Annotated in this window: 33 protein-coding genes and 3 tRNA genes; 2 read left to right on the top strand and 34 right to left on the bottom strand. The window is 50.4% G+C overall.

The features are described 5' to 3' along the window. Positions 1-669 precede the first annotated feature (669 nt). The 23 genes from JNK54_09530 to JNK54_09420 form a co-directional block, all read right to left on the bottom strand. A tRNA-Val gene (locus JNK54_09530) sits at positions 670-746 on the bottom strand. A 4-nt stretch (positions 747-750) separates the two neighbouring features. Then, on the bottom strand, positions 751-1,155 hold the full coding sequence (queF, locus tag JNK54_09525) for an NADPH-dependent 7-cyano-7-deazaguanine reductase QueF (protein ID MBL8024501.1): 405 nt from the start codon (positions 1,153-1,155) through the stop codon (positions 751-753). Positions 1,156-1,160: 5 nt separating this feature from the next. After that, positions 1,161-1,237, bottom strand: a tRNA-Cys gene (locus tag JNK54_09520). A gap of 64 nt (positions 1,238-1,301) precedes the next feature. Beyond that, positions 1,302-3,131 carry an ATP-binding protein gene (locus tag JNK54_09515; protein ID MBL8024500.1) on the bottom strand — a complete coding sequence of 610 codons (1,830 nt, stop codon included), beginning with the start codon at positions 3,129-3,131 and terminating at the stop codon, positions 1,302-1,304. Then, a complete protein-coding gene (locus JNK54_09510; protein MBL8024499.1) occupies positions 3,128-4,699 on the bottom strand; it encodes a hypothetical protein in 1,572 nt (523 codons plus the stop codon). The genes JNK54_09515 and JNK54_09510 overlap by 4 nt, the downstream gene beginning before the upstream one ends. Before the next feature lie 8 nt (positions 4,700-4,707). After that, the gene (locus JNK54_09505; GenBank protein ID MBL8024498.1) at positions 4,708-5,790 is read right to left on the bottom strand and encodes a PilT/PilU family type 4a pilus ATPase; all 1,083 of its coding nucleotides are present in this window, start codon (positions 5,788-5,790) and stop codon (positions 4,708-4,710) included. 156 nt (positions 5,791-5,946) lie between these two features. Then, on the bottom strand, positions 5,947-6,396 hold the full coding sequence (gene rpiB, locus JNK54_09500; GenBank protein ID MBL8024497.1) for a ribose 5-phosphate isomerase B: 450 nt from the start codon (positions 6,394-6,396) through the stop codon (positions 5,947-5,949). Between the two features lie 14 nt (positions 6,397-6,410). Next, positions 6,411-7,169, bottom strand: a complete 759-nt coding sequence (locus tag JNK54_09495) for a triose-phosphate isomerase (protein ID MBL8024496.1) — start codon at positions 7,167-7,169, stop codon at positions 6,411-6,413. Positions 7,170-7,230: 61 nt separating this feature from the next. After that, a complete protein-coding gene (gene pgl / locus JNK54_09490) occupies positions 7,231-7,950 on the bottom strand; it encodes a 6-phosphogluconolactonase (protein MBL8024495.1) in 720 nt (239 codons plus the stop codon). Next, positions 7,947-9,527, bottom strand: coding sequence for a glucose-6-phosphate dehydrogenase (gene zwf / locus JNK54_09485; GenBank protein MBL8024494.1), 1,581 nt, complete (start codon positions 9,525-9,527; stop codon positions 7,947-7,949). Before zwf ends, pgl begins: the two co-directional genes overlap by 4 nt. Continuing rightward, entirely contained in the window at positions 9,487-10,392 is a 906-nt protein-coding gene (gnd, locus tag JNK54_09480; protein ID MBL8024493.1) for a decarboxylating 6-phosphogluconate dehydrogenase, read from the bottom strand. Before gnd ends, zwf begins: the two co-directional genes overlap by 41 nt. Continuing rightward, entirely contained in the window at positions 10,392-12,080 is a 1,689-nt protein-coding gene (locus JNK54_09475; GenBank protein MBL8024492.1) for a glucose-6-phosphate isomerase, read from the bottom strand. Before JNK54_09475 ends, gnd begins: the two co-directional genes overlap by 1 nt. Positions 12,081-12,089: 9 nt before the next feature. Then, complete coding sequence (gene tal / locus JNK54_09470; protein MBL8024491.1) at positions 12,090-13,226, bottom strand: transaldolase; 1,137 nt, start codon at positions 13,224-13,226, stop codon at positions 12,090-12,092. Next, on the bottom strand, positions 13,223-15,262 hold the full coding sequence (gene tkt, locus JNK54_09465) for a transketolase (protein MBL8024490.1): 2,040 nt from the start codon (positions 15,260-15,262) through the stop codon (positions 13,223-13,225). The genes tal and tkt overlap by 4 nt, the downstream gene beginning before the upstream one ends. A 61-nt stretch (positions 15,263-15,323) precedes the next feature. Further along, entirely contained in the window at positions 15,324-17,099 is a 1,776-nt protein-coding gene (locus tag JNK54_09460) for a sensor histidine kinase (GenBank protein ID MBL8024489.1), read from the bottom strand. Positions 17,100-17,186: 87 nt separating this feature from the next. Beyond that, positions 17,187-19,193, bottom strand: coding sequence for an O-antigen ligase family protein (locus JNK54_09455; GenBank protein ID MBL8024488.1), 2,007 nt, complete (start codon positions 19,191-19,193; stop codon positions 17,187-17,189). A 317-nt stretch (positions 19,194-19,510) separates the two neighbouring features. Further along, a complete protein-coding gene (locus JNK54_09450) occupies positions 19,511-22,525 on the bottom strand; it encodes an O-antigen ligase family protein (protein ID MBL8024487.1) in 3,015 nt (1,004 codons plus the stop codon). Between the two features lie 34 nt (positions 22,526-22,559). After that, a tRNA-Thr gene (locus tag JNK54_09445) sits at positions 22,560-22,633 on the bottom strand. Positions 22,634-22,773: 140 nt separating this feature from the next. Then, complete coding sequence (locus JNK54_09440; GenBank protein MBL8024486.1) at positions 22,774-24,531, bottom strand: cbb3-type cytochrome c oxidase subunit I; 1,758 nt, start codon at positions 24,529-24,531, stop codon at positions 22,774-22,776. Then, positions 24,528-25,241, bottom strand: a complete 714-nt coding sequence (gene coxB, locus JNK54_09435; GenBank protein MBL8024485.1) for a cytochrome c oxidase subunit II — start codon at positions 25,239-25,241, stop codon at positions 24,528-24,530. The genes JNK54_09440 and coxB overlap by 4 nt, the downstream gene beginning before the upstream one ends. Further along, a complete protein-coding gene (locus JNK54_09430) occupies positions 25,238-25,852 on the bottom strand; it encodes an SCO family protein (GenBank protein ID MBL8024484.1) in 615 nt (204 codons plus the stop codon). The genes coxB and JNK54_09430 overlap by 4 nt, the downstream gene beginning before the upstream one ends. Further along, positions 25,849-26,121: a cytochrome C oxidase subunit IV family protein gene (locus JNK54_09425; GenBank protein ID MBL8024483.1), complete on the bottom strand. Its 273-nt coding sequence runs from the start codon at positions 26,119-26,121 to the stop codon at positions 25,849-25,851. Before JNK54_09425 ends, JNK54_09430 begins: the two co-directional genes overlap by 4 nt. Continuing rightward, positions 26,118-26,750, bottom strand: coding sequence for a cytochrome c oxidase subunit 3 (locus JNK54_09420; protein ID MBL8024482.1), 633 nt, complete (start codon positions 26,748-26,750; stop codon positions 26,118-26,120). Before JNK54_09420 ends, JNK54_09425 begins: the two co-directional genes overlap by 4 nt. 122 nt (positions 26,751-26,872) lie before the next feature. Here JNK54_09420 and JNK54_09415 point away from each other — a divergent pair, with 122 nt between their 5' ends. Together JNK54_09415 and JNK54_09410 are read left to right on the top strand one after the other, a co-directional pair. Next, positions 26,873-33,223 carry a hypothetical protein gene (locus tag JNK54_09415; protein MBL8024481.1) on the top strand — a complete coding sequence of 2,117 codons (6,351 nt, stop codon included), beginning with the start codon at positions 26,873-26,875 and terminating at the stop codon, positions 33,221-33,223. 52 nt (positions 33,224-33,275) lie between these two features. Beyond that, positions 33,276-35,603, top strand: coding sequence for an MMPL family transporter (locus JNK54_09410; protein ID MBL8024480.1), 2,328 nt, complete (start codon positions 33,276-33,278; stop codon positions 35,601-35,603). A gap of 68 nt (positions 35,604-35,671) precedes the next feature. Here the strand turns inward: JNK54_09410 and JNK54_09405 are convergent, their stop codons facing one another. The 11 genes from JNK54_09405 to JNK54_09355 form a co-directional block, all read right to left on the bottom strand. After that, positions 35,672-36,763 (bottom strand): mechanosensitive ion channel family protein, encoded by a 1,092-nt coding sequence (locus tag JNK54_09405; protein MBL8024479.1) that lies wholly within the window; start codon positions 36,761-36,763, stop codon positions 35,672-35,674. 144 nt (positions 36,764-36,907) lie between these two features. After that, complete coding sequence (locus JNK54_09400) at positions 36,908-37,225, bottom strand: hypothetical protein (GenBank protein ID MBL8024478.1); 318 nt, start codon at positions 37,223-37,225, stop codon at positions 36,908-36,910. Between the two features lie 57 nt (positions 37,226-37,282). Continuing rightward, positions 37,283-37,756, bottom strand: a complete 474-nt coding sequence (locus JNK54_09395) for a hemerythrin domain-containing protein (protein ID MBL8024477.1) — start codon at positions 37,754-37,756, stop codon at positions 37,283-37,285. After that, positions 37,731-38,096, bottom strand: coding sequence for a nitrous oxide-stimulated promoter family protein (locus JNK54_09390; protein MBL8024476.1), 366 nt, complete (start codon positions 38,094-38,096; stop codon positions 37,731-37,733). Before JNK54_09390 ends, JNK54_09395 begins: the two co-directional genes overlap by 26 nt. 42 nt (positions 38,097-38,138) lie before the next feature. Then, on the bottom strand, positions 38,139-38,351 hold the full coding sequence (locus JNK54_09385) for a hypothetical protein (GenBank protein MBL8024475.1): 213 nt from the start codon (positions 38,349-38,351) through the stop codon (positions 38,139-38,141). Positions 38,352-38,373: 22 nt separating this feature from the next. Further along, positions 38,374-38,976: a thioredoxin family protein gene (locus JNK54_09380; GenBank protein MBL8024474.1), complete on the bottom strand. Its 603-nt coding sequence runs from the start codon at positions 38,974-38,976 to the stop codon at positions 38,374-38,376. Further along, positions 38,973-40,724: a thioredoxin family protein gene (locus tag JNK54_09375; protein MBL8024473.1), complete on the bottom strand. Its 1,752-nt coding sequence runs from the start codon at positions 40,722-40,724 to the stop codon at positions 38,973-38,975. The genes JNK54_09380 and JNK54_09375 overlap by 4 nt, the downstream gene beginning before the upstream one ends. Before the next feature lie 94 nt (positions 40,725-40,818). Beyond that, positions 40,819-41,064 (bottom strand): YecH family protein, encoded by a 246-nt coding sequence (locus JNK54_09370; protein MBL8024472.1) that lies wholly within the window; start codon positions 41,062-41,064, stop codon positions 40,819-40,821. Positions 41,065-41,142: 78 nt separating this feature from the next. Beyond that, a complete protein-coding gene (locus JNK54_09365; GenBank protein MBL8024471.1) occupies positions 41,143-41,943 on the bottom strand; it encodes a hypothetical protein in 801 nt (266 codons plus the stop codon). An 11-nt stretch (positions 41,944-41,954) separates the two neighbouring features. After that, positions 41,955-42,665 (bottom strand): hypothetical protein, encoded by a 711-nt coding sequence (locus JNK54_09360; protein ID MBL8024470.1) that lies wholly within the window; start codon positions 42,663-42,665, stop codon positions 41,955-41,957. 296 nt (positions 42,666-42,961) lie between these two features. Continuing rightward, positions 42,962-43,858: a hypothetical protein gene (locus JNK54_09355; GenBank protein MBL8024469.1), complete on the bottom strand. Its 897-nt coding sequence runs from the start codon at positions 43,856-43,858 to the stop codon at positions 42,962-42,964. Positions 43,859-43,907: the final 49 nt, after the last annotated feature.

The raw sequence follows: 43,907 nt of genomic DNA, 5'->3' as shown, positions 1-43,907 counted from the left end.
AGGCTAACGAATAAGCTTGATTTGGGCTCCGCCCATGCCGTACCGTTGCTCCAACCTGAGCCGCAAAGGGTGGAACTCCTGCTCCGTCCGCCAGATCAATGCGGAGAGGTTTCACGATCTGATTTACAAGAACCTTCTCCGCATTTCGCTGGATTCCGAATACATAAAAAACATCGTCGGGGCCCACAGGGCGAATTTAACGAAAGGGTGCGGTGGAGGACTCGAACCTGCGCCCGTGGACCCCTCCTTGACCCCCGAAAACCTCAAAAAAGCCCTGGAGGAATTGTTAACAATTTTTGCGCGCAGGACGGGGATGGAAAGGATTCTGGCCATTCGGCGAATCGTGACACGGATCAACTATTCGGAAAAGACGATCACGGTGGGAGTGCGGGTCCGTCGTCCCGGTGGGACTCCGGCCGTTGATTTGGCCCGCCCGCCCGATGACCGAACCGTGGGAGGTGATGAAATGGTTGACGGTCGCAAGACCGGAAATCATGGTAAATTTATTTTGAATCAGCGGCCTACACCGGCCGCTCCGCATCCGGCACAGATTGAAAGCCCTTCCGCCCGAACTTCCGAATCCAGACTTTGCCCTTCCCCCCGGACAACAAAAAAGCCCGGACGCTGTTCGCGGCCGGACCTTATAAGTGAGTTTGTATCACTTCCAAATGGTGCTCGGTACAGGACTCGAACCTGTGACCCCCTCCATGTCAAGGAGGTACTCTAACCAACTGAGCTAACCGAGCAAAATTAAGGTTGGGGTACTTTTCCGAATCGGGCCGATATGATGGCTTCGATTCCTCCCCGGGAGGCAAAGACTCCCTTCACTTCTGCCCAAACAGGGCGAGCATCTTTTACGACAGACTGAAGAACGCGGTTAACAACATTCTCAGTGAATATACCGCGATTACGAAACGAGTTCAAGAACAGTTTGAGCGACTTTGTCTCCAGGCACCAACGCTGGGGTTGATATCGGATCGAAACTGTCCCGAAATCGGGTAACCCCGTTTTGGGACAAACCGACGTGAATTCTGGAAACACCAATTCGATGGTGTATCCAGGGAACTGATTCTCCCATCGCTCGATGACCGGGAGCGGGTCTTGGATTCCGGATCGAGCGTGACTTCCTGTGTAACCGCCGGATGGCTTTTTCATTCAATTGGAGGTGCGGGCCGGATTTGAACCGGCGAATAGAAGTTTTGCAGACTTCCCCCTTAGGCCGCTTGGGTACCGCACCGAGAGGGCCGAAACAGCATATTAGGACTTTCTGTCTGCGTTGACAAGTCGACGGAAGCGTGGGACTAGGTTTTTTTTTGCTTAATACGAATGAGAGTGATGTCGAGGGCCAGATTTAAAAAGCGATAATCTTTTGAAAGTTCGTCCCAAGGAACCATTTGAAGGGAAAGTTTGGCTTGGTCAAAAGCTTCCTGGAGGCGGCTAAAGAAAATGCCTTCTGGAAGGTCCGTGTCCGGGGATGGCCCGAGGACAACCCCAATAGATACGCCTGCCTGTTGGCATTTTTCCAGAAAGGTTTCAGTGCCCAACCCGGTATGGGATGAGTATTCGACTTCAAGGGCTGGGTGGAGAACAAATTTGAGTTTATGTTTGTTAATAATATCTTCGAATTTCTTTTTCATTTGAAGAAGTTCTTTCGCTCGCCCCGCTGGGTAGAAAAACACGACGGGAATTTGACCGGAGTTCACCGGTAACGGAATGGAAACTGGGGCACTTTTTGGTGGAAGCGACTGAGGTAAAACAGAAGGTATCGGTAATGGGGGTTGCGGTGCGCTCTTTCCACTAGGGGATAGTGGGAGAATAGGAGAAGGCGTAGGAGGCAAGGAGGGAGTCCCTTCCCTCATCCTAGGATTAGTTGGGGGGGAAGACGTTGGAAGAAAAGGGGTCATTTTAGGAAGCGGTATCGGTCTTGTCGATCCTGAAGATTCAGGAATATCAACTTTAATTGGTTTTGCGGAAGGCTGAGGAACCGCGGGTTCCGCGGGCGAAGGGCGTGCGTCCTCCGGTTCAGGTTTTTCTTTTGAAACCGTTTTCGTTATTTCCTTGGGGGAGGAAAAATCTTCCTTACGTTCTACAGGGGATGGAACGGATTGGGTGTTTATTCTTTCCATTTGATTATCTGGAAAATCAGAAATTGGGTCATGTGTTTTTGTTTCCACCACTGTTTTGGCCGGAGGAGAGACAATAGCGGGCCGGGGGGGGGTGGGCTGGGGAGTATCGAAATGAGAGGGCTGAAGGTCAAACCCTTCCATCTCGGAAAGAATTTTTTTTTCCTCCAGACTGACTTCTGTCTCTTGGAAACCCGTCGACGTTTTTTCGCTCGATTCCCCCTCCGCCACCCATTCTTCTGGCGGAAGAAGCTCTTTCAAAATGTCTTTCACTAGGGAGAGAGTGATTTCTTCCGTGTAAAGTTGTGAATACGCTTGGATACGCCGCAGAAACCCTTCCAACTCTCGAATGTTGGATTTGAGTCGGCTGGCGATGTAAAGACGAATGTCGTCCGCCAAATGAAGTCCCGTCATTCGGCTTTCCTTTTTCTTCAGGATGGCCACGCGAGTTTCGAGGTTGGTAAACTTGATGTCAGCGATCAAGCCCCATTCAAAACGGCTTCGCAAGCGATCTTCCAAAGTGGTCAGCATTTTGGGAGGGCGGTCCGACGTCATGATGATTTGTTTTCCGCTGGCGTGTAAATCGTTAAACGTGTGAAAAAATTCCTCCTGGGTCGCTTCGGAGGTGGCGAGGAATTGAATATCATCGACCAACAACAGATCGAGGGCTCGGTACCGTTCTCTTAATGTTTGAAGTCGCCCGGCCTGCAGCAGTTCAATGACCTCCGTCATGAACTGTTGCGCGGTGACATACAACACACGGGTTTTTGGGTCTCGTTGAAGTACCCGGTGCCCCACGGACTGCATGAGGTGTGTTTTCCCTATACCAACGGGGCCGTAGAGAAAGAGAGGGTTGTAGGCTTTTCCCAAGTTTTCGGAGACAGCAAGGGACGCCGCGTGGGGAAACCGGTTATGGGTTCCAACGACAAACTCTTCGAAGGTGTAGAGCGGTACAAGGCGGGGATCGCCTGCCCCAAGGGCAGCATCTGTTGAGATGGGATTCGTCATGAGGCGGGACGGATTCTCCGCTTAAACATCATGAGTTCGACCATCAAGTCCATGTAGAGAAGTTTTGAATTGATTTCCCCTTCGGGAATAAGGAAACACCGAAGTCCAGCGGCCTGGGCCTCCCCAACCAACGGATCCATGAGATCGCTTCCCAATCCAGATGGAAGAACAACAAAAAAGATATCGGAACCACTTGTTTTTGCTTTCCATATCCATTCAGCGGAATTGTCCAGCGTGATGGTTGTCGCGATCGAAGCGTTGATAACGAAATTGGTCGGTTTCCTGGATTTCTTTTGAGCCATCTCGGTCAAAGTGGTCATGAACCGATCTCGCGCCGTTTCTCTCCCAGTCGAATAAAAAATTGAAACACGTAACGTGGATGGTTCCTCCTGTTTCATGGCTGTCGCTGGAATCGAAACAGATGAGGAGGGTGGCGGTTTTATCGGTTCTTCGGCCAGAGGCGCCGTTTCCGTTGGGATTGCCGGAGGTGGAGTGAACGCCAACGGTTCCACGGCCGCAGGAGGCAAGGGGGCATCTGTTGTCGGTTTTTGGAGAGCCTCCCTTCCCTCTGTAAAAGAAACTGTCTTATCCAGTAACGAAGAAGGGGGTGTCACTGGCCCCTGGCTCGCCTTCGGTGGGATGGGTGGAGAACTCGCGGCTTGAAAACCTTCTCCTGTCATCGGGATTGGAATGGGCGTTGCACTTCCCTGAGGGCCTACAGGTGCATTTTTATCTTTAGGTCCAGGTGGAACCCCTTGAGCGGGCGGTGAGGGGACGTGAGGAGGAGTCGATGGCTCATTCCGTTTTAGTGAAACGGATGGAGGCAGCGAAATTTTTGGCTGAGAAATTTGTGGCATTGGGTTTGGTAATCTAGGGGTATTCCCTCCCATGGGATGGGGGAGAGGTGTGTTTCCCGCAGGAACGTTTCCCGGTTTCGGTGGTTGGACGGGGCGAAGAATGTTGGGCAGTGGGCCCGTGGAGGGTAAAGGGGTGGGCGCCTTTGAATTCGGTGGCGTCCCGACCGTCGGTCCAGGAAACGATTTTGAAAGAGAAGGCGGGGCTATTGAAACTTGTCCTGGAATTGTCACACGGGGAAGAGGTGTGGTGGCCGGGGCGGTGTTTTTTTGAGTTGGGGGCGTTTGTTCCGAAAGCGTGGGAGGAGTGGTGTCGGGTTTAGCCGGGGGGATGGGGGTTGGGGTTACAGGGTTACCCATACGGGCCATTTTATTCATGACGAAGGTTTGCTCGTCTTCTGTTAAATTCGTCAGATCCTGAAGGGCACCGCTTAGCCCATCCAGAATGCCCATTAATTCCCCCGAAGGGCCAATCCCTGAGGTATCTTTGGTCAAGGACATCACCTGGTTTTGAATGGCAAGTTTTTCGGGAAGGGGCGCGTCCACGACAAATATGGCCCATTGAAAAACGTCATCCGAAATTTCCTGGACGTTTTGGCAGGTTTGGGGATGAGCGCGAACGATACTGTCGACATCGGTCCGATCCCCTTGAATCTTTAAAAGAAAACTATCGGCTTGAGCGGAAAGGAGCATTTCCCATCGATGGATAGCCATTGAAAAACCTACGCGTCGCCAATCCGGAGTGTGTTCATTTTGACCAGCAAATCGTCCGGATTGGTGGAGGCGTCGAGAGCTTCTTCCTTCGTTATCTTTTGTTCATTAAACAAACGAATAATATCCTGATCAAAGGAGTGCATGCCGTAATATTGGCCTTGTTCAATGGCTCGATTGACCTCGTTGGATTTATCTTCCAGGAGAAGTTTCCGGATGAGCGAAGTGACCACAAGGGTTTCTGTGGCGGGAACCCTCTCTCGGCCGTCCGCCGACTCCAGCAGTCGTTGCGCGATGATTCCCTTGAGAACGTTGGCGATGCGCGCTTTGGCTCCCGATTGTTCAGCGGGGTGATACGATTCGAGCAGGCGCCCCATGGTCTGCGAGGCGTCCATTGTGTGGATGGTGCCAAGGACCAAATGACCTGTTTCCGCCGCGGTAATCCCGGCTTGGATCGACTCCGCGTCACGCATTTCACCCAAAACAACCACGTCCGGGTCCTGACGAAGGAGGTGTTTAACAGCGGAGCCAAAGGAGGGTGTGTCTTGGCCCACTTCCCGTTGGGCGATGGAGGATTTATCATTGGTGTGATAATATTCGATAGGGTCTTCGATCATGATCATGTTGTAGGCGTAGTTCTTGTTAATGTAGTCCACCATGGAATTTAAAGTGGTGGTTTTCCCCGCCCCCGTAATGCCAGCCACAAGGAGCATTCCCCGTGTGTTGTGGCAGAGTTTTCTCATGGTTTCAGCGGGAAGATTTAATTCTTCAAAGGATTTAACTTGAAGAGGAACGACACGGAGGGAAAGGGCCACGCTCCCTTTTTGGCGGTAAACGTTAACCCGGAACCTGGACAAATCAGGAACGCTGTAGGACATGTCCAACTCATTCTCCCGCTCAAAGATGGCCCGTTGATTTTCGTTCATAAGAAGATTCGCCAATTCTTGGATATGTTCGGGACCCATTTTGTTAAAACCCGAAGACATGAGGCGGCCATGAATTCGGACCATGGGCGGAGTCCCCGCTTTAAAATGGATGTCCGAAATTCCACTGCGGAGCATGGTTTGAAAAAGTTTATTGATATCTACGGCCACGGGAAGCCTCCTGGTGAACGGCAGTTAGAGCTAAAGCATTAAACCTACGAATGATCCCCCCTTATAAATGACTTGATCTCCTGTAGGGGCTTTCTCAGTATGTACTAAGAACCCAACCAATTCAAGCCTTTTTGAATGACGACCGGAATCGATGCCTCATCCTCTTTTTTTCGTCTCCAACGCCGTGATTTTAGAAATTCGACGAACGTGCCGCCCCCGCTCAAAAGGGGATCGAATCCACACACGTGCCAATTCGATCAGGGTTGACGGTTTTAGAACCCGCCCCCCTAAACAAAGCACGTTGGCCTTATTATGTCTAGCCGCCAAAGAGGCTGTTGGCTTGTTCCAGACAACCGCGGCGCGAATCCCTTTCATTTTATTGGCGGCAATGGACATCCCAATTCCTGTCCCGCAAAGCAGGATTCCTCGGTCCGCCTTCTTTCCCGTAACGGCCAGGCAGACCAGTTTGGCGATGTCAGGATAATCCATGGATTCTTCGCTAAAAGTTCCTATATCCGTCACCGTGTGCCCTTCTTGACGAAGAACCCCCACCAGTTTTTCTTTTGATTTGAAACCACCGTGATCGGATCCTACCCAAAGTTTCATGGAGTTAATTTCGCTTAGATTTTTTTGAAATTCACGATACGAGCGAAATCTTCAGCTTTAAGGCTCGCCCCACCTACAAGACCTCCGTCAATGTCCGGTTGGGCCATGAGGGTATCAATGTTGTCCGGTTTAACGGATCCCCCGTAAAGGACGCGGACCTGAGCCGCGGCGGTGCCAAAGAGGACTTCTAATTTTCGGCGGATAAACGCATGCACTTCTTGGGCCTGGTCTGGGGTTGCCGTTTTCCCCGTGCCAATGGCCCAGACCGGTTCATAGGCGATAACAAGGGATGGGGCCTGGGCCGCCGAAAACCCCTTTAGGCCTTCTGTTACATGGCGTTCCACAACCGAAAATGTTTTTCCACTTTCTCGTTCCTCAAGGGTTTCTCCTACACACACAATGGGGGTCAGCCCCTGCTCTAAGGCGAGCCTGGCTTTCTTATTAATGAGGATATCGGTTTCCTTATAGATCTGACGCCGTTCCGAGTGACCCACGAGGACAAAGGATGCCCCGGCGTCTTTAATCATTCCGGGAGCCACTTCCCCCGTGAAAGCCCCTTGTAAATTATCATTCATGTTCTGAGCCCCGACCGAAATAGGGGAGCCTTTAGCGGCTTGGGCCACAGCGGCCAAACTTGTGAAGGGCGGGCAGACGAGAACATCCCGATCGGTATGGGATGGGACCAACGCAGAGAGTTTTTTAACCAGATCGACACCTTCGCCAATCGTTTTGAACATCTTCCAATTTCCTGCCATCAGAGGGCGTCGTGTCATGTAAGGCTCCTTTAGGTTAAAAAATCTATGTGGATCATTCTAGAACAATGTTTTCATCCCATCAACCATCGGTTGAGTGCCCCCAGGCCGAACGGTCTGCAAAGAGGTGGAACGCGGTCGTGTTGGCGGCAAGCCGGGTGGCCGGTATCTGGGGGTCTCCGTTTCGTAGGCGGGCCACTGCGGGAGCTTTTGATTCCCCCGTGGCCAGGAGGAGAATGAAACGCGCTGAGGTAAAGCAAGGCAACGACATGGTGATTCGTTCCGCTGGCGGTTTGGGGGCGTTTCGGATCGGGATAAAGCAGGGTTTTTGAAAAGTGAGCGCAGCGGACCCTGGAAAAAGAGATGCCACGTGGCCATCTTCTCCAAGGCTCAGAAGGACAATGTCAAAAGGCGGAACATGTGGATTGGAAGTCCCCAGAAGGCTCCCGTTTGCGGACGCCGCTTCCTCCACAGAGGGAAAGCCTGTGGCGATAGGATGAATTGACGCCGGGTTCAAGGGCAGATAACGTAAAAGATGGCGGTTGACGAGGTTTTGGTTGGAGTCCGAATGTTCGGCTGAAACGTAACGTTCGTCAGACCAATAAATATGAACACCTTTCCAGGGGGCTTCGGAAGAGCGTTCTCTAAGAACTCGGTATAAAGGCAAAGGAGAACGGCCCCCTGTTAATACGATCGTGCGCTGCGTGGAACCGTCGATCGGGAGGTTCTTTAATTCATCTAAAAAAAGAGTGGCCGCGGTTTGGGCGAGAGTTTCGGGGTCGGACTCGATGTGGATTTTCACCCGTTGTGCCAGGATCGGCCGTCACGAGCCATAAGTTCTTCTGAGGCTGTTGGGCCCCACCCCCCCGCCGCGTAGAGGTCCGGGGTTCCGTTGGAAGCCCAATGATCCAGAACCGGGGTTAACAGGGACCAGGAAAGATGAATCCAATCGGAACGGATAAAAAGCGTTTGGTCTCCCGCCATGGCGTCCAAGAAAAGCCGCTCATAGGATTCAGGAGGTAGACCAAAAGATTGTTCGTAATCGAAATCCATAGCCACGGAACTCATGCAAAGTTTGGGGCCCGGGTGTTTCGTTTCAAAAGAAAGGGATATCCCTTCCTCAGGCTGGATACGGAGAATGAGTGTGTTGGGATTTAAATCCGTCGGTTGAAGCGGTTGGAATAGAGAATGGGGGACGTGTTTAAATCGGATGACCACATCCGTCCGCCGAGCCCCAAGACGTTTCCCGGTACGAAGATAAAAAGGAACTCCCTGCCAACGCCAGTTATCAATAAACATTTTAAAGGCAACGAATGTTTCTGTTCGGCTGGAGGAAGAAACCCCACTCTCCTGGAGATAGCCAGGGACGGGAGTCCCTCGCAAGAGACCCCCTCCATACTGGCCCCGAACACTATTCCCTTTAATGTCGGAATGAGACAGGGGGCGTATCGCTCGTAAAATATTGGAGGCCTCATCTCGCACACGGTTGGCGTGAAAACTAGAGGGAGGTTCCATGGCGGTTACACAGAGAAGTTGAAGCAGATGATTTTGGAACATGTCTCGTAGGCAACCCGCTTCTTCATAATAGCCCGCGCGGTGACCAATTCCGATATCTTCCGAAACCGTAATTTGAACGTGGTCCACGTAATTCCGGTTCCAAATGGGCTCAAAAAAAATGTTGGCAAACCGCAAAACAAGAATGTTTTGGACCGTTTCTTTCCCCAGGTAATGGTCAATGCGATAGATTTGGTCTTCGTTAAAAAATTGACGTAGAACTTCCGAAAGACTTTCCGCACTGGCGACATCTTGACCAAACGGTTTTTCAATAATAAGCCGTGACCACCCTCGTCCCTTTTCTTTTTCACGGGAAAGACCGGAACGTCCCAGTTCTTGAATGACGTTCGGATACAAGGTGGGGGGTATCGAAAAATAAAAAGCCCGGTTTCTTTGGGTCCCGTGCGTTTGGTCCCATTCGTCCAAGCGAGAAGAAAGAGATGCGTAATCGTTGGGTTCGTTGTAGCGAAGCACATGGAAATAAAAGGAGGAAAGAAATTGATCCAGTGCTTCAGGGACCGCGTTGGGTACAGCCGCACGAACTGCCGCGCGGACGCGGTCGCGGAAAGCATCATCACTTAGGGCGGTACGACCGACACCTACGGCGTAAAAGTTTTTGGGAAGTTGACCCGTGGTTCGGAGTCGGAAAAGGGAAGGGAACAGTTTCCTTTCGGCGAGATCACCGGAAGCTCCAAAGATGACGAGCCCGCAAGGGTCGGGACGCGTTTCTAGGCAAAAACGTTCCTGTGTTTTTGTTCGACGATTAAAAACAGGCGTGCCGGTGTCACTCACTCGCTTTCTGGACGGGGTGACCGCCAAATTCATTTCGGAGCGCCGCAAGAACCTTGGCCGAAAAAGCGTCCGGTTGGCGTGAAGAAAACCGTGCAAAGAGCGCCAGGGCAATGGTGGGAACCGGTACGGCGGTTTGGATGGCTTGTTCCACCGTCCACCTCCCTTCCCCGGAATCGTCCACATACCCCTTGATGTTTTCAAGGATTGGATCTTTCTTAAACGCGTTTTCGGCCAGTTCTAAAAGCCAGGATCGCACCACGCTGGCCTGATTCCAAAGATGGGCGATTTTCCCTAAATCCAAAGGAAAGGGAGCGGCGCGAAGAAGGTCAAAACCTTCGGCATACCCCTGCATGAGGGCATACTCAATTCCGTTGTGAACCATTTTGGTGAAGTGACCTGCTCCGACGGGGCCCGCGTGGAGATAACCGTCTGGGTTGGGCGCCAATGTTTTTAAGGCCGGTTGAATGCGGTCAAACGCGGGCGAGGTCCCCCCGACCATCAGGCAGTAGCCCTTTTCGAGCCCCCAAATTCCACCCGAAGTCCCCGCGTCCATAAAAAGGATCCCTTTTTTAAGAAGTTCCTCCCCCCGCCGAAGCGAATCGGTATAACGAGAGTTCCCCCCATCAATCAGCAGGTCGCCGGGGGAAAGGAGGGGAGCCAGTTCTTGGATCATGGATTCGGTAGGATCACCTGCGGGAACCATGATCCAGACAGAGCGAGGCGTTTTGAGTTGACTTACAAGATCTTTTAAGGAGGTGGATCCCTGGGCTCCTTTCAGAACGACGGATTTTATTTTCTCCGGTGTCCGGTTGTAGGCGACCACACGGTGCCCGCCCCGAAGAAGCCGTTCCACCATATTGGCCCCCATTCGGCCAAGGCCAACAAATCCAATATCCATTAGATTTTGATGGCCGCGGTAAGTCGAGCCAAATCTTTCACGACCGAAGTGGAGAGATGGAAACGCAATGTGCGCCGGTTGTGATCTTTGAGCGATTGAATGTCGCCCAAGGCTTGAGCACGTTTCAGAACACTAAACCCATAACGCTCTCCTGGGATGGGCAGATCTTTTGGATCGTCCGCTGTGATCTGAATAAAAAGACCGTTTCCCCCCCCGCCTTTATGCAACTGACCCGTTGAATGTAAAAAGCGAGGGCCGTACCCTAATGTGGTGGCCAATCCTGTGATGGTGTTAAGCTTTTGTCTGAATCGTTGCAACGCCGCGTGTTGAACCGGGGAAGCCGTGACATAGGCCATAATCGCCACATAATCCCCTTTCTCCCGTTCGGAAAGGAACCCTTTAAAGAGGGTGGAAAGTGTGGATGATTTTACTCCCGCAGGCATTCGCCAACAGCGGATTCCCTTATCCGTTAACATCGGTTCGGTTTCAGGCAGGCGCTGGGCGGCTTCGAAGCGAGCCAGTACTTTTAGACTATTGGCTTTACTTTCAGACACGTTCGGTTCGTCGAAAGGGTTGACTCCCATGAGATGGCCCGCAACAGCGGTTGCCATTTCCCAGCGAAAGAATTCCCCCGCGAGGTCGTAAGGGTCTGTTAATTCAATGTGCAGAACAGGATGCCCGGCTTTTTCCAAAGCCTTAAGATTTTTCTCAATAACGGTTTGTTTATAATTTTTTAATTTGACGTAGACAAACAGGCGGTCTGATCGATACCGGGAGGGATTTCTTAATCCTTCAGACTCCACTGGAAGGATGCCTGTCCCGTTTTTGCCAGTGCTTTCCGCAATAAGCTGTTCCACCCAAAGGCCCAAACTTCCCAGCTTTGGCGAGGTGACAAGTGTCATCTTGTCCCGACCGATTTCTTTTCCCGCGGCAAGCCACGCCCCCAGGCGGAGACCGGGATTTTCGTCAGGTGAAACAGTGGGGCCGCAAGCGTTTGCCATTCGAGCGGCACGGTTCAATAATTTTTGAACGTCCAGTCCCATCAACGCCGCTGGGACGAGCCCAAAAAAAGTAAGGGCAGAAAAACGACCTCCCACATCGGCTCGAGCCGAGAACGTATGACGAAAAGATTTCGTTTTCGCCAGTTTTTCAAGGGTGGTTCCCGGGTCGGTAATGGCAACGAAATGTTCGCCAGGGTTTTTGATCTTTGCGTTTTCCATAAGGGCCCAAAAATATTTGAAGAGCGAAACCACTTCAATGGTCCCACCCGATTTGCTCGAAACCAGAAAAAGGGTCTTTTTTAAGTCAATCTTGGTTGTTACGGCGGCCAGGGCTCCCGGGTCGGTGGTGTCCAACACATGGAGACGTAAAAAACCCCGTTGGGGCCCGAAGGTTAACCGCAAGACCTCAGGACATAAACTTGATCCACCCATTCCGAGAAGAACAGTGTCTTTAAACCCGGCTTTTTTTACACTTCCCATGAATTTGGAAATTTCGGGCAGGGCGTTGGCCATGAACCCAGGAAGGTCCAACCACCCTAGTCGGTTTCGTATACTCTGATGGAGTGACGGATCCGATTTCCAAAGTGTTGGGTCTTTCGACCAGAGCCGGTGAGCCACATTTTCCTCACGAAGTTCTTCCAGTTGGGCTTCCAGATCAAAACGTGTGTCGGGCCGTTTTCGTTTCATGGGACTTCCTTATGATTTTTTGGCCGCCAAGGGCATGGTTTCTTTTTTAGCTCCCAGACCCGCCAGCAGTTTTTCGTAAGCATCAACAAAAAGTTGAACGCCTTCTCTCTCCAATGCATCCGAAACCTTTGTGAGATCGATTTTTTGGATTTTCAATTGTTCGAGAGTTTTCCGGGCCTCATCAACTCCTGCTTCTAATGTTTCGGCAACAGTGCCATGATCCAAGAAGGCCTCTAACGTTTTAGGGGGCAGGGTATTGACCGTATTCAGTCCAATTAATGAATCCACATAGAGGAGATCCGGGTAATGTGGATTTTTTGTGCCCGTGCTGGCCCATAAGGGACGTTGGGGACGGCCCCCTTTGTTTTTAATGGGATCCCACGCGGGACGGCCGTAGTGATGTTTGTAAAGATGGTATGCCGCTTTGGCATTGGCCACAGCCGTTTTTCCTAACAATTCAAGCAACGCATCTTTTTCAGAGGTGTTGGTGGATTTTTGAATTTTCTCTTGTAGAATCTTGTCCACGGCCACATCCATCCGGCTGATAAAAAAACTTGCGACACTTTCAATGGCCAGAGATTTCCCTTCCTTTTCGCGTAGGAGCATGGCCCGTTGATGGGCCTCCAACACATCCCGGTAACGTTCCACCGAGAAAATGAGCGTCACGTTGATGGGGATGCCTTCCGAAAGGCATTTTTCAATCGCGGGGAGACCCTCTTTTGTCGCCGGAATCTTGATCATCACATTCGGGCGATCCACCAACTTCCAAAGGCGTCGCGCGTCTGCCAAAGTCCCTTCCGTGTCTCGTGCCAGATGGGGAGAGACTTCTATGGAAACAAACCCATCCGTTCCCTTGGATTCCTCATACACGGGGAAAAATTGATCCGCGGCCTCCCGAACGTCTTCCACCGCCAAGACTTCAAAAATGTCGGCCATGGTTTTTCGGCTTCCAAAGAGCCGGCGAAGAGAACTGTCGTAAGCGGTTCCAGTTGAAAGAGCTTTTTCAAAGATGGCCGGATTCGACGTCATTCCCCGGAGTCCCATGGCAATTTGTGTTTTTAGGGCGCCCGAAATCAGCATGTCCCGATCAATATTGTCCAGCCAAACGCTTTGTCCGTGAGCCAGAAGTTCTTTCAATTTTGTCATCGAATTGTCTCCTTTAGCGGAGCGCGGCGAACCCGCGCAAGCGATTGATGGGCCGCTTGAATCACCGCGTTCACTGTGAAACCAAGTTTTTCTAAAGCGATTTCACCAGGAGCGGAGGCACCAAAACGGTCCAATGTGACGAGTTCCCCCTCAGGCCCAGCGTAACGATGCCAACCGAAAGACACGCCCGCTTCCACAATCACGCGGGCACGCACAGAGGGCGGTAGGACACTCTCTTGATACGCTTTGTCCTGTTTTTCAAAAAGGTTAAGGCTCGCCATGTTGATCACGGCCGATGAAATCCCTTCATCGCGCATTTTTAAATTGGCGGTCATTGCCAAGGGAATCTCCGATCCGGTGGCGATGAGAAGGACGTCCACCGGTCCTTCTTCTGTCATCCGATATCCTCCACGAAGGACTCCTTCAGCAGAGGCATACACGGAACGATCCCATGTGGGAAGTTTTTGCCGTGAGAGGATCAATGCGGTTGGGCCATGGCGCCGTTCAATGGCGGAGCGCCAGGCTTGGGTGGTCTCATTGGCGTCCGCGGGACGAATCACCGAAAGCCCCGGTATGCTCCGCAGGCTGGCCAAATGTTCTACCGGTTGATGGGTGGGGCCATCTTCTCCGACCCCGATACTGTCATGAGTAAAAACATAGATAATCCCCAATTTCATCAGGGCCGCAAGTCGAATGGCCGGGCGCATGTAATCCGCGAAAGTTAAGAACGTGGCTCCGAAAGGGATCACTCCGCCCGAGAGAGCCATTCCATTCATAACAGATCCCATCGCATGCTCGCGGATTCCGAAATGGAGGTTTCGGCCGGTCGCGCTGGATGAAAAATCTCCCTCGCGGTCTATCGCGGTGTTGTTGGAAGGGGCCAGGTCCGCAGACCCCCCCACCAGCGCTTTCAAATGAGGAGCCAACGCGTTTATGATTTTCCCCGAGGCTTGGCGGGTGGCTAAAGAGTCCCCTGGTTTAAAAGTCGGGAGCGCCTTATCCCATCCTTCTGAAAGCGTTGTGTTTTTTAACGAGTCCCATTCCTTGTAAAGATCCGGGTGGGCTCTTTTATAATGGGAGAGCATGGTTTCCCATTGGGATTGCGCTTCTCTCCCCCGGTGGGAAGTCTTGGCCCACTGGTCCCGGGCTTCTTCCGGGATATGAAACGGAGGAGATTCTGGCCACCCCAAATTCTGTTTGGTCAGCGTTGTTTCTTTGGGACCCAAAGGGGATCCGTGCGCGTCCGCTGTGTCTTGTTTGTTGGGAGAGCCAAAACCAATATGGGTTCGGGCGATAATAAGCGTGGGTTGGTCCGAAATATCCCGGGCGGTTTCAAATACAGATTGAACCGTGGCTAGGTCTTCCGGGTTCGGAACGTGCAGCACACGCCAACCGTAAGCTTCAAATCTCTGGGCCACATTTTCAGAAAAGGCCAAACCCGTCGACCCTTCAATCGTGATCTGATTGTCCAGGTAGACGTATTTAAGTTTTCCTAATTTGAGATGCCCCGCCAAAGAGGCGGCTTCAGCGACCACCCCTTCCATGAGATCTCCATCAGAAACAAAGGCCCAAACGCAATGATCGACAATGGGAAAACTTGGTCGGTTGAACCGATCCGCCAGGAGTCGTTCAGCCATCGCCATTCCTACACCATTTCCAAACCCTTGGCCCAGGGGCCCAGTGGTTGTTTCCACTCCTACGGTGTGCCCCACTTCGGGGTGCCCAGGGGTTCGGCTTCCCCATTGACGAAAATTTTTCAATTCCTCCAGGGGCAAATCATACCCGGTCAGATGAAGGAGGCCATACAACAGCATGGACGCGTGCCCGGCGGAAAGAACAAATCGATCCCGGTTTGGCCACTGGGGATCAACGGGATTGTGTTTGAGCAGGCGTGTCCAGAGGACATACCCTAGACCCGCCGCTTCCATTGGTGTTCCGGGATGGCCTGAATTCGCCTTCTCCACCGCGTCAACGGCGAGAAAGCGCAGGGTATTAACGCACAACCGATCGATGTCAACATTTAAAGGTGGATTCATGATGGAAGAAGGTTATTCTACAAATTCTGTAAGGAACAGGCGCAATAAATAATATTTTTCATTAACTTTCTCGAACATCCGGGAAGTGATTGTCTTTTGGAAGAGGCAGGGTGAAAAAGAATTCGCTCCCTCTTCCCGGCTCGGACTCAACCCAAATTCTCCCCCCATGCGCTTCCACCGCGAGTTTGCAAAAGGTGAGACCCAGCCCACTGCCCATTCGGTGATTTTTTCGTTTCCCTTCCGCTTGGCTAAACTTTTCGAAAATCTTTTCTTTAAAATCGGCCGGGACCCCTTCCCCTGTGTCGTGGACGCTCACAACAAATCCATGGGCGGGTTTGTCAAAACGAACGTGAATAGAGATCTCCGTTTTTCGGGGGGTATGTTTGAGGGCGTTGGTCAGGAGATTCGCCAGGACACGGTGAACCAAATCTCGATCCGCCCAAGCTTTGGGGAGATGGTGTTCCACTTCCACAGAAATGACCTTATTTTCCTTCACAATTTGGGCCTCAAGATCATCCACGCATTGGCCCGCTAGTTCAAGGATAGAAAAAAAATCTTTCCGAACATTCAGACGGCCTTCTTCCATTTTGGCAACATCCAAAAGGTTTTGAATCATGCGAAGAAGATCCCGGCCGGATTTCGCCCCAAGGGAAAGAAGTTTTTTGGGTTCTGGCCCCAGTTGATTCTGGGTGAGTTGAATAACATACTCAATACTGCCAAGCGTGGCGGAGAGGGGGTTCTTGAGGTCGTGCACAATCATATGGATAATATCCCGCTTGGTTCGATCGGTCTCCGCTAGGGAATCGGCCATGTGATTAACGGTCTCCCCCACGCGTTGAAGTTCGTCCCCGGTTTTTAGGTCAATGCGGTGAGTTAATTCCCCTTGTCCAATACGTTGGATGCCTTCCTGCAGAACGTGGAGTGGACGCAGGATCTTATTCACCAGTGAAAAACCAACAAGCCAGAAAAACAATCCCAGCGCCAAAGCCAGGAGTAAAATATGTGTTCTCAATCGGCGAATGGGCGCCATCACATCTCGAAAATCATTTACAACAAAAGCGGCCCACCCCAATCCGGACACCCGATGAAAAACGGCTAAGGTCCTTTGGTCTATTTCTTGGCAATCGATGGGGTATCCCTGTTTTCCCGAAGTGTCTTCCATGAAAATCTTAACCATGGGCCGATGGGCAAAATTCTCTTCATTGGCAACTCTTTTTGAGTCTGGATGAACGAATAAAAGGCCATATTCATTAACGACAAAAGGTTGCGTCGTTGGGGTTTCTGATTCATGCACAAGATCGAAGAGACGCTGAAGCCCCAATTGAGCGACGACCGTTTGTTGGTTGTCTTTCGGTCGAAAAGCCAACGTCATTTGGGGAATATTGTTTTTGCCAGTCAGACGAACGGGTCCAATATAGATACGACCGGCATTGGTTTCACTCCTCTCCTTTTGACCAACACGCGAATAGGCGTAAGGGCCCCAGATCACTTTGTTGTTGGACCGAACCGCGTGGACCACCCCTTTTCCGTTCCTATCGTAGAGGGCCACTTCTAGGAATTCCGGGAACTGGAGAAGGAATTTTCGGAGAAGAAGGGCTGTTCGTTTGGAAGAATCGGTGGATGGAATGTTTAGCGACGCGAGGGCTTCGTTGGCGTCTTTAATATAAGCCGATATCTTTTCAGCTATCCGACGGGAAAGCACAAGGTCTTCACGAAGAGCAGCGTCTCGCAGGGACTCCTTGACCGTAAAAAAAACGAGGCAAGTCGTGATGAGGCCTGGAAGAATCAGCGCGCACGTAAAAAAAGTGAGGAGGCGGGGGCGGATCCCTTTCCGCATTAAAAAGGGACAGTATTTTGTCCCGGAGGGATGTGTTCTGGTTCCTCCTCCCTGAGGCCCTTCGGGATCGGTTGTCACGAGGAAATTCTACTGTAGGGCGGCAGGGGAGTCAACGGGAGATCGATCCATTACTTTTTTAAGATTTGAGAGCGCTTCGGGATGTTGGGGACTACGCTTTAGGAATTCCTGATAGCGTTGTATGGCGGTTGAATCGTTTTCGGCTTGTGCCGCTGTGTCAGCGGCAATTAAGAGCGCTAGGGTGTATGTGGGAATGAGAGCAATTAACTCCTCCGCATGGGAATGGGCGCGTTCCCAACGGTTTTCCCGCGCCTCGGATCGAATTAAAAAAAGAAGTTCCCTTCCTTTCAGGAGTTGGGGGGACACGGGAAGCCCACTTTCTTTTAATTTGGCCCAGACTTTTTCATGATCCAGATCACGGGCCAAACACCATTCATAGGCGTTGTGCGCTTCACTCATTTGCCCCCCCTCCTCTAGGGTTAGAGCCCATTGAAACCTCGCGTTAAAATCATCTGGAAAATGAGCAACCGCTTGGGTCCAAAGCGCGATTCTCTCCTTTTTTGTATTCCCCTTTTTAGTCAGGAGTTCGTCCAGCGCTAAATAGGTTTCTTTTCGAAGGGGATTGATTAAGAGGGCCATTCTCAGGTCCAGCTCGGCTTCCCCGTAACGCCCAAGATAACGGAGGGCCTTCGAACGGGAGAAAAATATTTCATCGTAACTTGGGTTGGATTGAAGTCCTTTCCCATAGAACGAGACGGCTCGTTCCGCGTTTTCCTTGATTTCCCCACGAAACCCCCGGTTTTCGGCTTCGACCATTTTTTGCAGATAAATATTTCCCAGTTCAAAAGTGGTGTGGACAGAATACGGAAGTGTTTTGTGCGATCGGAGAAATAAATTTTCGCTTCCGTTAGGACTCTGGGTTTGTTGAGATCTCAATCCTTTGAAAAAAGTTTTTTCCGCAACAAATCCTTTTGACAGAAAAACGATTCCCAGAACGCTCAGAGTAAGAAAGGCGAAAGACATGAAACGTCGATGAACTAAAGAGCGCGGAACAATGATGGTTTTTTCTCCCACCAACCCAGCCCATTGGCCCCAGACCCAAAAAAAGAGGAAAGCCGGAATGGCAAAAAACAGAGAAACGTTTCCCAAGGCGTTATCAATGAGAACGCCCCCCATCCCCGCCAAAAGCGCGGCCGCTAGGGAGTGTTTTGCGGGGGGGCCTTCCCGTTTCTTGAAGTGACGATGGGTTAAGATTGTTACCAGAAGGATCCACAAAAAGAGGCCAAACCCGATGAGTCCAGTGAGAGACCCAATTTCAAGAAATAGTTGGTGGGCGTTATTCGCGTGTGTCCGGAAAAGATCGAAAGGTTTAATGGTAAAAAGCCGGCCCTGGTAATAGGGAAAAAACAGTTCAAACAATCCCCATCCTTTTCCGACAATAGGACGTTCGGTCCACATGTCCCAGGCGGATCGCCAAATGAGTAATCGTTGGTGCCACGAACCGTAAATCTGCGCTCCGGAGATCCCGGTCCACAGTTCCCCCAATCGGGACAGGGGACGGGGTGATCCAAGGGATGAGGCCGGCCAGAAAAGAGTGATCATTCCTGCCCCCCCACCCCAGACCACGGTCCGGACCCAAAAACGACGAACGGTGTTTCGATCTAAATAAAGGTAGAGAGCCATTCCCATCACCGCGCCCAGCCAGGACGATCGCGTCATGGTGGCCGTGAGTGCCGCCGTATAAATCAACCCCAAACTTCCCCATCCCCAGGTTTTTATTCGTGTGGGTGCGGAATAGTATTCATACAGAAGGAGAGGAAGAAGTAAAACCAACGCGGTCGAGAGGAAATTGGGGTTGCCGTAGGTCGATACGGGGCGACCGGCGAAGGGGTTGATCTCCGCGCCCCATAAAGGGTCAAACCCTAAATATTGGGAGACCCCGTAAACCGCTGAAAGGCTGGCAACGAACAGCATTAAACGACGAAGCGTTCGAGCGGTCTGGGACCCTGGGGGGACCATGGACGAAAGAAAAAAAACACCGATTCCATTGACCCAAAGAAAAATGAATCCACGCAATCCCTCATGAAATATTCCCGACCGAAAAAATAGACCATGCTGAAAAAAAGAAAGCCCCCATGACATCAAAGCCCAAAGAGCGAACGTCAATAATGGAATGTTTACCGTTGAGTTAGGGAGGTGGAGAGTGGAATGCCGGTTCCAAAGAAAGAACCCGAAAAGGGCCCATAGGGCCAATACGCCACACTGGACAATAAGAATTTGGATACTGTACGGATTTTGTGTGGTCTGGGTTAAAAAAAAGAGTGGACCGAATGTGTGGAGACCGGCACCCAGAAGAAAAAGGGTTTTATAAAAAAAAAGGTCGGATCGGGACACTACCGGGAAGAGGCTGGAACTGGAGAAAAAACTTTTTTCACATCTGGATCATTTGGGGCCAGTTTTCGAAGTTTTAACCAATGGGACTGCGCTTTGTCATTGAGTCCCACACGACTGTACAGGACCGCCAACGCTTTGGCGGGCTCGACTCCAAAATCTTCTTCCTGTCCGGACTTTTGGGCTTCTTCGAGAGCTTTGAGATAATACCCTTCGGCTTTTAAAAACAGAGGGGAATCCTTCGGCATCTGGGTTGGATCGGGGTGTTGGTTGACGAGTTGGACATAAAAGAGCCGACCTAAATTACTGTAGGTCTCAACATTTCTATCCACGTACACACGTCCGACCACATTGGTGGAGTTGTAGACGAGCGCTCCCAGATAGGATTCTTCCGCTTTGACGATGTCTCCACGCATGAAATGGACATACGACATACGGTAATAATTCGGTGGAAACACCGGATCAATCTTTCGATACAGTTCAAAACTTTCGAGAGCTTTCTTAAAGTGTTGATCCGCGATGTCTTTTTCTCCCCGTCCCGCCTCCATTTCCCCCATTTTTAAATACACTAAACCCACTTGATGATGGGTTTGAACATAATTCGGGGCAAAGGCTTTCACCCGTGAGTAAGCGTTGAGGGCTTTTTCCCAAAGATGGATGGCTTCGAGGCGATAAGATTCGGCCGCATCTTTCTCCCCCCGTTGGAGAGCTTGGCGGGAGGCTTCGAGTCTATTGGACCCCCAATCGTTGTGCACATTTCCTATGAAATACACGGACATCGGAAATCCAGGATGGAGGCGAAACGTTTTTTCGTAATGTTCAATAGCTCCCCCCACGAGCTCGTATTCTTTTTTCATATCCGGAGGAAAACCGGAAGCGTTCACTTTAGCCTCAAATTCCGGGGAACGGTTCCAGATGGATTGTTTCGAGAAAAAAATAGCAACATTATGACTCACGTCGGCTAGAAAATAGCCTCGCCAAAAATTAATTCCCACGATCCATACCCCCAATGCGCCTGCGGCCAAAACCCATTGATAAAAAGAGATGCGGGCGCCGTTGGGGGATGGGCCCATGGGTTGGGAAGTGTCCCTTTCTCTCTGGCGTAACAAAACCCACACAAAAAGAAAAATAAGCGCAGAGAAAATTCGAATCAAATGTCCCGGGCTAAAACCATATTGGAAAAGAGCTGGAATTTCCATCAATTCCCCGACCACACACAAACCCGAGGATACAAGAAAGGGAATTCTCGACAGTCCCGTGGATTTTGGGCCGAGGCGACGTTCCATGATTTCCGAGAAGAGAATGACACAGGCTCCAAAATAAAGAACCCCGGAGGGACGGATCAAAGGGCGAAGTGTATCGTCAGGGATAAGAAAGAAGGACATCCAAATAAAGGCTGTTCCCAATCGAATCCAAATATCGGATCGATTCGGCGAATCTTGATGAACAGGCATGGGATCATTTCTCACAAAACTTATCACAAGGGCTGGAAGAAAAAAAGAAAAAATACCGGAGGAAACAAAACGCACAGAGACATCCACTAACCAATGGACCAAGGCGGCCCACCAGGCTCCCATGTAACCCAACACTTTATAGACCCGATCATCAAAAGCGGGTTCAGGAGGAGGGCGTGGTCCTTCCACTGTGAGCCGTTGCAGCATGCGAATCCCCATAACACTCACACTCAGAATAAGCCAGAGGAAGATACCAAAACCGACGATCCCTTCATCATACAGAACTTCCAAGTATTCATCTTCCACATGATCTGTTTCCGTGTTCGAGCGGCCTTCTAATAAAATAATTTCCGGTCGTCGATAGGCTGGGTAGGCCCATTTAAAAGTTCCGATCCCTGTTCCTAACCAAGGTTGACTTCGAATCATGTTCCAAGTGGAAATCCATGTGAACACTCGAAAATCCACCGACTGTGAACGTTTGAGCGCGTAGTGACGAACGGCCATGAAGCCCGCAAGGGCAACCAGGAGCGAGACTCCCATGAGACTCCACGTCAAGCGACGGGCCTTGCGCCCGACTAAGAACAGGCCCACCAATAGTGCGGAAAAAACAATGGCGGCGACAAACCCAACCCAGGCCCCCTTCGTTTCTGTGGCGTAGAGGTTAACGAAGGTCGCTCCAATAAAGATCATCATCCCGCTGGCTGAAACGGAGGGGCTTTTCCACCAAATCAAACCTAAAACAACAAGGAGCGAGGCCCAAAGCCCCCCCGTCACCCAAAATTGATTTTGAGCGGTTATTCCTCCAAATTGGTTGGTGAAAAGTTTGTCGGTAAGGAGAACGACAGGAACCAGGACACCGATCAAGAGAAAGGGGCGAAACGGTTTTCCCCCTCCCCTGAAATAGAGGGCAATCAGGATGGGGGTGATAATGACAAGAAAATTACCATAGAAATTGGGGTTTCCAAAACTTGAAAAGACCCGCAAGGAAAATGCCTGGCGCCAAATAAAAGGATCCAAGCCCGCTTTTGTCATTCCTGGGGGGAATAGCCGCCCATCAAAATATTGAATGAACCCGTACAAAACCGTGACCGCAAACCCCGCGATCAACCACCGCATCAGTCGCCGCTGTCGATCCATTCCCCGGAATTCAGCGATCACGATCAGAGCCATAAACGAATAAAAAACACGGCGCAAAAATTCCTCTAAACTCCCGGCTTGGAAGGACGATTGGAGATAGGAGACGACGCCACTGACAAGAATGGCAAGGAAGGGCGCCACCAGGGGAAGATCTTTTTTACTAAAAGGGAATCTCTTTTGAAAAATCAATTGAAGAGCCCAGAAAAGGATGACCATACTGCCACCCAACTGTGTCAGCGTTATCTTAATTTGGGCGGAGTCGTAGGTTCGAAGGTAAAACGAAATACTGACTAAGAAGTAAGTCACCGGAAGGGTGAACGCCACACAACGTGAGAAAAGATCTCCCAGTGACTCCGAAGACCAAAAATTCTTCGGAAATCCGAAATCTTTTAGCTGGGGAGAATTGTCCAACGCAGAATCGTTCATTTTGGCGAATTCACTTTGTGTCTATATCAAAATCAGCCGAGGATCGGGATCGAACCGACAAACCTATCGCTTACGAAGCGATTGCTCTACCAATTGAGCTACCTCGGCAGGGAGTGGGGGCCTTTTTTGGTCTTCGGTTTTTCCTTGCGGGATCAACCAAGACGGCCAATAAACAATGTTTTCCTTGATTCGAAATCCATTCATTATGGGGGATATTACCTTTTCTTTACCTTACCGACAATCCGGATTTATAAAAGGGGTCGCCCGAAATTGTAAGGGGACGAATGGACTTCTGGGGGGGTCTCGAAGTTGTGAGGGGGCGGAGGGGAAGACAACGTCCATTCCAATGTTTGGGCGTTCCACGGATTCGAAGAGGCCGCTGGGGCTCCTTTTCTAAGGGAACGGAAAATATTATACAGGAAAATGGCGACCGCAATAAAAATAATAAAAGCAGAAACACTGATCCACATTTGAATTGGGCCCATTTCCGGTGGGAAATCAGCAACGCGTCGACGCAATCCGCGGGTTCCGGTCCAAAACATGGGGATAAAGGTGGCATTAAATCCGTAAAAGAATAGGGCAAAATGCCAACGCCCGAGGGTCTCACTGTAAAGGCGCCCTGAAATCTTAGGGAACCAGTAATAGACGCCTGCAAATAAAGCAAAAATGGTCCCGCCCACAATAGTGAAATGGAAGTGGGCGGTGACAAAGAGCGTGTCGTGGAGGTGAACGTCACTCGGTACGTCGGCCAAGAAGATACCCGTGAGCCCCCCTATTAAAAAATTTGCGATCACCCCCACGGCAAAGAGCAAGGGTGTGGTGAATCTTATTTTCCCCCTCCAGAGGGTTCCTATCGCGGCCAAGAACATGATCCCCGTCGGGATCGATATGAGTTCCGTCGTGATGAGAAAGGGAAAATTTAATAATCCCCACATGCCACTGGTGAACATATGATGGGCCCAAACAACAAAACTTAAGAACACAATAATCCAAAAAGAAAGAACCGCGAGCGGATAGGCAAAGAGCGGTTTGCGAGAAAAAACAGGCAAAACTTCCAGGAGGAGACCAAACGCCGGCAGAATCATGATATAGACCGCGGGGTGGGAATAAAACCAAAAAAGATGTTGATACAGGATAACGCTCCCCCCTCGGGCAGGATCAAAAAAAGAGGTATTAAGGACACGATCAAAAATAACCATGAATAAAGAACTTGCGACAACAGAAGTCGCAATGACAATGACCACAGCGGTGGCGGCAATGGAATGGACGAACACGGGAATTCTAAAAAAAGACATCCCTTTCGCACGCATTTTGATGATGGTGACCAGCAGGTTGACACCTCCGAAAATGGAAGAAAAACCTGACGTGGCGAACGCCAAGAGGAAAAACAGCTTCCCGACAGGACCTTTTGTGCTGAGAGGCGCATACGCTGTCCATCCGAAATCAAATCCTCCATTAAAAAGGCTTGCCATTAAAATAATGACCGCTGGGGGAAGAAGCCAGAAACTTAAAGCGTTTAATCGTGGGAAAGCCATGTCTTTAGCCCCGATCTGTAAGGGAACGACATAGTTTCCAAATCCCCCCACAATGGCGGTAAGAGCGACCAAGACCATTCCAATCCCATGGGACCCCATCACGGTTGCGTAGGTTTTCGTGGAAAGGAATTGCATCCCTTCATGGGCCAGCTCCGTTCGCATAATCAGGGCCATCACCCCCGCAAAGAGGAAAAGGAAAAAACTGGCGAAGAGGTATTGAACTCCAACAACCTTGTGATCGGTGTTGAAATTAAAGAAACGGGAAAAACCATGACATTCAGGTTCTTCCTTTTCGTTCAACCAGCTCCGAAAAGCCGCCCACCCCCCACCGATAGCAAGATAAACGGGAATTGAAACAACGTAGGATAGGGTCGCTGCCGCTTCCGCGGACACGAAACGAATGAGAAGGAAGTTGAACCCCAAATAAGAAATAACTCCGGCCGCAATTCCTCGCAAAAGTCCAGGTATCACCAACTTTCCCCCTCTAAACGATTGTGGAATTCCTGCTCATCAACAACGTCGACCATGGCGGTCATCACCGTGTGGTCTTGGCCGCAAAGTTCAGCGCAGCGTAATTCATAACTGCCTAAAAGAGTTGGGGTAATAACAATCTGGGTCACTTTCCCTGGCAAAACATCTTGCTTGAGCCGAAATTCAGGGACCCAGAAGGAATGAATAACGTCTGCGGATTTGAAAATGAGACGGGCTTTTTTGCCCACAGGCAAAACCAGACGAATGGAGTATTGCGCTTGAACAGGGTAATAAAATTCCCAAGAAAATTGGGAGGCATTGACGTTGATTTCGAGATCGGCCTGTTTTTGGGAAAGGTGAAGCTTTCGAAGTTCTATTGATCCGAAGGCCGCTAAACCAATGGTAATCACTAAACTTGCAACGATCCAAAGTGTCTCCACCCAGTGCCCACGACTCTCGGCAAACTTTTCCCCCTCATCCTGGTTTTCCTTAGATCGAAAAACAAATAAAGCATAAATCAAGGCGGCCATGACCAGCGAGTAGATGGGGATAGACAGCCAAAGCACAATATTGAAGGCATGATCCACATGAAAGGCTTCAGCGCTTGCAGCGAGGGGCATCATGGGATACGCCCGGAACAAATAAAAAAGAGCGGCTGAGAAAATAGCCGACAAGGCGATAATCACAAAAAATCCCCGCGTAATTTTCACGACATTTCCTTCGTTAAATCCTGAACAGCTTTTGTCATCTTTTTCTCTAAACTTGGGTCAGAGGATTCAAAGTAGCCGCGAATCCGCCCTTGCCCATCGACCAACACGAACCGCGTGCTGTGCGTCACCCGAAACCCTGAATCGGCGGAAGGATCTTCCATCATGGGAAGCTTAAACCCTTCAAAAACGAGTTTGTAGAGGACAGGTTTTTCGGCCCGAAGAAAAAACCACCGTTTCGGATCCGCTTCGAATTGACGGGCGTATTCGGACAGGACATCCAAATCATCTCTATCGGGGTCAACGGTGAACGTGATCAGTTGAACGGAGTCTGGCAGAACGCCCTGAAGTTTTGCCATTTTTGATGTCATGAGGGGGCAGGGCCCACTGCAGTGGGTAAAAATGAAATTGGCAACCCAGATTTTTCCCTGAAGATCGGCCAAACTTACGGCGCTCGCCCCCTCCGCCGTCGCGGCCGGCAGACTAAAGGAAGGCACATTCCCTAACGCCTCTGGCCCGGCCCGCTTTGCCGCTACCCAATTCCAAGCAAAACCCCCAAACACAATGGCGAGGACACCAAGACCCAGCAGAATGAAAAGGAGAGGCCGCTTCATCGGTTGAATAACCCCACATCCGGAAAAATCCCAATGGAAAGAATCAGCACAGCCAAAATACCAATGAACACCGCTCCTCGTGCAATCCACCCCGCGGATTTAAGGCGCATAAAATACCAACCAATCAAAAACCCTTTAACAACGGCAAAGGCCAAAGCCGTCACGATCGCCCCCGTCCGATCAAAATGGAGCCGTGACGCCAAAACGCTTAAAAGGGTGAATGAGACCAACCCCGCAAAAAGAATGGTGGAAGACCTTTCGTCAGTCATATGAGGTAAAACAACGGAAAGAGAAACACCCACACCACATCAACGAAATGCCAGTAAAGCCCGGCGTATTCCACTTTCCGAGCAAACGCTGGAGAGTAATTTCGTTTCTTAGCCGATTGTTTCAAAAACAAGTTCCATAAAACTCCAATGATCACATGCAAAAGGTGAAACCCCGTGAGAGCGAAATAAAAGGAAATGAAAATATTGAGCCCCGGGTTCGCTTCCATAAAAGGACTGCGCGGGTAAAACCCATGATGAATTTTGAGACTGTATTCAATGGCTTTAACGCAAAGGAACAGGATTCCCAACCCAATGGTGGTTCCCATAAACCGAGAAAAGGCCCGATCATCGCGTTTTTCTACAGCCAAAACGGCCCGCACCATGGTGTAAGAACTGGTGATCAAAATAAGAGTGTTGATTGTGGCCAACGCCAACCCCCCGGTGTACCCCTCTGCGGGCCAAGCGGGTGTGCCGATGGTGCAAACGGTACTCCCCCATCGGAGCATAAAATAGCTCGAGAGAAACCCCCCGAAGAGCATGATTTCGGAGAGAATAAATAACCAAATCCCGATCTGGCCAATGTCAGCGTGGTCGGAATGCGCGGGTTCCGTGTGGGCGAGTGTGGTCATAAAAGTTGAATGGTGACAATTTTAGTTTGTTTTCCAGGCTTTGACAACCGCAAAAAAAATGTAACCAAACGTTTACAACTTCTTAAGGGAATCTTTCGAGCCTCCTTGGTATACTCCCGGTTGTGAAATCTCCAATTACTCGTTTGGTATCAATTTTTGTTTTGGGCACATTCGTTTTTACGAATGTGGTTGCGCTGCATTCCAGTGAAAACGCCTTTTGGGAATCCCGCCGCGCCGCCGCTAGGGAACGACGGGGGCCCCTCTACGCAAGCTTGTCGGGTGTTAGCGCCACCCCGACTTTGGCCCAAATCGTTCCTAAACCCTTCACCCTCTCGGCCCCTGTTTCGACGAATTTCGACCCGATTCCCACCCGACATCCCCTCCATTGGGTGACGCCGCTGGTCGCTCCTTACGGAACGGTGCGGGAAGTCCACCTCTCGGCCCGGCCTTCCGCACCCCTGGTGATCCATATTCAGGATGTCCACGGTTACCTGGACGCCCAAGAAAATATGGCGAAAATAATTCAAAACCTGGCGGAAGGAAGCGACCTTTCCCTGATTGGTTTGGAAGGCGCGGGTGGGGCCTTTTCCATCGATGATTTCCGCCGATACCCCAACGCTGAAATACGTTCACGGGTGGCGCACTTTTTTCTAAAAAAAGATCTGATTGGCGCGGGGGAATACGCGGCGCTCACCTCAACGAAAACGCTCACGCTGTGGGGTGTCGAAGAAATGTCCCTGTACCGCCAAAACGTCGTTGCGGTAAAAGCCTCTCTAAAGGAGCGCACCCAGGCGCAAAAACTTGTGACCCAAATCGAAACGGTGTTGGCCGGCCAAAAAAACGGTATCTATTCGGACGGCCTGAAAGCCTTTGATCGCCTATCCATCGCATACGAAAAAAATCAAATAGGCCTCGGCGCCTATATCAAAACCCTTTCCCAACTTTGTGGCACATCCACTGTCCCCGCCCAAATCGCCACATTCTTGGAAGCGCTTCGCCAAGAGGAATCATTGGATTTCAAAGCGGTCGAGCGCGACCGTCTCCGCCTGGTGGACCGCTTGGTGGAAACACTCGACAAACCCGCTCTCGATGCCCTTGTCCAACAAAGCGTGAACTATCGTTCCGGGCGCCTCACCCACGGGCAATACAACAGTTACTTAGAGCATCTGTTAACCCAACAGAGAATAAGTTTGTCATCGTTCCCCACATTAAAGAGATACATCCATTACGTTGGTCTCGCCGAGGAAATTAAGAGGGACACTCTTCTTAAAGAACTGCGCGCTCTCGAACAGACCACCCAAGACAAATTGGCCCAAACCCCCGAACAAAAAAGACTGGTGTTCTTAACGGTCGACACGAAACGTCTGCACCAACTGATTAACAACCAAATGTCCCCGGAGGATTGGAAAGCCTATTCACAACGCCAAAAAGAAACCCACCAATTGCCCCAACGGTTAAACGATCCTAATGCCGTCCAATTTCCAGAAAACTTTTCCGCCTTCCTAACCCCCTTTGAAAATTTCTGTCACCTAGCCCTCGCCAGGGATAAAACTCTCTCCAATGCTCTCCTCGAAAAAATGAACGAAACCCAAACCCCCACCGCCGTTCTCGTGGCCGGAGGTTTTCACACCGAAGGGCTCCTGCAGACCCTGAAATCCCAAGGGGCGTCCTATATCGTCCTGACACCCAAAATTGAAAAAATCGATCCGCAGAAAAATTACCTCGACGTTTTCGCCCACGATCCCCTCCCACTCGAAAAACTCTTCACTGGCGAACCCATTTCACTGATCACGGAACGGGCCCTAGCGTTGGATTATCCATCCCCCTTGCCCAGCCAAATGCATATGGATCTTGTCGGAAAACATCTCGCGGTTGTAAATCAGGAACGCCAACCCAACGGGTCCAATAATAAGGAAATTCTTCGGGCTCTCAAGGACTATCTTGCTGGCTTAATTGCCCTCGTGGGGGATCGGCTTAAACGCATGGAAGTGGAAGTCCAATCCCGGGAGAATTCCGGAGTTCTGTTTACGGTTATTTTTAAAGGAAAGATTCAGTGGTTAAAAACAGATGACAACGGCACACGTGCCATTCCCTCTTTGCCAGATAATGGCAAAGAGGGCTTCCAACGGCTTCTAACGAATGTTCGTGGCGGGTTCTCTCGCTTTTTGGAAAACCTGTTTCCTCAAAGAAATCTTGTCACACCCGAAGGGATATCCCTTTCAATGAACAGTAACTTTCAATCGTCAAACGGGCTCGTGATTCCCCCCCTGCCCGATGAAATCCGTCGATACATTAACCCCCGGCGTGAGCTTGGGGCTTACCGAAATATTCGAAATTACCTCTGGTCCGTATTAAATGGCAATCCAAAGAAACTCAATAGTGTCGTCCGATCGATTAAATTTAACATATCGCATATGTTGACCACAGGGGAAACCTATAAAGCTATTTCACTCATTGAGGTTTTAGGGTGGGTGAGTTCGGATTCCGATTCGGTTCAATTTCTGAACCAGCTTAATTTTGGTTTGCGAGATGAAAACGCCAGTTCTCTTCTCCAAGTCGTCCGGAAAGAAGCCATCCAATGGATCACAAGCAGCCAAAAATCAATCAAAGAATTAGAAGATTCCCACACCATGTTTTATGGGCCCTTTGTCCCGATTCGGGATAAAAACATCGATTTTAGATCTTGGAAACTTATTGAACATGAGAAACGAACCCTCTGGTCAGGAGCCAACTCTCTCAAGGCGGAAGTGGTTACGGAACTTGTTCAAGACGAGGATGGAAATGTTTTTGAACGCCGGGTGCTTTTGTCCCCTCCCCCCCCCCTCATTGATGAACGACGGAGTGGGCCGCGCCTTCGACTTCTCAAAAGCGATGGGGGAAGTAAGAAAAGACTAGGGGTTCATTTAATGCTGAGCAAATCGACGATCAGTGATTTTGTAACCTTTCGCTGGTTGGAATTAATGGGTCTTTGCATTACAGACGTGAAACTTGAGGTCGATTCTGATGATGAATTGAAGATTCTTCGTTCCCTCAGTGTTTCTCAAGGGGAAACCAAGGACTTGCAATCAAAAACTTCTGAAATTGATGGTTTGCTCAATTTGGCGGCGTTCCCCACCATGAGCGGGGTTGATTCCCTGAAGCACTTTAAATATAGGGGGGCGTCAGGTTTCCGGTTTGACGTAAATAGTTTTCATAATCCCGGTTGGCAGATCCAAGAAAGAGAAGTTCACGACTTATTTAACGGACGGTTCAGCCGTCAGTGGGGGCATCCGGTCCTGAATCCCTCCTCTCTGGAACGCTTGCTGGTCCTCCGTATGAACAGTGTTCCACGCGAAGAGATGCAAACGATCATCGAAGAAGCTTATGTCACCACGTATGGATCGAAATATTTATCATCCTATTCAACGGAAATAAAAATATTTCTGGACAACTGGGACAAGCTAAGAAAGTCTCTGGGTGAACACTATCTCGTCCCCTCGTTGCCAAGAACTCCTGCCCACCCGCCCGTGGTCCATGCGGAAGGTATGAAACTGATTCAGGGGGGCCCAACCCTTGTTGCCGGGCAAGCGGTCACTCCCGAAACCTTGAACGAAGTAAAAGAAACCGTAAAACGAAACGCTCGACGAATGGATGTTCCCTCCTCCCAAGGACTAAAAACAGTTTATGCGGCTCAGGAGATCCTCGACGCGTACCTTTCTTTCGGATACGCGTCCCGTAAGGAGTTTCAAACGGCCCTAGAGAAATATCTCACCGAACAATTTAACCATTCCCCTCCCCTCACGGACGAAATTGTGATAGCCATGCTGACCCACTCCTCCCACCTCTTCGAGGACCACCAAGGCAACGGTTTCATCGGGGTCAACAATCAAATTCTCGACCTAAAATCACCCCGCCTCGCGCAAAACATTTTTTGGATGGGTCTCGGCCACGAACTCGCCCACGAAAGCCAAGGCCCCCGAACAGGCAAACCCCTAAGGGAGTTTGAAGAAACCCAAGAAAAAAAGGACCGCCTCGCCTTCTGGAAATCCCATGGAGCTCCCACGAACGAGGATCGTCAGTCTCTCGCCACAATTATTCCCCCGGGATCCTTTAAGCTTATATCTCATTTTCACAGCACAACCCAACCGGTGTACCAATTCGCTACAAACCCGCTGATCGATTTGAAAACTCAAGTTCCTATTAATCGTGAAGGGCTAGGAAAATATTTTGTTGCTTCAGATACCACCGCTAATCGCGTGAGTCGTATTCTTCGGGAAAATGATGATTCTTCTTATCGTGAATTGACCCTGATGGACAAAGAAAACCCCGGGCTTCGCGTTGTAATCCGAAAGGTCTACCTGGGCCCCCAATCCACACAAGTTTCTTACGCCATTGACGTGGCCGACCGGGATCGATTGGAAATGCTTTTTGGTCTAAAGCGAGCGGAAGATTTTTCAGCTGAAGCTCCCGGTCCAGGCGATGTCGTCATCACTAAAAACGGAGTGGAAAGGATGGGGCTCCCTACACGAAAAGCTGTAGCGCTTTCACATAAACTCAACAGCGCCTTCGGACCCTTGAACACCGCCCGACAAGGCCAAAAATCTGACCCCTATATGTTCAATGGAAAAGAAATCGTGGGTGAAGCTAAAATGATTGCGGGCGTACCCGTCTGGACAGTCACTCTCGAGGATTGGGAAACAATCAATTCCAAACCCCAAAAAGAAATGGGTGCCGCAGGGTTATTCACCTGGTTTGGCATCCGCTCCCCCCGCTTGATTGCCCATTTGGAAGATATTGGGGTTGCCTTGGCCACCATCGCGGGCATGAACTATTTTGAATTTGCGCCTGCTGGGGATTCTCTTGTGGCTTTGATCGAAGGAATGGCAGAAGTCACCTTCGGTCTAGGTCCTCTATTCTTTGTGGGGATGATGTTGCTCCATTTTCTGACCGGCATCGTTAAGCCTGATGGAAAAATTTCGGAAATTGAATTTTTAAAAGTAATCAAATTCCTCTCCTATGAGCCAATTTTTGCCATCTGGGCGATAGGGCATCATTGGCGTATATCGTTTTTGGCATCGAGAACGGCGAGTACGGGGTTCGTCATGCTTCCCTTTTTTGGGGCAGCCGCTGTTCTGAACGCCCCCTTCCTGCTGCTGGTCGGATTTCTTCTGGGAACCTGGCGGCATTCAATCCGAAATCAGAAAATAGAAAGAGAATGGAGAATATTAAACGCGGCGCTACCCAAATCAAGGCCAGGTCAATTGAAACACTTAAATCTAATGTCAACGCAAAGTGTTCCCATGGTCCAGCCAGTTACGATTATAAAGGAGGGCCAACCGGAATTAAGCGATTTCACGACAGCCATAAACCAAATCGTGCCAACCGCAGAGGGCCCCCTCCAATTTGGTTTTTCCCACACGGAGCGCCACTATGAGGTTACCCCTGAACCCCCAACGACTGCAAAACCCTATCTGGAATTTATCGAACAATTAAGTAATGAAATAAGTCCAACCAACCTGGAATTTTACGCCAATTCCATAGAACTTTTAGGAATGACTCAATACTCCATCCGCGGCATTATTAAATCGGCGAAAGAGGACGAAATGTTCAGAAGGGTCCTCTCCCGGTGGGCATTGGCCGAACTCCTTCTGGCCAGTCAAGGGGACCCCAAATGGTACTCGTCCAGCCCCTTTCAGCGGGAAGCCTTCCAACTGGAACAGTTCATTCTATTTAACTCCAGTGGAGAGGTTCTCCCCTTATCACGCTTAGAACGAGCGGCACAAATGGCGGCCATCCTGAGAGCCGCCGGTTCCTCTATCTCTGACCCCTCCAATAGGGGAGATTCGGAAGAAAACCAAAAACGAGACCAATCCTTACTCCTGACCGCCTGGGGTTTGGCTGGAAACTTAAACCCAACCGAAATTCACGAAACCTATAATGAAATTTTAAGAACCGTCGCCACAGCGACGCTTTGGACGGGCATAATCAATCCGCCCACTTCTGATAAAACCCCAAAAACAGTCTACTTCAATATAGACGCAATCCTTGATGGGAAAAATAAAGAAGCCGCCGAAAAAGCCGCACAAGCCGTCGAAATCATTGCTGAAAGACAAAGGGAAGATAAAAATATTCGCCTGGTTTTGGTGACAACTCTCCCCCCCAACGGCCAGACAAACCGCGATCTCATTTCTCAATACACGTTAATAATGACTCAAAGATACGGCGGTTGGTTATCGGTTCTCTCAAACCCAATTCTAATAAGTTTGAACGATGCCCCTAACCTCATTGATCCAGACTCTGGATACCTTCGCCTTTTAACCCTCTTTGAGCTCTCGTCCGGATCGGGGTATCCAACGATCGAATTCTGGACACACGAACCCCAGAAAGTCATACAGGTCCCGGAAAAAAAGATTCGTGTCGTTGATTTTGTTTCTATAGGAAAGGTCATTGAAAAGGAATTACAAAAAATATTCTTTTTCCTCATCCAAGCCTAACCCCCCACATCAATGGCTTGACGGCGGATCGTTTTGAACGTAGTCTTACCCTGTGCCCCCCCTCCCTTGGCGTGAACGGTTCGTTAATATCATCGCCCATACCATTTCATCCCGAGCGGGATGGGTGGCCTTGGGGACAATCGTGTTTGTCGGTTTCTTCGGGTCGTTTCTCCCCCAACTCACACCTCGCAACGACCCCTACGAGTTTGTGGTCGACCGCGACCCCGCCACAACGTTCTATTACGAATTCAAAAAGATATTCGAGAAAGAAGATTTCTTTGTCATCGCCTATCACCAAGAAGACCTTTTTACCGAACGGCGCCTAACCGAACTAAAAGAACTCACCGAAACCCTGATTAATTTAGAGGGCGTCTCTGACGTGGTGAGCCTCGCCAACGTGGCCGACATGCGGGGCACGGAGGATATGTTCGACGCGGACGATTTCCTTCGCGATATCCCCTCCACCCCAGCCGCCCTCACGGCTCTCCGCCAGCGCGCCCTCTCCAACCCTCTCTATCAAAAAGTTCTTGTCTCTGACGACGGTCAAACCACAGCGATTGTGGTTTTTACCCCCTACGTTGCCTCGGGGGAGGACCACGACATCGACAAAAAGACGCGTGAACTTCTCGACTCAGTGAATGAGGAATTGGATCTTTACCGTCAAAAAGGGTTCCAATTTGCGATCGCCGGCTGGCCCCTCACAAATTATTATTTAGGGAAGTATATGAAGGAAGATGCGTCGCTGTTTTTCCCCATTTCACTCTTTTTAACGATGGGAACCATCTGGTTTGTGTTTCGAAACCTTCGCCTTCTCCTCCTGGCCGGTGTGGGTATTGTGCTCACCTTGGTAGCCACATTGGGTTTAGCCGGCCTAGCCAAAATCCCCATAAATAATGCGTCCATAGCCGTAATTCCCCTCGTCATGGCGCTAGCCCTGTCCGACCTGGTCCATATATTTACACACCTGGATCGCCGTCATTTGACGGAAAGCGGTGGGGATCCACGCCAGGCCCTGGGCCGGGTGCTCCGGTCAATTCTGTTCCCCTGCCTGCTGACAAGCATCAACACGGGGATCGGTTTTTTCTCATATACGTTTAACAGTGTCTCCGCCATCCGAAGTTTTGGTTGGTTGGCCGCCACCGGCATGTTTTTCGAGTTCATCGTCTCGTTCGGGTTGGTGGCTCCCCTGCTGGTCTACGTTCGCCCCGACCGTGTCTACCGGGATCCCGAAGTCCATCAGGAACGAGAAATCCCTCAATTCTTGCGTTGGATCCACCGAACGGTAACCCGCCGCCCCTGGTGGCCCCTTCTGATTTGCACGGCCGGTATGATCTGGGCGGGTTTCCAAGTCAAGAACCTCCAAATCAACACGAATTTAGAAGAGATGTTTAAGCCCCATTCCATTCTTCGGCAAGACATCAACTTCGTCCGTGAAAATCTCGCCGGCATGGAACCCTTTGACGTGGCGTTCCAATCGACCCGCGATGCTTTTAAAGAGCCCAAACTCCTGGCCCAATTGGAAGAAATCAAGGAGGAAATGAAAGCCCTTCCCTCCATCCATTCGGCCATCGGGTTCGGAGACTATTTGAAGGAAATGAATAAGGCCTTCCATGGGGAAGACCCGTCAGAATACCGTTTGCCAAAAAACCGCCGCATGCTGGAACAATACCTCCTGCTCTACGGCCGAGACGATTTGGAAGATTACATGAGCCCCGGGTTCGATACAACCCGGTTTATGATCCGCGCCCACGCGCCCGGCTCCATCGAATCCCGAAATACGTTCAATGCACTCACCGCCATATTGGACCGGCACCCCATCCCGGATGTCCGATCTCATATTACAGGTGGCGTGGCTTTGGGTGTCCGCACCATGAAGGTCATGGTGGACGACCAGTTAAACAACATTGCCTCAACGGTAATAGCGATTTGGTTGGTCATGGTATTGGTGTTGCGGTCCTGGGGGATGGCCCTGCTCTTTTTGTTGCCCAATATTTTCCCCATCTTAATGAACTTTGGCATCATGGGCCGGTTCGGCATCCCGCTGGATACGGGCACCTCCCTCATCGCGGCCTCAGCATTCGGGATCATCGTCGACGACACGGTTCATTTCTTCGTGGCTTTTGGGGAACGACGGAAGAAGGGGATGACCGCGGCCCAGTCGTTGGAAGAAACCGCCTACGAAAAAGGCGAAGCCTCCATTTCGGCAACAGTCATTTTAGGAACCGCTTTCGGGGTATTAACGCTCTCGCATTTTCAACCGATCCAACTCTTCGGCCTGCTGAACGTCATTATTTTGGTGGTAGGAATAGCGGGAGACCAAATGTTCCTAAAATCAGTCTTATCCCTCTGGGCCCGCTGGGTCGATAAAAAAAGAACTTAAAAAGCTAATTGTTCCTCTTTACTCCTTTTAAACCGTTTCCCTGTGACCTAAGAGACTCAGTTTTTTCTTCACCCTTTCGCAGGAACCGGCGGCGTCTGCCCACCCGCCATGTAAATGGTCTGGGTCGGGAACGCGAAATCAATTCCGCGGGATTCAAACCCCTTTTTAATGGCGAAATTAATATTTTGCTGAATATCCATGTAGACGTTATAATCCGGGGAAAGAACGTAATACACAATTTCCAAATCCAAACTGGAAGGCCCAAACGCCGCAAAATGGGCCCGGTCAAACCGCGTACGTTCCACGGATTTGACAATGGTTTTCAATAACTCTGGCACCTCATTCATCACGGCCATCGGTGTGTTGTACGTAATCCCCACTTTAAACAAAACCCGCCGTTCCTGCATCCGCTTGTAGTTCCGAACGCGCGATCCCGTTAAGTCCGTGTTCGAGAACACCAACTGTTCCCCGCCCAAACTGCGAATCCGCGTGGTTTTAATGCCAATATGCTCCACCACACCCATCATGTCACCCACGATGATAAAATCCCCCACTTCGAAAGGCCGATCAAAGAGAATGGCAAAGTAGCTGAAGAGGTCCCCCAACACCGCTTGGGAAGCCAAGGCCACCGCAATGCCCCCAATGCCCAACCCTGTAATGACTGCTGACAGTTTAAACCCGAAATTGTCCAATAAAACGAGGGTACCCACCAACCACAAAATGACGCTCAGAAAAGGCGCCAGGGTTTTTAATTTTCGGGTGAGGGTTTCATCTCCGTGACGGGGAAGCCAAACGTTAAAAACAAGAAATTTTAAAAGTCCGTTGGCCAACCGAACCGCCGCCAGCAAAAGCCAGAGGGCCCCGAACACCCGCACCAACCGGGTCATTAACGGCGACAGTTCCAACGGGCTCAGGGCGATCGCAAAAGCACCAAAATAAAGAAAGGCCGGCATGTGGCGAGCAATGCCTTCCACCAGCAAATCATCCAAATTCGTGTCCGACAAAGAAGTTATTTTTTTTAACCGAGGTAATCCCCACCGACTTAAACCCCAAACACAAAAAGTCAGAACGAACCAAACAGTTGCGGAAAACGAATAAGCGATAATACCTTTCCCAGTCAAAATCGCAGGAAAAATTTCGGATAAATTAAGAATATTCATGTGAGTTGGATTCCTATAGGAAGAATACTCCGCTAACCCCCGTTCTGACGAAAAGGGTTGGCGGAGGGATAATACGATACATTCGAAATGAAGACCCAGAGTAAAACCAAACCCCAGGCAAACTTTCTAAAACGCTAAACTCGGTTAGTCTTTCTTTAAGGTGGAAAGATCCTTGCTGAAATGACCCCAAGATTCTTTAAGATCGGAAAGCAACCCAGCCAACTCACCCTTGTTTACTTCTTTCATTCGGCTGTAACGCTCCCCCACCTGGTCAACGGTTTTCTTGAAATTAACCTGGTTCACTTCTTTTAATTCACTCAAAGTTGTTTTTATTTCTCGTTTCATGTTCTCAGCCCAAACCTGAGTTTTTCGACGAACTTTTGGGTTCTTTTTGTACAGTAAAAAAGCTCCTGCCGTGGCCGCCAACGCTAATCCCAACCCCGTAACAAATGCTTTAGCCATTTTTCCCATAAAGCCTCCTCGTATTCAAATGTTATCTACAGTGTACAAAAAAAAATGTTACACCGCAGAAAAACTGACCTCTTGGGCCATCCGGATCAGTTGTTCCTGGGGCAACAATTTGTACGCTTCCGGAAAAACATTATCTTCTTCGTCTTTCATGTGCGGAACCAAAACCTCCACCAGTTTCTGAAAACTCGTGATCCACGCCGGGGCGGCAGGGGTCATCGAGAGCTCCTGCTCTAAAAGATAAACAATTCTTCCAATGCCACCATGTTCTTCTTGTAAGTGGTGGAGAACCGCCGCCGGCTTAATCGTGGACATGTCCCGTTGAATGGCATCTAACAAGGCTGGGAAAAGAACCTCCGTTTCTCTCCGCAAATGGAGCTTATGCCGACTCCGAAAGTCTTGAACCAATTCGGAAGCCTGAATTTCATTCCCCTCGTTGGAAGGAGCGGTGGCCAGGTCCCCCAGCTTCACAAAGACTTCTTTGAAATAAGCGTGGTCGTCATTTAACTGTTGAAGAATGGTCATTCGCAACTCCTCGGGGAACCTGACGTCGGTTGCCGCTCCGCACCTGTGGCATACCCCGTAAGCTTTGCCAGGCGTGCCATAAGGAAAGCCACGGGTGCCGTGGAAACATGTGGGGCCCTGTCTCTCTCATCACATGGCGCATGGCGTCCCGTTCAACGGGACCGTAACAATGAATGGGGCACTTGGCGCAGGTGGTTTTTCGCCGTCCTAAGAAACAACGGTCTAATTTATGGTGGGCATACATCAGTAAATGGTTACAGTCCGGGCAAAGTTCCTGTGGGGCCCCGTGGGTCCGACCGCAATACAGTTTGACCATGGCCCCTACGGTCTTTTTGTCCATCCGGATGTTGAATGGTGTCGGACCGACCTCCCCCACAGATCCTTACTTTTTTCCCATGGACGCCCCGCACTTGGGGCACGTTAAAGACGAAAACCGAAACCCTGGCTTGGCAGACACGGGTGCGCCACAGGCAGGGCAGTGCCCATTTCCGGCGCCTCCCTTTTTCGGGCCTTTCGTCCCTGTTTCCGGGTGAACAGCCCCAGCGCCAAATGTTTTTCCTATCTTGATCGGGTTCTGCGCGTTTCGCTGTGGCATTTCCGATACTCCCTCTCAGCTATTAGTATTTCACCCCGCACCCGTAGGGTTTCGTGTTCGATTCGGTGACCGGGTGCCCTGCCATGGCTTCATCCAGGGTGGCCCGCACGTAATTCTTGGAGGTTTTGATGTCCTCGCTGTCCGTGGACGGCGTATCGTCAATGGCTCCTTGGTAGATTAAGACACCCTTGGGGTCAATGATATAAATATGTGGGGTGGTTTTGGCAACATAAAGTTTCCCCACTTTGCCGGAGGGATCCAACAAAATGGCGGTGGCCGCGCCGCCCTTCTCTTCGTTTTTTGTCACCCATTCCGCCGCGGAGAGGTTCCCCTGCTTTCCTTTCGCTGAAGAACAAATGGAAACCCATTCCACCCCTTTGCCCGTGTATTCTTTTTGTAAGGCCTGCATGTGGCCCCCGTTGTAGTGCTTTTTCACAAAAGGGCAGTCGTGGTTAATCCATTCCAGCACAACAAATTTCCCCTTCATTTTCGAGAGGGTTTGCTTTTTTCCGTGAATATCCGTCAGACTGAAATCCGGGGCAGGTTTTCCCGACTCCAGCGCCAGGGCGGGAAGAGCGGTGGCGCACAACACAATGGCCATGAACGAACGAATCCAGTTTTTCATGAAGAACTCCCTTGATGAAGAGATTTTAAGGCATCCAATACAATGTCCGGGGTTAGAATTGTTGGTAAAACACGCGGTTCCAGCCCCGGCACGTAGAGTATGTAAAGTGGAACACCATCCCGCCCAAAAAGTTCCAGGGCGTGGGTAATGGCCGGGTCACTGTTGGTCCAGTCCGCCACGAGAAAAGCCACGTTGTATTTCTGAAAAGCGTTTTGAACTTTTTGGGTAGAGAGCGTCGTCTTTTCATTCACTTGGCACGTAATACACCACGCCGCGGTAAAATCAACAAACACAGGCCGCCCCTCAGCCAAAAGGGTTTCCACCCGCTCCTGGGAAAAGGCATCCTCTGCCGAGACCGCCGTAAGAACCGCCCCACGAAACGATAACAGCCCCAGAGCGGAACCAATCCCAATCAAGGCCCCCATCCACCGTACCCCCGATCGGCCCCTGTCCGACCGCGCCCGCCCCGCCACGGACCCAGCCAACCATCCCCCCACCGCAATCCCAAGAAAGATAAGGAGGGCCTTGGTCACCAGCCCTACCCCACCCTGCAACCCCAACACCCACACCATCCAAAGGCAGGTGGCAAAGAAGAGGAAAGCCATCCCCTGCTTTAAGGTCACCATCCATGGGCCAGGCTTAGGAATCCACCGTAACCCACCCGGAAAAAAAGAAAGGAGAACATAGGGAAACGCCATCCCCACCCCAAGGGCGGAAAAAGTTACTAAGGAAATCCCCGCCGATTGGGTCAGCGCATACCCTAAGGCCGGCCCCATAAAAGGTGCCGTGCAAGGGGTCGCCACCAAGACCGCCAAAGCCCCGCTCAAGAAGGCGTTGGCCGACGACTTTCCCCCCAACAGTCCACCCAATCCGATCAGGGAGGTCCCGATCTCAAAAACACCCAACAGGTTAAGGGCCAAGGTAAAAAAGAGGGCGGCCAGTATCCCCACAAAAAAGGGCGATTGAAGTTGAAACCCCCACCCCAACTTTTCCCCACCCGCCCGCAGAAAAATCAACACACCAGCCAAAACCAAAAAGGAGACCCACACCCCAACCCCGTAAAGCACCCCATGCCAACGAAGGGTTTCCCGTGGTGTCTCGATAAACCCCAAAAACTTAATGGACAACACCGGCAAAACACAGGGCATCAGGTTAAGCAACACCCCGCCGAAAAAGGCCAATAAAACCGCCAACCAAATAGTGAGCCCACCCCCCAGCGCCCCCTCCCCGCCAACCCGAGAGGGGCTAACCTTTTCCAAGAGAGCCCGTGCCTCATTAAAAAACAAAGACATCTCCATCGTGGGCGTCACTGGCGAATCCGATACCGGCAATGTCACCGCAACGTCCGCTTTCCCAGGCACACAAGCTTCCAAACATTCCAGCCAAGAAACCTGAGCTTTCAACGTAACGCTCTCCCCCACGATCTCCGCCGGAGGCGTCATCAAAACAAGCAACGAGGCCTGCCCCTCATACCCATAATTGACGAGTGGCGGCAACTCAATCCGTTGGGGCACCGGCCAGCGAATCTCCCCTGCCGAAAACCCTTCCGGCAACTCCCACCGAATTTTGGTCGGCAACCCCGAATCCCCCGGCTCCTTGTAGTACGTATGCCACCCCGGATCGTGATCCAACCGCACCGCCACCCAAAACGCTTCCCCCCCCGCCACCACTGCCCCCGGCTCCGCCAACAATTCCACCCGCACATGGGACCCCGAAGCCAGTAAAGCACCCCCACCCCATAAAACCATAAGGGACCCCAAAAACGATAGGGGACGTACTTGCCTAATTAACTTACTCAACAAACGCACAGGCATGCCCTCTTTTCTAAACGATAAACCCAGTTCATTCGTGATCGCAAATATTCTCCGCCTTCATGGCCACGGTGTCGTCCGAAACGATAAATTTACTTCGCGCCCGCAAAAACCCAATCAAGTCCTCCGCCGTCATCTCGGAAGCCGAACAGGTATGAAACCGCGCGTCCTTCCCAAACTTGGCGGCAATAGCTTCTTTCAGTTGCCCTTCTGTAAAGGCCCGATTCGCTTCCACCATCATCCGCATCACATCATGTCCATGAATTGATTCCGTCATCTTACCTCCCTTTCAAACTATTGAAACTGAATAGGAATCTCCATTTTTCAACAGAGAACTATACGCCCGATTTCTGGGTCAAACTGAACTACGCTTCTTCTGTGAAACAAGAGCTGAAATCAAAGGATCGAAAGTAAATTTAATTTGTTCATCAATGAGGTCTTTTGGCACATTCCATCTCGAGAAATAATCCCTCAACATCCCGAACCCAGGTTGGCGCTCATCCCCCACGAAATTCTTCAGGATGCGCCCTGCTTCCTTGGTGTCGGAGTGACCCTTAAGTTTTACAATATTATTCAATAGTTGGTGCCGGTCCGGCGAGTAACGCATAAGGAAAGCAATGGTTGCTAGATCTTTCGGTGTCTTCGAAGAATTGAGGCGATGTTCAATCAGGAGAGCTTTTGAAAGCAATAATCCTTCAGGTGCTGCGATTTGAATGGAGAGATATTTGTGCTTATAGTGAACTGTGTGCTTAACCGGTTCTGGCTTTAATGCGATCGCAACTTCGGGAACTGCGTCACACGCCACATAGGGCCTTTTGAAGGAAGTTTGTCCTTTGGGAAGAACATCAGGCTCAGTGATGAAATCGATGGGGACCATAACGCGCTCGGCCATGTAGGCAAAATGAAATTTGTTGTCATCGTCCAAATCCATCCGTCGAGGGACAAGATGGGCGGCGAGTAACTTTTTGTAAACAGGCTCGGAAAACCGGTCCGGGGTCATATGTTTTACGGCAAAATCGATGTCCACTGTCATGATTTCTGGAGCCTGTTTCTGCCAAACGTATTTGGCGTAGAGGTAAGGACACCAACCACCGACGATGACCAGGTTGTTTAAATTGTTTTGCCCCAGCGCCAAAAGTGTTTCATGAAAGGCCACTTCGTAAGGGGTCATTTCCCCTCTCCACCCATCAGGGGTGTTTTAAGTTCTTTTAGCCGATCCGCTAACCAATCGGCTTGTTCCTTTCCCCCCAGGGGGTGATTCATCAAATCCAAATAGAGTTGAAGGTTTGAAACCACGCGGAACCCGGAAACAATTTGGGAATCGCGAAATACGGAGCTCTTATAAATGGGTAAAGCGAAATGAACGTTCGCTCCAGCTTTGGGAGGAACAAGCGTAAAGTGAGTTTGAAGATCACAAAAAAACTGTTCGGCTATTTTTTCGGGAACATCAACGTAAATAGAAATGTCGTTATTCACAAGATAAGGCGCCACTAAATTAGCCCCGCTAAAAACCGTGAGCGCATAGGGAATTTTTTTCAAAACAAAGTGGTTTCGAAGTTTGGACACGAGTTTGGGGTCCGGCGCGTAGAAGTGAGCCTGAGGGTTTTTGTTGAATCGGTAGGACTGGGTCCACGCTTCGAGTAATTTTTTCGGTTGGGTGAGGACCACATAACTAAATCGTCCCGAGGCATGTCGAACAACAAACCCGGAACTTTCGAGGTCCGCTAAAACGAGAGAAACAAGCCCCAGCGACGCTCCTTCTTTAGCGAGAAGTCGGGTCGTCCAATGTCGGTCCGGCTGCCGGAGAAGAGCCCGAATGACGAGAGATGATTTGTCCCCAAAGATATTTTGTAACCCCGGGGAAGTGACCATAGGCATTGTCCGTATCCTCACCAATTACGTACGTTCAATGTTTATTATACGTTCAATTTAAATAATTAACAACAACCATTTCTTTCCTGGGGTGTCTCTTGAGCACGTGGAAGGAATTTCCCTCGCCCTCTGGTGACTGCGCTAGCGAGAAATGCCGTGTGGGAACGGCAGGGGGATGGAATGTCGTCGACGGAAGACTTCAGTCCATCCAAAACTTTCAGAGCGCTAAAGATTGTGACTTTCCTTCTCCCCCCTGTGGGAGAAGGTGCCCCCAAAGGGGCGGATGAGGGGAGGTTTACTATTTACGCGGATTGCAAGACAGCGATCATCGTATCAATCGCATTTTGAATGGCCTTGCTCAGATCACTGTATTTCTGTATTTGAAACCCATTTAGGTCCATTAAGATCGATTGATCACTCTGAACCAATACCTTGGACGCCAGGGGAACACCCTTCCCACTGGTTCGGGCGTTGTAATCCAAAACGACTTGCCTCATGGAGATCCCCGGGTCAGCTTCTTGCGTGTCGATCAGATCCATTTGGGCCGGATTTAAGGTAAGCCCAAGTTCACCCAAAACGGTGTTAGTGTCCCCTGTCCCGTGCAAGATCAAAATAGGTTGCCCCGCTTTTGTTAACCCCGCAATCATCGTTTTAGCGGTTTCCTGCACTTCTTTCTCCCACGATGTGAAGTTCATCAGGTCCAAAGTCATCCGAACCCCCGGCCCCTGGCCTTCCTGAACCATCATTTTAGCTAAAACGATGAGGGCATTAAATTTCGCTTCAGAACTCTGAAGGGCTTCAGCCGCCTGACCATCCCCATACCCCATCAACGTCTGAACCAAATCCTGTTGGGTCCAATAGGCACTCCCCCCCGAAACGAGTTTCAGATTCAAATCCGAAACCCGCCCTTTCATCATCAAGTCCCCCACCACAGCATTCAACGCCATCTTTTCAGTGGGATCCGTCGTGGCATTTATTTTATCAACGATTGCCCCAGCCGTTTTTTCAGCCTTAAGAAGTTTGCTGTCGTAAGAATAATGAAGATAAGCCGAAACAAGAGCCCCCGCTGAAAAAATAATCGTGCTATGGGCTAATAAAGGGAGAACAACATAGGGAAGGAAAACGCTAAATTCTTTAACAAACCCAGACAACGAAAGAACGGGTCGTTCTCCTCTCCCAAGAATAAATTGAATAAACATTAGCCCGTAATGTAATCCTTTAAAAAGAGCTAACCCCGCTGCCATCACC

The sequence above is a fragment of the Elusimicrobiota bacterium genome (assembly GCA_016788905.1).
Lineage (GTDB): Bacteria > Elusimicrobiota > Elusimicrobia > FEN-1173 > FEN-1173 > JADKHR01.
The sequence above is the reverse complement of the archived record's forward strand: the minus strand, read 5'-3'. Positions and strand labels throughout refer to the sequence as shown.

Bases quoted from the DNA above. Each gene is read 5' to 3' on its own strand.
- JNK54_09510 (MBL8024499.1), bottom strand. From the start codon at position 4,699: ATGGCTATCCATCGATGGGAAATGCTCCTTTCCGCTCAAGCCGATAGT.
- JNK54_09430 (MBL8024484.1), bottom strand. From the start codon at position 25,852: ATGAAGCGGCCTCTCCTTTTCATTCTGCTGGGTCTTGGTGTCCTCGCC.
- JNK54_09460 (MBL8024489.1), bottom strand. From the start codon at position 17,099: ATGCGGAAAGGGATCCGCCCCCGCCTCCTCACTTTTTTTACGTGCGCG.
- tal (MBL8024491.1), bottom strand. From the start codon at position 13,226: ATGACAAAATTGAAAGAACTTCTGGCTCACGGACAAAGCGTTTGGCTG.
- JNK54_09385 (MBL8024475.1), bottom strand. From the start codon at position 38,351: ATGCCACAGCGAAACGCGCAGAACCCGATCAAGATAGGAAAAACATTT.
- gnd (MBL8024493.1), bottom strand. From the start codon at position 10,392: ATGGATATTGGATTTGTTGGCCTTGGCCGAATGGGGGCCAATATGGTG.
- JNK54_09405 (MBL8024479.1), bottom strand. From the start codon at position 36,763: ATGAATATTCTTAATTTATCCGAAATTTTTCCTGCGATTTTGACTGGG.
- queF (MBL8024501.1), bottom strand. From the start codon at position 1,155: ATGAAAAAGCCATCCGGCGGTTACACAGGAAGTCACGCTCGATCCGGA.
- JNK54_09495 (MBL8024496.1), bottom strand. From the start codon at position 7,169: ATGACACGACGCCCTCTGATGGCAGGAAATTGGAAGATGTTCAAAACG.
- JNK54_09395 (MBL8024477.1), bottom strand. From the start codon at position 37,756: ATGACCATTCTTCAACAGTTAAATGACGACCACGCTTATTTCAAAGAA.
- JNK54_09355 (MBL8024469.1), bottom strand. From the start codon at position 43,858: ATGTTTATTCAATTTATTCTTGGGAGAGGAGAACGACCCGTTCTTTCG.
- JNK54_09450 (MBL8024487.1), bottom strand. From the start codon at position 22,525: ATGAACGATTCTGCGTTGGACAATTCTCCCCAGCTAAAAGATTTCGGA.
- tkt (MBL8024490.1), bottom strand. From the start codon at position 15,262: ATGAATCCACCTTTAAATGTTGACATCGATCGGTTGTGCGTTAATACC.
- JNK54_09375 (MBL8024473.1), bottom strand. From the start codon at position 40,724: ATGGTTTTATGGGGTGGGGGTGCTTTACTGGCTTCGGGGTCCCATGTG.
- JNK54_09370 (MBL8024472.1), bottom strand. From the start codon at position 41,064: ATGACGGAATCAATTCATGGACATGATGTGATGCGGATGATGGTGGAA.
- JNK54_09360 (MBL8024470.1), bottom strand. From the start codon at position 42,665: ATGCCTATGGTCACTTCCCCGGGGTTACAAAATATCTTTGGGGACAAA.
- JNK54_09390 (MBL8024476.1), bottom strand. From the start codon at position 38,096: ATGGACAAAAAGACCGTAGGGGCCATGGTCAAACTGTATTGCGGTCGG.
- JNK54_09425 (MBL8024483.1), bottom strand. From the start codon at position 26,121: ATGACTGACGAAAGGTCTTCCACCATTCTTTTTGCGGGGTTGGTCTCA.
- JNK54_09400 (MBL8024478.1), bottom strand. From the start codon at position 37,225: ATGGCTAAAGCATTTGTTACGGGGTTGGGATTAGCGTTGGCGGCCACG.
- JNK54_09380 (MBL8024474.1), bottom strand. From the start codon at position 38,976: ATGAAAAACTGGATTCGTTCGTTCATGGCCATTGTGTTGTGCGCCACC.
- zwf (MBL8024494.1), bottom strand. From the start codon at position 9,527: ATGAATTTGGCGGTCACCCCGTCCAGAAAGCGAGTGAGTGACACCGGC.
- JNK54_09475 (MBL8024492.1), bottom strand. From the start codon at position 12,080: ATGAAACGAAAACGGCCCGACACACGTTTTGATCTGGAAGCCCAACTG.
- rpiB (MBL8024497.1), bottom strand. From the start codon at position 6,396: ATGAAACTTTGGGTAGGATCCGATCACGGTGGTTTCAAATCAAAAGAA.
- JNK54_09420 (MBL8024482.1), bottom strand. From the start codon at position 26,750: ATGACCACACTCGCCCACACGGAACCCGCGCATTCCGACCACGCTGAC.
- JNK54_09515 (MBL8024500.1), bottom strand. From the start codon at position 3,131: ATGACGAATCCCATCTCAACAGATGCTGCCCTTGGGGCAGGCGATCCC.